At 71.1% G+C, this 55,193-nt stretch carries 57 protein-coding genes (2 of these 57 only partly in view); 22 read left to right on the forward strand and 35 right to left on the reverse strand.

Features of this window, described 5'->3' with window-relative positions; all coding sequences use genetic code 11:
- From purF to B7K22_RS05110, 9 genes are all read right to left on the reverse strand, one after another.
- Window positions 1-418 carry the 5' portion of an amidophosphoribosyltransferase gene (purF, locus tag B7K22_RS05070; RefSeq protein ID WP_200807363.1) on the reverse strand. The gene continues 1,055 nt to the left of window position 1, outside the view, so only the first 418 of its 1,473 coding nucleotides appear in the window; the start codon lies at window positions 416-418; the stop codon falls past the left edge of the window.
- On the reverse strand, window positions 418-849 hold the full coding sequence (locus B7K22_RS05075; protein WP_084038904.1) for a hypothetical protein: 432 nt from the start codon (window positions 847-849) through the stop codon (window positions 418-420). Before B7K22_RS05075 ends, purF begins: the two co-directional genes overlap by 1 nt.
- 9 nt (window positions 850-858) lie before the next feature.
- The gene (locus B7K22_RS05080; RefSeq protein WP_159448764.1) at window positions 859-1,722 is read right to left on the reverse strand and encodes a glycoside hydrolase family 6 protein; all 864 of its coding nucleotides are present in this window, start codon (window positions 1,720-1,722) and stop codon (window positions 859-861) included.
- A gap of 266 nt (window positions 1,723-1,988) precedes the next feature.
- Window positions 1,989-2,936, reverse strand: a complete 948-nt coding sequence (locus B7K22_RS05085) for a carbohydrate ABC transporter permease (protein WP_084038906.1) — start codon at window positions 2,934-2,936, stop codon at window positions 1,989-1,991.
- Window positions 2,936-4,009, reverse strand: a complete 1,074-nt coding sequence (locus B7K22_RS05090) for a carbohydrate ABC transporter permease (RefSeq protein WP_234983317.1) — start codon at window positions 4,007-4,009, stop codon at window positions 2,936-2,938. Before B7K22_RS05090 ends, B7K22_RS05085 begins: the two co-directional genes overlap by 1 nt.
- A gap of 82 nt (window positions 4,010-4,091) precedes the next feature.
- A complete protein-coding gene (locus B7K22_RS05095; RefSeq protein ID WP_084038907.1) occupies window positions 4,092-5,459 on the reverse strand; it encodes an ABC transporter substrate-binding protein in 1,368 nt (455 codons plus the stop codon).
- 186 nt (window positions 5,460-5,645) lie between these two features.
- Window positions 5,646-6,071 carry a sterol carrier family protein gene (locus B7K22_RS05100; RefSeq protein WP_084038908.1) on the reverse strand — a complete coding sequence of 142 codons (426 nt, stop codon included), beginning with the start codon at window positions 6,069-6,071 and terminating at the stop codon, window positions 5,646-5,648.
- A gap of 160 nt (window positions 6,072-6,231) precedes the next feature.
- Window positions 6,232-8,541 (reverse strand): phosphoribosylformylglycinamidine synthase subunit PurL, encoded by a 2,310-nt coding sequence (gene purL, locus B7K22_RS05105; RefSeq protein ID WP_084038909.1) that lies wholly within the window; start codon window positions 8,539-8,541, stop codon window positions 6,232-6,234.
- 318 nt (window positions 8,542-8,859) lie between these two features.
- Window positions 8,860-9,291: a hypothetical protein gene (locus B7K22_RS05110; protein WP_084038910.1), complete on the reverse strand. Its 432-nt coding sequence runs from the start codon at window positions 9,289-9,291 to the stop codon at window positions 8,860-8,862.
- A 183-nt stretch (window positions 9,292-9,474) separates the two neighbouring features.
- On the opposite strand from B7K22_RS05110, the gene B7K22_RS05115 reads away from it, so the two are divergent.
- The 6 genes from B7K22_RS05115 to B7K22_RS05140 all read left to right on the forward strand — a co-directional run bounded on the left by B7K22_RS05115 (window position 9,475) and on the right by B7K22_RS05140 (window position 16,358).
- Window positions 9,475-10,266, forward strand: a complete 792-nt coding sequence (locus B7K22_RS05115; protein ID WP_371327654.1) for a sensor histidine kinase — start codon at window positions 9,475-9,477, stop codon at window positions 10,264-10,266.
- Window positions 10,267-10,335: 69 nt separating this feature from the next.
- Window positions 10,336-10,833 (forward strand): phosphoribosyltransferase, encoded by a 498-nt coding sequence (locus B7K22_RS05120; RefSeq protein WP_084038912.1) that lies wholly within the window; start codon window positions 10,336-10,338, stop codon window positions 10,831-10,833.
- Window positions 10,830-11,486, forward strand: a complete 657-nt coding sequence (locus B7K22_RS05125) for a response regulator transcription factor (RefSeq protein WP_084039780.1) — start codon at window positions 10,830-10,832, stop codon at window positions 11,484-11,486. Before B7K22_RS05120 ends, B7K22_RS05125 begins: the two co-directional genes overlap by 4 nt.
- Before the next feature lie 92 nt (window positions 11,487-11,578).
- A complete protein-coding gene (locus B7K22_RS05130) occupies window positions 11,579-12,361 on the forward strand; it encodes an ABC transporter ATP-binding protein (RefSeq protein WP_084038913.1) in 783 nt (260 codons plus the stop codon).
- A 20-nt stretch (window positions 12,362-12,381) separates the two neighbouring features.
- On the forward strand, window positions 12,382-14,364 hold the full coding sequence (locus B7K22_RS05135; RefSeq protein WP_159448765.1) for an ABC transporter permease: 1,983 nt from the start codon (window positions 12,382-12,384) through the stop codon (window positions 14,362-14,364).
- Window positions 14,361-16,358 carry an FtsX-like permease family protein gene (locus B7K22_RS05140; RefSeq protein ID WP_084038915.1) on the forward strand — a complete coding sequence of 666 codons (1,998 nt, stop codon included), beginning with the start codon at window positions 14,361-14,363 and terminating at the stop codon, window positions 16,356-16,358. Before B7K22_RS05135 ends, B7K22_RS05140 begins: the two co-directional genes overlap by 4 nt.
- A gap of 36 nt (window positions 16,359-16,394) precedes the next feature.
- Here the strand turns inward: B7K22_RS05140 and B7K22_RS05145 are convergent, their stop codons facing one another.
- Both B7K22_RS05145 and B7K22_RS05150 read right to left on the reverse strand, forming a co-directional pair.
- Window positions 16,395-16,805 (reverse strand): VOC family protein, encoded by a 411-nt coding sequence (locus tag B7K22_RS05145; RefSeq protein WP_200807364.1) that lies wholly within the window; start codon window positions 16,803-16,805, stop codon window positions 16,395-16,397.
- Window positions 16,802-17,086: a helix-turn-helix transcriptional regulator gene (locus B7K22_RS05150; protein WP_084038916.1), complete on the reverse strand. Its 285-nt coding sequence runs from the start codon at window positions 17,084-17,086 to the stop codon at window positions 16,802-16,804. The genes B7K22_RS05145 and B7K22_RS05150 overlap by 4 nt, the downstream gene beginning before the upstream one ends.
- Before the next feature lie 139 nt (window positions 17,087-17,225).
- Between B7K22_RS05150 and B7K22_RS05155 the strand changes: the two genes are divergently transcribed.
- The 6 genes from B7K22_RS05155 to B7K22_RS05175 all read left to right on the forward strand — a co-directional run bounded on the left by B7K22_RS05155 (window position 17,226) and on the right by B7K22_RS05175 (window position 24,761).
- The gene (locus B7K22_RS05155; protein ID WP_084038917.1) at window positions 17,226-17,648 is read left to right on the forward strand and encodes a rhodanese-like domain-containing protein; all 423 of its coding nucleotides are present in this window, start codon (window positions 17,226-17,228) and stop codon (window positions 17,646-17,648) included.
- Window positions 17,649-17,791: 143 nt separating this feature from the next.
- Window positions 17,792-17,935: a hypothetical protein gene (locus B7K22_RS12045; RefSeq protein ID WP_159448766.1), complete on the forward strand. Its 144-nt coding sequence runs from the start codon at window positions 17,792-17,794 to the stop codon at window positions 17,933-17,935.
- Between the two features lie 183 nt (window positions 17,936-18,118).
- Entirely contained in the window at window positions 18,119-21,298 is a 3,180-nt protein-coding gene (locus B7K22_RS05160; protein ID WP_084038918.1) for a lamin tail domain-containing protein, read from the forward strand.
- 339 nt (window positions 21,299-21,637) lie between these two features.
- Window positions 21,638-22,858 (forward strand): O-succinylhomoserine sulfhydrylase, encoded by a 1,221-nt coding sequence (gene metZ / locus B7K22_RS05165; protein ID WP_234983318.1) that lies wholly within the window; start codon window positions 21,638-21,640, stop codon window positions 22,856-22,858.
- Window positions 22,859-22,950: 92 nt separating this feature from the next.
- On the forward strand, window positions 22,951-23,577 hold the full coding sequence (locus tag B7K22_RS05170; RefSeq protein WP_084038920.1) for a hypothetical protein: 627 nt from the start codon (window positions 22,951-22,953) through the stop codon (window positions 23,575-23,577).
- A complete protein-coding gene (locus B7K22_RS05175; RefSeq protein WP_084038921.1) occupies window positions 23,574-24,761 on the forward strand; it encodes a PrsW family intramembrane metalloprotease in 1,188 nt (395 codons plus the stop codon). The genes B7K22_RS05170 and B7K22_RS05175 overlap by 4 nt, the downstream gene beginning before the upstream one ends.
- Window positions 24,762-24,823: 62 nt before the next feature.
- On the opposite strand, the gene B7K22_RS05180 is transcribed toward B7K22_RS05175, so the two are convergent.
- Both B7K22_RS05180 and B7K22_RS05185 read right to left on the reverse strand, forming a co-directional pair.
- The gene (locus B7K22_RS05180) at window positions 24,824-27,187 is read right to left on the reverse strand and encodes a cation-translocating P-type ATPase (protein ID WP_084038922.1); all 2,364 of its coding nucleotides are present in this window, start codon (window positions 27,185-27,187) and stop codon (window positions 24,824-24,826) included.
- A gap of 166 nt (window positions 27,188-27,353) precedes the next feature.
- On the reverse strand, window positions 27,354-27,752 hold the full coding sequence (locus tag B7K22_RS05185) for a heavy metal-responsive transcriptional regulator (RefSeq protein ID WP_084038923.1): 399 nt from the start codon (window positions 27,750-27,752) through the stop codon (window positions 27,354-27,356).
- 84 nt (window positions 27,753-27,836) lie between these two features.
- Between B7K22_RS05185 and B7K22_RS05190 the strand changes: the two genes are divergently transcribed.
- Window positions 27,837-28,541 (forward strand): aspartate/glutamate racemase family protein, encoded by a 705-nt coding sequence (locus tag B7K22_RS05190; RefSeq protein ID WP_084038924.1) that lies wholly within the window; start codon window positions 27,837-27,839, stop codon window positions 28,539-28,541.
- A gap of 179 nt (window positions 28,542-28,720) precedes the next feature.
- The gene (locus B7K22_RS05195) at window positions 28,721-31,153 is read left to right on the forward strand and encodes a hypothetical protein (protein WP_084038925.1); all 2,433 of its coding nucleotides are present in this window, start codon (window positions 28,721-28,723) and stop codon (window positions 31,151-31,153) included.
- Between the two features lie 104 nt (window positions 31,154-31,257).
- On the opposite strand, the gene B7K22_RS05200 is transcribed toward B7K22_RS05195, so the two are convergent.
- The gene (locus B7K22_RS05200; RefSeq protein ID WP_084038926.1) at window positions 31,258-32,250 is read right to left on the reverse strand and encodes a GNAT family N-acetyltransferase; all 993 of its coding nucleotides are present in this window, start codon (window positions 32,248-32,250) and stop codon (window positions 31,258-31,260) included.
- A 170-nt stretch (window positions 32,251-32,420) separates the two neighbouring features.
- The gene (locus B7K22_RS05205) at window positions 32,421-33,914 is read right to left on the reverse strand and encodes a deoxyguanosinetriphosphate triphosphohydrolase family protein (protein ID WP_084038927.1); all 1,494 of its coding nucleotides are present in this window, start codon (window positions 33,912-33,914) and stop codon (window positions 32,421-32,423) included.
- A gap of 226 nt (window positions 33,915-34,140) precedes the next feature.
- Here B7K22_RS05205 and B7K22_RS05210 point away from each other — a divergent pair, with 226 nt between their 5' ends.
- Complete coding sequence (locus B7K22_RS05210; protein WP_084038928.1) at window positions 34,141-35,238, forward strand: LLM class flavin-dependent oxidoreductase; 1,098 nt, start codon at window positions 34,141-34,143, stop codon at window positions 35,236-35,238.
- Here B7K22_RS05210 and B7K22_RS05215 read toward each other — a convergent pair.
- Window positions 35,220-35,798, reverse strand: a complete 579-nt coding sequence (locus B7K22_RS05215) for a dihydrofolate reductase family protein (RefSeq protein ID WP_084038929.1) — start codon at window positions 35,796-35,798, stop codon at window positions 35,220-35,222. The two genes, B7K22_RS05210 and B7K22_RS05215, sit on opposite strands and share 19 nt — an antisense overlap.
- Before the next feature lie 129 nt (window positions 35,799-35,927).
- On the opposite strand from B7K22_RS05215, the gene B7K22_RS05220 reads away from it, so the two are divergent.
- A complete protein-coding gene (locus tag B7K22_RS05220; RefSeq protein ID WP_084038930.1) occupies window positions 35,928-36,584 on the forward strand; it encodes a dihydrofolate reductase family protein in 657 nt (218 codons plus the stop codon).
- Between the two features lie 30 nt (window positions 36,585-36,614).
- On the opposite strand, the gene B7K22_RS05225 is transcribed toward B7K22_RS05220, so the two are convergent.
- From B7K22_RS05225 to B7K22_RS05250, 6 genes are all read right to left on the reverse strand, one after another.
- Window positions 36,615-37,094 carry an ASCH domain-containing protein gene (locus B7K22_RS05225; protein WP_084038931.1) on the reverse strand — a complete coding sequence of 160 codons (480 nt, stop codon included), beginning with the start codon at window positions 37,092-37,094 and terminating at the stop codon, window positions 36,615-36,617.
- 112 nt (window positions 37,095-37,206) lie between these two features.
- Window positions 37,207-37,908, reverse strand: coding sequence for a hypothetical protein (locus B7K22_RS05230; protein ID WP_084038932.1), 702 nt, complete (start codon window positions 37,906-37,908; stop codon window positions 37,207-37,209).
- Window positions 37,909-37,911: 3 nt separating this feature from the next.
- Complete coding sequence (gene purQ / locus B7K22_RS05235; RefSeq protein WP_084038933.1) at window positions 37,912-38,613, reverse strand: phosphoribosylformylglycinamidine synthase subunit PurQ; 702 nt, start codon at window positions 38,611-38,613, stop codon at window positions 37,912-37,914.
- Window positions 38,613-38,861 (reverse strand): phosphoribosylformylglycinamidine synthase subunit PurS, encoded by a 249-nt coding sequence (gene purS, locus B7K22_RS05240; RefSeq protein ID WP_084038934.1) that lies wholly within the window; start codon window positions 38,859-38,861, stop codon window positions 38,613-38,615. Before purS ends, purQ begins: the two co-directional genes overlap by 1 nt.
- Window positions 38,862-38,902: 41 nt before the next feature.
- The gene (locus tag B7K22_RS05245) at window positions 38,903-39,379 is read right to left on the reverse strand and encodes a hypothetical protein (RefSeq protein WP_144276243.1); all 477 of its coding nucleotides are present in this window, start codon (window positions 39,377-39,379) and stop codon (window positions 38,903-38,905) included.
- Between the two features lie 78 nt (window positions 39,380-39,457).
- A complete protein-coding gene (locus B7K22_RS05250) occupies window positions 39,458-39,904 on the reverse strand; it encodes a septum formation family protein (RefSeq protein WP_084038936.1) in 447 nt (148 codons plus the stop codon).
- A gap of 117 nt (window positions 39,905-40,021) precedes the next feature.
- Here B7K22_RS05250 and B7K22_RS05255 point away from each other — a divergent pair, with 117 nt between their 5' ends.
- Window positions 40,022-40,738 carry a trimeric intracellular cation channel family protein gene (locus B7K22_RS05255; protein ID WP_084038937.1) on the forward strand — a complete coding sequence of 239 codons (717 nt, stop codon included), beginning with the start codon at window positions 40,022-40,024 and terminating at the stop codon, window positions 40,736-40,738.
- Here B7K22_RS05255 and B7K22_RS05260 read toward each other — a convergent pair.
- Together B7K22_RS05260 and purD are read right to left on the reverse strand one after the other, a co-directional pair.
- Window positions 40,735-41,631 carry a phosphoribosylaminoimidazolesuccinocarboxamide synthase gene (locus B7K22_RS05260; RefSeq protein WP_084038938.1) on the reverse strand — a complete coding sequence of 299 codons (897 nt, stop codon included), beginning with the start codon at window positions 41,629-41,631 and terminating at the stop codon, window positions 40,735-40,737. The genes B7K22_RS05255 and B7K22_RS05260 overlap by 4 nt on opposite strands.
- Window positions 41,631-42,902 carry a phosphoribosylamine--glycine ligase gene (purD, locus tag B7K22_RS05265; protein ID WP_084039784.1) on the reverse strand — a complete coding sequence of 424 codons (1,272 nt, stop codon included), beginning with the start codon at window positions 42,900-42,902 and terminating at the stop codon, window positions 41,631-41,633. Before purD ends, B7K22_RS05260 begins: the two co-directional genes overlap by 1 nt.
- Window positions 42,903-43,152: 250 nt before the next feature.
- Here purD and B7K22_RS05270 point away from each other — a divergent pair, with 250 nt between their 5' ends.
- Window positions 43,153-43,467 carry a helix-turn-helix transcriptional regulator gene (locus B7K22_RS05270; protein WP_084038939.1) on the forward strand — a complete coding sequence of 105 codons (315 nt, stop codon included), beginning with the start codon at window positions 43,153-43,155 and terminating at the stop codon, window positions 43,465-43,467.
- A 1-nt stretch (window position 43,468) separates the two neighbouring features.
- On the opposite strand, the gene B7K22_RS05275 is transcribed toward B7K22_RS05270, so the two are convergent.
- The 10 genes from B7K22_RS05275 to B7K22_RS05320 form a co-directional block, all read right to left on the reverse strand.
- Window positions 43,469-44,767, reverse strand: a complete 1,299-nt coding sequence (locus B7K22_RS05275; RefSeq protein WP_084039786.1) for an adenylosuccinate synthase — start codon at window positions 44,765-44,767, stop codon at window positions 43,469-43,471.
- A 190-nt stretch (window positions 44,768-44,957) separates the two neighbouring features.
- Complete coding sequence (gene fbaA, locus B7K22_RS05280; RefSeq protein ID WP_084038940.1) at window positions 44,958-45,977, reverse strand: class II fructose-bisphosphate aldolase; 1,020 nt, start codon at window positions 45,975-45,977, stop codon at window positions 44,958-44,960.
- 103 nt (window positions 45,978-46,080) lie between these two features.
- Entirely contained in the window at window positions 46,081-46,740 is a 660-nt protein-coding gene (locus tag B7K22_RS05285; RefSeq protein ID WP_200807365.1) for a metal-dependent transcriptional regulator, read from the reverse strand.
- Between the two features lie 77 nt (window positions 46,741-46,817).
- The gene (locus tag B7K22_RS05290; protein ID WP_084038941.1) at window positions 46,818-47,054 is read right to left on the reverse strand and encodes a toxin-antitoxin system YwqK family antitoxin; all 237 of its coding nucleotides are present in this window, start codon (window positions 47,052-47,054) and stop codon (window positions 46,818-46,820) included.
- Between the two features lie 79 nt (window positions 47,055-47,133).
- Window positions 47,134-47,796, reverse strand: a complete 663-nt coding sequence (locus B7K22_RS05295; RefSeq protein WP_084039789.1) for a TrmH family RNA methyltransferase — start codon at window positions 47,794-47,796, stop codon at window positions 47,134-47,136.
- Window positions 47,789-48,535: a hypothetical protein gene (locus B7K22_RS05300; RefSeq protein WP_084038942.1), complete on the reverse strand. Its 747-nt coding sequence runs from the start codon at window positions 48,533-48,535 to the stop codon at window positions 47,789-47,791. Before B7K22_RS05300 ends, B7K22_RS05295 begins: the two co-directional genes overlap by 8 nt.
- A gap of 1 nt (window position 48,536) precedes the next feature.
- Complete coding sequence (locus B7K22_RS05305) at window positions 48,537-49,100, reverse strand: LemA family protein (protein ID WP_084039791.1); 564 nt, start codon at window positions 49,098-49,100, stop codon at window positions 48,537-48,539.
- A 63-nt stretch (window positions 49,101-49,163) separates the two neighbouring features.
- Window positions 49,164-50,255 (reverse strand): hypothetical protein, encoded by a 1,092-nt coding sequence (locus B7K22_RS05310; RefSeq protein ID WP_144276244.1) that lies wholly within the window; start codon window positions 50,253-50,255, stop codon window positions 49,164-49,166.
- Between the two features lie 55 nt (window positions 50,256-50,310).
- On the reverse strand, window positions 50,311-50,877 hold the full coding sequence (gene pyrE / locus B7K22_RS05315) for an orotate phosphoribosyltransferase (protein WP_084038944.1): 567 nt from the start codon (window positions 50,875-50,877) through the stop codon (window positions 50,311-50,313).
- A gap of 98 nt (window positions 50,878-50,975) precedes the next feature.
- A complete protein-coding gene (locus B7K22_RS05320) occupies window positions 50,976-51,740 on the reverse strand; it encodes an SDR family oxidoreductase (RefSeq protein ID WP_084039793.1) in 765 nt (254 codons plus the stop codon).
- A gap of 144 nt (window positions 51,741-51,884) precedes the next feature.
- Between B7K22_RS05320 and B7K22_RS05325 the strand changes: the two genes are divergently transcribed.
- Together B7K22_RS05325 and B7K22_RS05330 are read left to right on the forward strand one after the other, a co-directional pair.
- The gene (locus B7K22_RS05325) at window positions 51,885-52,676 is read left to right on the forward strand and encodes an exodeoxyribonuclease III (protein WP_084038945.1); all 792 of its coding nucleotides are present in this window, start codon (window positions 51,885-51,887) and stop codon (window positions 52,674-52,676) included.
- Complete coding sequence (locus B7K22_RS05330; protein WP_084038946.1) at window positions 52,673-53,353, forward strand: septum formation family protein; 681 nt, start codon at window positions 52,673-52,675, stop codon at window positions 53,351-53,353. Before B7K22_RS05325 ends, B7K22_RS05330 begins: the two co-directional genes overlap by 4 nt.
- Before the next feature lie 45 nt (window positions 53,354-53,398).
- Here the strand turns inward: B7K22_RS05330 and B7K22_RS05335 are convergent, their stop codons facing one another.
- On the reverse strand, window positions 53,399-53,869 hold the full coding sequence (locus B7K22_RS05335; protein ID WP_144276245.1) for a hypothetical protein: 471 nt from the start codon (window positions 53,867-53,869) through the stop codon (window positions 53,399-53,401).
- Between the two features lie 302 nt (window positions 53,870-54,171).
- Here B7K22_RS05335 and B7K22_RS05340 point away from each other — a divergent pair, with 302 nt between their 5' ends.
- Window positions 54,172-54,801 (forward strand): response regulator transcription factor, encoded by a 630-nt coding sequence (locus B7K22_RS05340; protein ID WP_200807366.1) that lies wholly within the window; start codon window positions 54,172-54,174, stop codon window positions 54,799-54,801.
- On the forward strand, window positions 54,798-55,193 hold the 5' portion of the coding sequence (locus B7K22_RS05345; protein ID WP_084038949.1) for a sensor histidine kinase. 780 nt of this gene lie beyond the right edge of the window; 396 of the gene's 1,176 nt are visible here — the first part of the coding sequence; the start codon lies at window positions 54,798-54,800; its stop codon lies off the right edge, out of view. Before B7K22_RS05340 ends, B7K22_RS05345 begins: the two co-directional genes overlap by 4 nt.

A 55,193-nucleotide genomic window follows, 5' to 3' on the forward strand; every position in this document is an offset into this window, starting at 1 on the left:
GCTCCCCCACGAGCTCGAGGAGCCGGTGCGTGTTGGTGAGGTTGCCGTTGTGGCCGAGCGCCACGGTGCCGTGCTTGGTGGGCCCCAGGGTCGGCTGCGCGTTCGCCCAGGTGGACGCGCCGGTGGTCGAGTAGCGCGCGTGGCCCACCGCGATGTGGCCCTGCAGCGCCTCGAGCGCGCCCTCGTCGAACACCTGCGACACCAGCCCCATGTCCTTGAACACCAGGATCTTGTCGCCCATCGAGGTGGCGATGCCCGCGGACTCCTGGCCGCGATGCTGCAGGGCGTAGAGCCCGAAGTAGGTGAGCTTCGCGACCTCCTCGTCCGGCGCCCAGATGCCGAACACGCCGCACGCGTCCTGCGGCCCCTTCTCCCCGGGGAGCAGGTCGTGGTTCAGCCGGCCGTCACCGCGGGGCATCAGCGATTCTCCTCGTCACGGTGAGGGGCCGATGCGCGGGTCGGCTCGTCATCCGACGTCGCCTCCGCTGCGCTCGCCGGTGCGACGGTCGGGTCTGCCTCGTCCACCCAGTCGACGGCCGCGTCGCGCTCCTTGGCTCGCTTGACGTAGCCGGGGCTGTCCCGGTCGAGCCAGACGGCGACCAGCGCGGCGATGAGGCCGGCGAAGCACGCGAAGCCGAAGCCCACGACGAGCCCGACCGTGCCGCGCCCCACGCCCGTGGAGTTGGGCAGAATCATGCCGCACAGGAAGCCCACGACGAACCCCGCGACGGCTCCGGTCCCGATGATGCGCCCGTAGCGCGGCGCCCGGCGAAGGTGCGCTGGCAGAGCCTTGCGCTCGAGCTCCTCGGCCGACGGGGCGGCGGGGCGGCTCTCGGGAACGTCGCTCACGGGTCAAGTCTAGGCGTTGCCCGCCAGCTCGAGGGCACCCTCGAGCCACCACTGCCCCGCGGCGGGCCCGCCGTTGCACTCGCCGTCCGACTCGCCCGGCGCCTTGACCCACGCCGTCGCCTCGAGCGGCCATTCGCGTGTCACCTTCGGAGGCGTTCCGAGAGCGCGCCCGGAGGGGTTGCACCACTCGCCGTCGGAGCCGTTGCCGTTGCGCGATGTGTCGACGAGGTACCCCAGGCCCGTCGCCTCAGCGATCTGGTCCGCCCACGCGCGCTCGTCGTCGAGCGCCTGGTGGTTCGAGGTGTTGGTGGCGAAGCCGTCGATGTCTCTCAGGCCCACCCGCTCGATCCGGGCCAGGGTGTCGTCGACGCCGCGCCACCCCGAGTGGCCGATGTCGAGGTAGACCCGCGCGCCGCCGGCCGACAGCGCCGCGGCCGCCCGCGCGAGCAGTTCCGCACGGTCGCCCTGTCCGGTGCAGTCGCCCATCTGCGCGAGCGCATCGGGTTCGAGCACCACCCAGGTCTCCGCGGCAGGGTCCATGCCGTCCGCGAGCGACTGGGCGAACGCCACGTACAGATCTGCCTCCACGCCCCCCGCCGAGTGCAGCCCGCAGTCGCGTCCCGGTATCGCGTAGAGCACGAGCAGCGCGACTTCATCGGCCCGCGCCGCCGCCCGCGTGATCTGCGCCACGGTCGCGGTCGGGTCCGTGACCCACTCGCCGATCCACGTCGCCTGCGGCTGCCGCGCGATCCGCTCGATCAGCGCCGCGTCCGCGTCGCGACCGTCCGCGAGCAGCTGGGCATGCGCCGTGTCCGCCTGGGAGCCGGCATCGTAGAAGGCCGATGCGCCGGCCTCGGGCCGCGCCGACGTCACCGAGGGCAGGGGCTCGGACGATTCCGCGGGGGGCCTCAGGGCTGGACGTGACCGTATCGGCAGTCGACGCCGAGGTCGCTGGAACCGACGTCGTCGACGCCGGGTCCGGCACCGCGCCCGAGCACCCCGCCAAGGCGAGTGCGGCCACGAGGGCCAGCCCGCGCATCGGCGCTGGCGAACGGTGGCGGTGCGGCATGCCGCCATGGAACCGGCCCGCGCCGTCGCCGTCAAGGGCGTGACGCGGGCCGATCCTCCCCCAGCTTGGCTCAGCCCTTCGTGGACCCCGCGAGGAGCCCTCGCACGAAGTACCGTTGCAGCGAGAAGAACACGATGAGCGGGATGATCATCGAGATGAACGCCGCGGGCGGGACCAGGTAGGCGTACTGGCCGTAGTCACCCGCGAGGTTCGAGATCGGATAGGTGAGCGGGTAGGTCTCCGCGGACCCGAAGACCGCCGAGACCAGCAGGTCGTTCCAGACCCACAGGAACTGGAAGATCGCGAGCGACGCGACCGCCGGCAGCGACAGCGGGATGATGATGCGGAAGAACACCTGGGTGTGGCTCGCTCCGTCCACACGTGCAGCCTCCAGCACCTCGCGCGGGATATGGCTGACGAAGTTGTGCAGAAGGAATACCGACAGCGGCAGCGCGAAGATGGTGTGCGCTATCCATACGCCGCTGAACTCGCCCGCGAGGCCGAGGTTCTCGGGTCCCAGCAGGCGCAGCAGCGGGATGAGGGCCAGCTGCAGCGGCACCACCTGGAGCGCGAAGATCAGCACGAACAGGAAGCTCGAGCCCCTGAACGGGATCCACGCGAAGGCGTAGGCGGCCATGAGGCCCAGTACCACTGGGAACACCACGGACGGCACCGTCACGACGATCGAGTTGAACACGTATTGGAGCAGCGGCGGGGCCGTGGAGTTGTCGCCGAACGAGTCGAACAGCACGTGGCTGAAGTTCTCGAAGGTCAGGGCTCCGTCCGCCATGACCGTCCACCAGGCGTCGGTGCGGTAGCGATCGCCCGGCACCAGCGAGGACATGAACAGCGCGATCGTGGGGATGGTCCAGAACACCGCGATGACGATCGCCGCGACCGTCGCCCACGGACTGGACAGCCGCTCCTTGGCCTTGTCCGAGCGCTTGGTGGGCAGCGCCTTGCCCTGGGTCGGCGTCTCGTCGTCGACCGGGTGCTGAGGAGGCATCGTGACACTCATCAGTGGGTCTCCTTCACCTTGTTGAGCGATCGCACGTTGTAGACGACGACCGGGATGACGAAGATGAACAGGATGACCGCGAGCGCCGCGCCCAGGGCCTCACGGCCCTCGACGAAGCTCAGCACGTACATCTTGTTCGCCACCACGTCCGTCTGATCGCGTCCCTGCGTGACGGTGCGGACGATGTCGTAGACCTTGAGCGCCATGATGGTGATGGTCGTGAGGACCACCACGATGGTGCTGCGGATCGACGGGATGGTGATCCTCCAGAAGCTCTGCCACGCGTTGGCGCCGTCCAACGACGCCGCCTCGTTGAGCTCGGCCGGGACTCCCTTGATCGCGGCGGACAGGATCACCATTGCGAACCCGGTCTGGATCCACACCAGGATCACGATGAGCCAGAAGGTGTTCCACGGATTGTCCGTGAGGAAGTTGTAGGGATCCATGCCGAACAGCGCGCGCAGCGCGTTCAGCATGCCGGTCTGCTCGCCCACCTGGTTGTAGTCGTACATGATGTTGCCCCAGATGACCGAGGCGCCCACGAGCGAGATGGCCATGGGCATGAACACCAGCGACTTGAGGACCTTCTCCCCCTTGGCCTTGTCGATGAAGACCGCGTAGGCGAGGCCGATGCCGGTCGACAGGATGGGGACCAGCACCATCCACACGAACGTGTTGAGGATGGTCCGCAGAGTGGTGGGGTCGCTGAAGGCGAAGCGATAGTTGTCGAGCCCCACGAACTGCATGGTGGTGGTGTAGATGCCCGTCGTGGGATCCGGCTCGTTGGAGATCTCGTTGAACGACAGCCAGGTGGTGTCGAGGGCGGGATAGATCAGGCCCACGCCGAGCAGGGCGAGCACCGGGGTGATGAGCACCACCAGCTGCACCTTGTCGCGGGCGCCGCCCTTGACGAGGTCCGCACCGAACATGATGAGCGCGATGATCGCCAGGAAGGCGAGGATCGCGATGGCTCCGAACAGCAGGTTCTGTCCCTGCGTTGCCCAGAAGTCCGCGCCCAGACCTGCCATGGGCAGCGGTCGTGGACCTGCGGCGAGCACCTCGGTCGTCGGCATCGACGAGTCCTTTCGTCAGAAGGGTCGTGCTGGCGGGGCCTCGCGTGTCGCGGGGCCCCGCCAGCCTCTCACCTAGGACCGATCAGGGCCAGGCGTTGTCGATGTCCGTCAGGACGGTCGACAGCTGGGTTCCGGTGACGTAGTCGTTCATGCCGGTCCAGAACGCCGAGGCGCCCACCTCCGCCGGCATGAGGTCAGATGCGTCGAAGCGGAAGATCGTGTCCTCACCCTGGAGGATCTCGATCGACTCGCGTCCCAGGTCGGAGCCGGCGTTGGCCGGGTCCAGTCCCTTGTTGGCGGAGATCACGCCGCCGATCGAGACGCGGTTGTTCGCCCACGTGTCCGAGGACAGGTACGCCTGCAGCGCCTGCGTGGCGTCCTCCTCGTTGAACGCCGCGACGAACTCGCCGCCGCCGGTGACCGCGGCGGGGTCGTCGGCGTTGACGTTGGGCGTGAGGAAGGCCCAGATGTCGCCGTCCTCAGCCACCGTCACGTCCTCGCCCCACTGCGCCTCGTAGAACGAAGCCTGGTGGTGCAGCGAGCAGTTGCCGTCGAGGATCTGGAGGCCGGCCTCCTGGAAGGCGGTGTCCACGATCGATGCCGCGTCACCCAGGCCGCCGTTGATGTAGTCGGGGTTCGTGGCGATCGCGCCGAAGGATTCGAAGGCCTCGGTGATCTCGGGAGACGAGAACTCGAGCTCACCGGCGACCCACTGGTCGTAGGCCTCGGGGCCCTGCTGGCGCAGGACCAGGTCCTCGATCCAGTCGGTGCCGGGCCAGCCCGTCGCCGTGCCGGACTCGAAGCCGATGCACCACGGCTTGTAGTTGTCGCCCGAACCGCCGTTCTCGGCCATCGTCGCGGTGAGCTCCATGAGCTCGTCCCACGTCGTGGGGACCTCGTAGCCGTTCTCCTCGAACTCCGAGGGCGAGTACCAGACGTAGCCCTTCACGGACGCCATCAGCGGCGCGGCGTAGAAGGTCTCGCCCACGGTGCCGTAGTTCTTCCAGTCCTCGGACCAGAACTCGTCGACGTTGGCCTCGACGGCCTCAGGCGCGGCGACGACCTCGCCGGTGCCGACCACGCGCTGGAGCAGGCCGGGCTGGGGGATGATCGCCAGATCGGGAGCGTTGCCGCCCTCGACGCGGATGTTGATCTCGGTCTCGAACTCGTCAGAGCCGTTGTAGGTGACGTCGATGCCGGTGCACTCCTCGAAGGGCACGATGGACTCGGTGAGCTGCTCCGCCTCGACACCTGAGATGGTGCCGTAGAGCTCGACCGCGGCGCCGTCGTGGGTGCCGTACGCGGCGTAGTCCTCGCAGCCGGCGGGCTGCGAGCCCCCGGTGCCGGGTGTCTCCGTGGCGCCACCGCCGCCGTCATCGGACGAACAGCCCGCCAGGACCAGCCCGGCAGCCGCTGTCGCGGCGACGGGGCCGATGAACCTTCTCTTCATGAGCAACGCTCCTCCTCGTCGAGTGGCATCCCGGCGCCCTGAGGTCTCGCGCCGAGACGTGCTGATCACCGGGTGCGGGAATGCAGACCGCGATGTCAGCGCTTGCATCTTCACCTTATGCAGGCCCGACGAGCCGCGCCAAGCCACGGCCCGACCGTCACCGAATCGTGACGTTTCGACGGAGGGCTATTCTGTCGTGCCTGGTAGGGGAAGCAGGGACGACAAATCGCTCCGCTCGCCCGACGCGTCGACCGCGCCCGTGGCCACCGCATCGGCCCACGACAGGCGCCCTGTGACCAGTCCCAGCCACGTGCCCGCGTCCATCTCCACCACCGCGGGCGGCGTCCCGCGACGGTGGTGGCGTCCGGCGACGCACTGGGCCGCGCCGAAGGGTGGCACGCGGACCTCGAGCGCCCCGCCTGGCGCCGCCTCCGCCAGCTCCTCGAGGGCGAAGCGCACCGCCGTCGCGAGGGTCGCGCGGTCGATCGTGGGAGCGGCATCCTGTCGAGTGGCGGCCTGCGGCGCGTGAAGGTCGGGCTCACGCGTCGACACGAGCCAGCCCCTGACCGCGGCGCGGCCGGCGTCGATGTCGATGCGGCGTCGGGCAGGCATGGCACCTAGCGTCGCACACGAGGGTCACGGGGCGTGACGGCCAGCAGAACTCACAGATCAGCTGATGGGCGCGCCGGCGAGGCATGCGTGGGCGCTCGTTGGCGCTGCAGCTCGCCTGTGGGTGGGGCAGGCCCGATGCTCCAGACCGAGCGAGCAGGCGTCAGCCGAAGTGCGCGCGCAACGGCTCGGCCCAGGCGGCGCGCAGCTCGGTCAGGGGCAGCGAGAACTGGTCCTGCACCTCGAGCGCAGGATCATCCGCGTCCTCGGTGACGCCCAGGCGGATCGCGGGCACCCCGCGCGCCTCGAGCATCGCGACCAGGCGCGTCTCCTCGTCGCGGGGCAGCGCGACGAGCACGCGGCCCTGCGTCTCAGAGAACAGGGCCTGCGCGGGCGTGACGCCGTCGCGCTCGCACACCTCGTCGAGCACCACGCGCGCGCCCACTCCGTAGCGCAGCGCACCCTGCGCGAGCGCCGCGGCCAGGCCCCCCTCCCCCACCTCGCGTGCCGCGTCGATGAGGCCGTCGCGGCTCGCGGACACCATGACCTCGGCGAGCACCTTCTCCGCCGCGAAGTCCACGGCGGGCGGACGTCCGCCCAGGTGTCCCGACAGCTCCGCGAAGCGCGAGCCGTCGAGGTCGGCACCGGTGGCGCCCAACAGGTAGAGCAGCTGTCCGCCCTTGCGCCAGCCGGACGGCGTCGCCCGCTCGACGGTGTCGAGGATGCCCAGCATGCCCACGATGGCCGTGGGGTTGATCGACGAGTCGATGCGGCCCGGCTCGCCCGTGCCGTTGTACAGCGACACGTTGCCGCCGGTGACGGGCACCTCGAGCTCAGCGCACGCATCGGCGAGGCCGCGGATGGCCTCGACGAACTGCCACATGGCATCGGGGTCTTCGGGCGAGCCGAAGTTGAGGCCGTCGGTGATCGCGGTGGGCACGGCGCCGGCGACGGCGACGGCGCGGTAGGCGGCGACTACGGACTGCTGCGCGCCCGCGTACGGGTCGAGCTTGGTGTATCGGTCGTTGGACCGCGTCGCGATCGCGACGCCGCGGCCGGTGGCCTCGTCGACCCGCACCACGCCCACGGTGTCCGGACGCGCCAGCGCGGTGTTGCCCTGGACGTAGCGGTCGTACTGGTCGGTGATCCACGAGCGGTCGGCGAAGTTGGGCGAGGACATGAGCGCGACCACGGCCGAGCCCAGCTCAGCGCCCGACTCGGGAAGGGAGCCGGCGAACGCATCGGCCTGCAGTCCGTCCATCCAGGACGGGCGGGCGAACGGGCGGTCGTAGGTGGGACCCTCGTGCGCGACCGTGCGCGGGTCCACGTCGACGATCCGCTCGCCGTGGTGGTCGATCGTCAGGCGGCCGGAGTCGTTGACCTCGCCCACGACGGCGGACTCGACGTCCCACTTCGCAGCGATCGCCATGAATGCGTCGAGCTTGTCGGGCGTGACGACCGCCATCATGCGCTCCTGCGACTCCGACATGAGGATCTCGCCGGCGTTGAGAGTCGGGTCGCGCAGCAGCACGTCGTCGAGCCACACGTGCATGCCGCCGGAGCCGTTCGAGGCGAGCTCCGAGGTCGCGCACGAGATGCCCGCGGCGCCGAGGTCCTGGATCCCCTGCACCACGTCGGCGCGGAACAGCTCGAGGCAGCACTCGATGAGCACCTTCTCCATGAACGGGTCGCCCACCTGCACTGACGGCCGCTTGGCTGGCACCCCATCCTCGAAGGTCTCGGAGGCCAGGATGGAGGCTCCGCCGATGCCGTCGCCGCCGGTGCGCGCGCCGAACAGCACCACCTTGTTGCCCACGCCCTCGGCGGACGCGAGGTGGATGTCCTCGTGCTTCATCACGCCCACACACAGGGCGTTGACCAGCGGGTTCCCCTGGTAGGACGCATCGAACACCGAGCCGCCGCCGATGTTCGGCAGGCCCAGCGAGTTGCCGTAGCCGCCCACGCCGCCCACGACGCCGTGGACCACGCGCGCGGTGTCGGGGTGGTCGAGACGTCCAAAGCGCAGCTCGTCCATGCCGGCGACCGGGCGGGCGCCCATCGCGAGGATGTCGCGCACGATGCCGCCTACGCCCGTCGCGGCGCCCTGGTAAGGCTCCACGTAGGACGGGTGATTGTGCGACTCGACCTTGAAGGTCACTGCCCAGCCGTCGCCGATGTCGACCACGCCGGCGTTCTCGCCCATGCCGACCATGAGGCGCTCCTTCATGGCGTCCGTGGTCTTCTCGCCGAACTGCTTGAGGTGGATCTTCGAGGACTTGTAGGAGCAGTGCTCGGACCACATGACCGAGTACATCGCGAGCTCGGCGGCGGTGGGGCGCCGTCCCAGGAGATCGACGATGCGCTGGTACTCGTCGGGCTTCAGGCCCAGCTCCGCGAAGGGCATCTCCTGGTCGGGAGTGGCCTGCGCCGCCTCCACCGTGTCGAGCTGGTGCTGTGCGGGCGCGTCGGTCATGTCATCCCTTGCATGTCAAACCTGGAGGTGCGGCGGCGTGAGGGGCGCGCGCGTGGGCGCGGCGCATAGGGCCAGCCTACCGGCGCGTGCCCGGCTCGATGGCGGGGAGGGACGATGCGCCAGCTGGGTTCGCGGGCGACCGGACCGTCCTGGTCCGCGAGGGGCCCGGTGTGCGTCGACGCTGGTGGCCTTGCGCGGAAGGATCCGCGCGTCGCCCCTCCGCTCACCACATCCGTGGGCTCCTGCGGCATGACGCCGGCGGTGACCCGCGGGAAGCGACGGCGGTCACTCGGGAAGCGCCGGCGAAGGCTGCGGTCCTCAGCGCGCGAGAGCGCCCACCGCTGCGCGGGCCGCGTCGAGCAGTGCGTCCCAGTCCGCGCCGGGGGCCCGGACATGCAGGCGGTCAAGGCCCTCCCACGTCCACGCCTGGACCACGTCGATGCCGCCGATGGCCTCGCCCAGACGTTCCGCGACGTGCGAGCCGAGGATCGACTCGGCGGAGGGCGAGATCCACAGCACGTGAGTGAATCCGCCCGACCGGGACGTGCCGCACTCGAGCACGATGCTCGCGGGTCCCGAGGCTGGGGCCGCCGGGGTGGAGGCCAGCGCCGCGCCACGGCGGCGCCCGGGCAGGCTCGGGCCCGTCTCGCGGTGGGCCGCGGTGGAGGAGGGCGCGAACCGACCGGCGTCCCGCTCCAGACCCTTGGCGAGGGTCGCGAGCACGCCGTCGGCGCCATCTGCGTGTGCCATCGAACGTCCTATCGGCAGAGTGTCCAGGCTCCATGACACCCCATGCGGGCGCGCGGGGGAACAGAACGTGACGAATCAGACATCGCGCAGACGAGGTCTCGGAGGAACGAGAGGGCGCCCACAACGGGCGAGCCGTCGCGCGGTGGCGGCCACCACGCGGGCACGCGCCTCTACAGTGTCGCCATGGTGTGGATCCTCGCCGCCGTACTGGTGGCTGCGGCCGCTGCCGCAGGCGTCCTCGGAGTGCGCCTGCGCCGGGCACGAGCGCGCGTGGCAGCGCTCGAGGCGCAATTGGCCCGCGACACCGAGGCCGAACGTGCACTCGCCGCCGCGGCGGAGCGCGCCCGCATCGCCCGCGAGATGCACGACGTCGTCGCCCACACCCTGTCCGTGGTCGTCGCGCAGGCCGACGGTGGCCGGTTCGCCGCGGCGCATGAGCCGGAGGCCGCCACCCGCGCGCTCGGCACCATCGGCGAGGTGGGTCGCTCGGCGCTCGCGGAGATGCGCTCGCTCCTGGGATTGCTGCGCGACGCCGACGACGAGGCCGCCCTCGGCCCGCAGCCGAGCATCGATGACATTCCCGCCCTCGTGGCGTCCACCCGCGACGGCGGCCTGGACGTGAGCTTCGTGACGACCGGCACGCCGCGCCCGCTGCCCATCGGCGCCGGTCTCGCGCTCTACCGCGTGGCACAGGAGGCGCTCACGAACGTGCTCAAGCACGCCGGTCCGGGACCTCAGGCGTACGTGCAGCTCACGTGGGAGCCCGCCGCCGTCCACCTGAGCGTGTCTGATGACGGCCGCGGTGCCGCCGCGAGGGATGACGGCGATGGCCAGGGGCTGGCAGGCATGCGCGAGCGGGCCACCGTATTCGGCGGCACGCTCTCCGCAGGCCCGCGCGCCGGCGGCGGGTACCTCGTGCGCGCCACGCTGCCCCTCCGCACCGCCGAGCCAGCTCCCACCGCTGCCGGTGACTAGGGTGACTGGCGTGACTGAGGTGCGAGCGCATCGGCCCTGCGCGCCCCAGCCGACGGACGGGAGCCATGGATGAGCGACGAGCGCGAGGTGCTGACCTGGCAGGGATTCGGCGACGCGTCGCGGGTCCTCGCCCAGATGGTGGTGGACGACGGCTTCGAGCCCGAGGTGGTGGTGGCCGTCGCGCGCGGCGGGCTGCCCGTGGGGGGCGCGCTGGCGTACGCGCTCGGCACCAAGGGCGTCGGCACGCTGAACGTCGAGTTCTACACGGGAGTGGACCAGCGCCTGCCGGCGCCGATCGTGCTGCCGCCGCTGCTGGACACGGACGCGATGGCGGGCATGCGCGTGCTGGTGGCGGACGACGTCGCGGACACCGGCGAGACCCTCGCGCTCGTCAAGCAGCTGATGGACCAGCACGCGGGCGAGGTCCGCACCGCCGTTCTCTACGCCAAGTCCCGCTCGATCATCGAGCCCGACTACGTCTGGAAGCGCACCGACCAGTGGATCACCTTCCCGTGGTCGGCGCTGCCTCCGGTGACGCGCGGCCGAGCGCATCCGGGGCACGGATGATTCGCGTCGCGCTGGTCGACGACCAGCAACTGATCCGGGCGGGCTTCCGCATGGTCGTGGACTCGCAGCCGGACATGGAGGTCGTGGCTGAGGCAGGGGATGGGGCCGCTGCGGTGGCCGCGCTGACCGCCCTCGACGCACCCGCCGACGTGGTGCTGATGGACGTGCGCATGCCCGGCATGGACGGCATCGAGGCGTGCCGGGCGATCGCCGCGGCGCTCGACAGCCGGGTGGTGATGCTCACCACCTTCGACCTCGACGAGTACGTGGTCGCCGCGATCAAGGCGGGTGCCAGCGGGTTCCTGCTCAAGGACGCGCCGCCCGACGACCTGCTGTCCGCGATCCGCACCGTCCACGCCGGCGACGCCGTCATCGCCCCCTCCTCGACGCGGCGCCTGCTCGCGAAGGTCGCGGAGCTGCAGACCGAGCCAGCGGACGCATCGGCGCTCAAGACGCTCACCGACCGCGAGCGCGAGGTCCTCACCCTCATGGCGAAGGGCCACTCCAACCAGGAGATCTGCGCAGAGCTGTTCCTCGCCGAGCCGACCGTCAAGACGCACGTGGGGCGGGTGCTCGCCAAGCTCGGCGCTCGCGACCGGGTGCAGGCCGTCGTCATGGCGTACGAGACAGGCTTGGTGCGGCCGCAGGTCTGACACCCCCGGCCTCGGCGTCATACCTGGGTATCACCCAGGTGAAGACCGGGGGCCGATGCGCGGGCTGGGCCCCGCTCGATAGCGTCGCTGGCATGGACACACCAGAGGTGACGGGCGGCGAGCAGCCGGCGAGCGCATCGGCGCCCGTGGCGCTCGCCAGCCGCGGGCTCACCAAGACCTACGGCGCGGGCGATGCGGCCGTCACGGCCGTCGACCACGTGGACCTCGACATCCCCGGTGCCACGCTCACCGCGATCATGGGCCCGTCGGGCTCGGGCAAGACCACGCTGGTGCATCTGCTCGCTGGTCTCGACCGGCCCGACAGCGGCGACGTGTGGGTGGGCGAGGACAACCTCGCCGCATTGAGCGACAAGCAGCTCGCCCGCGTGCGGGGCCGCGTGGTGGGCTTCGTGTTCCAGGGCTTCAACCTCATCCAGACCATGACCGGACGGGACAACATCCAGCTGCCGCTCCGGCTCAACGGCCTGGCGCACGACAAGGACTGGATGGCGACGCTGGTCGACATGCTCGGGATCGACCGGGAGCTCGACCGCCGCCCCTACGAGATGTCGGGTGGTCAGCAGCAGCGGGTCGCCATCGCCCGCGCGCTGATCACCCGGCCGCGTGTGGTGCTCGCGGACGAGCCCACCGGCAACCTCGACACCCACGCGAGCGCGGAGATCCTGTCGCACCTGCGTGTCAGCTGCCGGGAGCTGGGCCAGTCGGTGGTCATGGTGACGCACGACCCGACCGCCGCGTCCTACGCGAGCCGGGTGCTGCTGTTCGCGGACGGTCGCGTCGAGGGCCACATCACCGATCCGTCGCCCGAGGCCGTCCTGGCCGGGCTCGATGCACTAGCGGGGGTTGAACGATGAAATGGATTCCAGTCGCCATCGTGGCAGCGGTCTCTGGGCTGCTGACGTTCGCCGGGCCGGCGCCGTTCACGGACTGGTCTGACGAGCGCGGCTTCGTCGCCTACTTCTCGTACGTCCTGCTGCTGATCTATGCGCCGTTTCTGATCGCGGTGGTCGGCGGCACCGCGGCAGCCTTCCGCGGAATCTGGGCTGCCACGCGGCGTGCTGACCTCGTGGCCGAGCTCGCGTTGGGGCGCGCGCGGGCGGACCTGATCCGTTCCCACGCGCTCGCCGGTCTGCGCGAGGGCGTGATGGCGGGGGCTGTGGGCGGGGTCGCCGGTGCCACGGTGCGGCAGGCTGTCTCGGGGCTCGGAGGAGAGTTCGTCCCCGGCGCGATGTGGATCTGGCTGAGCGTGGTCGCGCTCGCGGCGATCTGCCTGACCGCCGCGTATGCGCTGGTTGCCTGGTGGGCGACACGCGGATCGGTGCGCGAGATCGCGGAGGGTGCTCCCCCAGCGAGCACGACGAGGCCCTTCCGCGGAGAGAGCGTTCCTCCAACCGCGCCGCGGTCGCGCGGGCGCGGTCGTCGGGTCTGGGCGTGGGCCACAGCGGGCGGCGTCGCGACCGTGATGCTCGGGCTCGTGCTCGCCGCGACCGGGAACCTCTCCACGGACGACAGTGACAGCGCGATCGCCATCGCCGCGTCGGTCGTCTTCGGCCTCGTGCTGATGGTGACACTGTCGATCGGCTTGCCCGCCCTGCTCGTCTGGGGCGGCACGAGGGCGGCGGTGCGCCTGTCGCTCGGGACAGTCGCTGCTGTCGCGCGAGGCGCGGCGCCGGGCAGCGCTCGCGCGCTCGCGGCCGATGCGGTGGCCAGGCCCACGCCCATGCGCACGGGCGCGCTCGCGGCCGTGATGGCCGTGATGGGCGTGGCGACGGTCGTCACCTGCATCTACGCGGGCACCGAGTCGCGCAACGCGCTCGGGGAGTCGCTGATCCCGGATGCGAGCGTGTCGACCATCGACCTCGTTCCAGGGGAGGAGGGCATCGACGCCCGAGACGCCGGGTGGGTCGAGCCCCTGCCCACCTCCCTTCTCGAGGAGCTGCGTGCGGACGCGGACCTGCTGGTGATCGAGGCCGGGGTGCTGCTCACGGATGTGCGAGAGCTGCCTCTCGAGCCCGGTGAGGTGGACTGGCTCAACCATCGCGATCTGCTGATCGCGGTCGACGCGGCGGACGTGGACCGGGTCGAGCCCGGCAGCGCGCAGGCGATGTATTTGACTGGCGAAGCGCTGTGGGCGTGGGGGCACCTGGGGTGGACCGCGCCGGGGACGGGCGACGCCGTCACGGTCAACGGCGTCACCGCGCCGACCCACACCGTGAACCAGTCCGTGCCGTGGGCCGGCGTCGAGAGGGCGTGGGCGGAGGAGCAATGGGGGACCTCGACCACGGCAGCGGTGCTGCTCTTCCCTGCGGGAGACGTGTCGGTCTCGAAGGCGCTCGCCCGGCATGACCTGAGGGGGCTCGAGGTGGTCGACCTGAGCATGCGCAGCGGTTGGTCCAGCCCGGTCAGGGGCGGCCTTGTCGCGGCTGTGACGGCTCCCTTCCTCGCGGTCGCGGTGGCGATCGTCATCGCTCTGGCCTGGTCGACGCAGCGCTTGCGCGCAAAGGACCAGGCGACGCTGCTCGCCCTGGGCGCCACGCCGCGGGCCTTGCGCGGAGCAGCGGCGGTCGAGGCCCTGGTGCCCACACTGATTGCCGGCCTCCTCGGCGTGGTGGGCGGCGCGCTGATCGGGTTGCCGCTCGCCGAGCTCGCCAACGCGCCGCTGGGCGCGGCTGGCGTCGGCAACCTCGTCGCAGGCATCGGCGTAACCGCCTCAGCGATGCCGTGGCTGGCGCTGCTGGGGCTCGTGATCGTGGCGGCAGTGGTCGCCGCGATCGGAGCGGCGCTCGTGAGGGTGCGGCTGGACCGGCTGTCGCCAGCTCAGCAGCTCGAGCAGGCGCAGAAGGCCGGAATCTCATGACCTGGACCCTGCTGCGCGAGCAGGTTCGCTCCCAGCGCTCTTACGCCGTGTGGACGGTGCTGCTCATCGCCGCCGCCGTCGCGCTCGCCTCCTATGCGTGGACCGTGGACCGCACCTATGACGCCCAGGCGCACGCGTACGCGGATGCCGCAGGGGAGGCCCGCGAGGTCTCCGCCCAGGTCGCGCTCTACCCTCCCGACGGATCGGCCGCCCCCGACATCGCCGAGTACGGCGTGCCGATGACGGAGGCGGGGCTCGACACCCTCCTTGCGGAGGCGAACGCCGAGGGCGCAGGCGCCGTCGCCTCCTTGCAAGGAATGCTGCTGGCGATCGAGCCCGACGCGCAAGGGTCGTGGGCGGATCCCGCAGCAGTCCAGTGGGGAGACGTGCGCTGGGACGACGCGATCGCCCAGGGCCGCCCACCGGGGCCGGGCGAGATCGCGCTCGAGGCATCGTCGGCCAGCGCGCTCGGCGTGGACCTCGGCGACGCCGTGACCATCCAGCTGGAGAGCGAGCAGCCGTCGCAGGCGGCCGTCGTCGAGAGTCGAACCCTGGTGGGCCTCGCGTACGACAGCGCCATGTGGCCCGCCGGCCACTGGCCCGTGGGACGCGCCTACCTGCCGGCGGAGGACGCGAGCGCCGCAGTGGCCGCGATGGACGCATCGCTCGTGGGGTGGGACGGCGTCCGGCTCGGATACACGACCGTCGCCGTGTCCTGGGACGTCACCACACCCGTCCTCGCACAGGCGTTCCCTGAGACCTGGACCTTCGGCGGGTACTGGTCGGAGCCACTCGGCATCGTCGCGCCGGTGGGACTCGCGATCGCGGTCGCGCTGGGCGTGGTGGCGACGGCGTTCGCCGTGGGTCGCGCTCGTGCAGCCAGTCGGGTCCAGTGGACGGCCACGGCCCGCGCCCTGGGAGCGACGCGCGGTCGGATCGCGGCCGCCACCGTTGCGGAGGGCCTGCTGCTCGGCCTTGTCGGAGCCGCGCTCGGGCTCGCATGCGCCCTGGGTGTCGCGGCGCTCCAATACTCGCAATACCGCCAGTCCGTGGAGGCGCCGCTTCCGGTACCGCTGACGACGTCTGCGGGCATGAACTGGCTTGCTCTCGGCGGTGGGCTCGCGTTGGGGCTCATCAGCGCGGCGATTCCGGCGCTGCTTGCGACGCGCGTGTCTCCGTCGGCCGCCCTCAAGGCTCTGCCCGCGGTCGACGAGGCGACCGTGTCCCGTCGCGTCTCCGCGGCCCCGGTGACGATCGCGTTCGCCCTCCTCTACGTCGCGTTCCTGGCCGCGGCCGCGGGCGCGACCCAGGAGGAGGCGCCATGGTCGATCCTCCTGTGCGTGGGGGCGCTGGTGACGTTCGTGCCGGTCCTCGTGGAGTCGGCCCGGCGCCTCGCTGGGCTGCTGGGAGCGAGCCTGAGCAGGAGGCGACACCCCGCCCTCGTTCAGGCCGGAACCGCCATCGCGGCACACCCGCGCCAGGCCGCGATTCTCGCCACAGTCCAGGCGGTCACGATGACCGCGCTGGTGGGCGTGACCTCGACCGTCACCATCACCTTCGGATCGGCGACGTACTCGCCGTGGACGCTCACCGCTGCCGCCCTGGGGGCGACCCAGGCGCTGTGCGCCGGTGCGTGGTCTGCGACGCGGCGGCTGACGGCGGGCGACGACGCCACGGCCGCGGCGCTCGGGCTCGATGCGCGGGCGCTCGGCCTCGCCCATGCGGTGAGGTACGGCGCGCCGCAAGTAGCCGGCGCGATGCTCGGGGCGCTCGCCGGACTGATCGTGGTGCTGCCCGCCGCGACCGCCATGGCAATCGGGTGGTGGCTGACCCTGTCCGGTCCCGCAGATGACTCGGTCGGCCCGCTGTGGACGCTCGTGGCGTCGCTCACGACGATCACGGCCCTGGTCAACGTGGCGCTGATCGCGCTGAGTGCGGCCGTGGCCGGCGTGGTGCGTCAGCGGGACCGGCCGCGCACTCAGATCTCCGCGTGACGGTGGCGATGGGCGCGGTCAGGCGGCAGCGCCTGGTCAGCCGTTCATCTGAGCAAGCTGGATGAGGTTGCCGCACGTGTCGTCCAGCACTGCGGTGGTGACGGGGCCCATGGCGGTGGGCGGCTGGATGAAGGTGACGCCCAGGTCCACCAGCCGCGCGTGCTCGGCCTCGACGTCATCGACGCTGAAGGACGTCGCCGGGATCCCGTCGGCGACGAGCGCCTCCTGGTAGGGACCGACCGCAGGGTGACCCGCTGGCTCGAGCAGCAGCTCGACGGCTGGCACGCCCGAGCTGGCCTCCTGGCCAGGGTTGCCGACGGTGAGCCAACGGCCGCCCGGGCCCAGGTCCATGTCCTGGCGCAGCTCGAAGCCGAGCACACGCGTGTAGAAGTCCTTGGCGCGCTCCTGGTCGGTGACGAACACGGAGGCGAGGTGGATGCCGATCATGACTGCTCCTGGGGGTCGGTGAGCCAGCGGCGCGCGATCGCGCGCAACGGCTCGGGGGTGAGGGTGTGCAAGACGTACCGCCCCTGCCGGCGGCGCTCGACGAGACCCGCCTCCTCCAAGACCTGGAGGTGCTGGGAGACGGCCTGTCGAGTGAGCGCCGTCGCGGGGTCGGTGCTCAGGCGGTTGACGAGCTCGAACAGGGTCTGGTCGGCGCGCTCGGCGAGCGCGTCGAGGATGGCTCGTCGCGCAGGGGCGGCGAGCGCGTCGTAGATATCGGGCACAGAATCAGCATAGGCAAGTTAACGCTTGCATGCAAGCCCACGCTTGCCTCTCGGTCCACGCCGCCGCCCCTCCCCTAGACTGGCCGCGCGTCGGGGCCACAGCCCCGCCCGCGCATCGGCCGCCTGGAAGGACCCGCTCGTGACCAACTACGCCGGAGACATCACGCCGCAGGAGGCGTGGGACATCCTCACCTCGAACCCGGATGCTCGCCTCGTGGACGTGCGCACCGAGGCCGAGTGGCGGTTCGTGGGCGTGCCCGACACCTCCGCTACCGACCACGAGACGCTCTTCATCGAGTGGGTGTCCTACCCCGACGGAGAGCGCAACTTCCAGTTCGTCCAGCAGCTGAGGGCCAGCGGAATCGAGCCCGACGGTGAGGCGCCGGTGATCTTCCTGTGCCGTTCGGGGCAGCGCTCGATCGGTGCCGCCGTCGCGGCCACCGATGCAGGGATCGGTCCCTCGTACAACGTCCTCGAGGGATTCGAGGGGGCCGTGAACGGCGAGGGCCACCGCGGCTGGCAGGGATGGCGCGCCGCCGGCCTGCCGTGGCGACAGGGCTGAGCCGAGACGCCCTCAGCGACGTTCATCCCGCCAGCCCGGGCGCAAACTTCACCCTCTCTTCACCGCGCGTTCAGGGCGCGTTCCCGCGAGCGACCTACGGTCGAGACGTAGCCATCATCCAGTCCTGACGAGAGGGTGACGCGATGTCTGAGGCACTGCAGTCGATCGCACTCGAGGCCGCGACGGCCGTCGGCGGCCCCGGCGAGGCCATGCTCCTCGCCTGGTGCGCCTTCGGCCTTGCCGTCGGTGGCGCAGCGCTCGCGGTCAAGCGACGCCGCGCGGGCTGACGGGCCCGCCACACCTCGCGGACTGCGGGTCGCGACGGCGGCCCCGCGTCTGCCTGCCCGCCCACCTCGCTCGCCCGCCGGCGGCCGCCACCCAACCGTCATCTGCGGTTCACGAGCCATTCGTCTTGGCCCCATAGATTCCCCTCGTCCGTGACAACTCACTTCCGACGAGGGGAAGCACTCATGCCACACCTGCGGAGGTCGGCCGCGCTCGCGGCCACCGCCACACTCACCACCATCCCGTTTGCGGTCGCGCACCCCGCGCTCGCCGACGGGCCGGCCACGCCAGAGGCGTCCCTGGTCGTCAACGAGGTCACCTCGCAGGACACCGGACACTTCGACGGTGAGGACTGGATCGAGCTGACCAACATCGGCTCCGAGCCGCTCGACCTGTCCGGCGTGGTCGTCACCGACGACAAGGACGAGGACGCCTACACGATCCCCGCCAGCACGGCTCTCGCCCCCGGAGGCTTCCTGGTGCTCGCGGGCGACAAGGCCACGGGGCCGGAGGGCGTGCTGGGCTTCGGGCTCGGCAAGGGTGACGAGGTGCGCCTCTACTCCGCCGGCACCGCGGTGGTGGACGGCGTGGTCGACGATGCCGCCGAGCCCTTCGCCGTTGGCGCGTGGCCCGACGACACCCACACGAACGACGGCGGCGCCTCGTGGGGTCGCCTTCCGGACGGCACGGGCGACTTCGGGTACACCGGCGAGGCCACCCCGGGTGCAGCGAACATCGCGCCCGCCACTCCCGCGCTCGAGGACGCCGTCGTCATCAACGAGGTCGCCTCGCAGGACACGGGCCACTTTGGCGGCGTCGACTGGATCGAGCTCGCCAACACCGGCGACGTCGCGTTCGACCTGGGCGGCGTTGTCGTGTCCGACGCGGACGCCGACCACCACTACGTCATCACCGAGGGCACGACGATCGCCGCCGGCGGGCACCTCCTGCTCGACGGCTACGACGACGAGGACAACCCTGACGGCACGTTCGACTTCGGCCTGGGCAAGGGCGACTCCGTGCGCCTGTTCTCGGCGGGCACCGCGATCGTCGACGACCTCATCGACAGCTCGGCCACGCCGTTCGACGCGACGACCTGGCCCGCGAGCCAGCACACCGACCCGACGTGGGGCCGGTGTACCGACGCGACCGGCGACTTCCGCATGACCGGCGCGGCCACGCCCGGCGCGGCGAACGACTGCTCCGGCGACGTCGAGGAGCCCGTCGAGGAGCCCGCGGAGCTCTCCGGCGACCTCGCGATCAACGAGGTCGAGTCGAACGGCGACGACACCGACTGGGTCGAGGTCGCGAACCTCACCGACGCGGACATCGACATCTCGGGCTGGGCCATCAAGGACGACGACGACTCGCGCACGGACGTGGTGCCGGCTGGCTCCGTGGTCCCCGCAGGGGGCCTGCTCGTCATCGACCAGGAGTCCGCGACCTACCCCGAGGGCTTCACCTTCGGACTCGGGAACGGCGACATGTTCCGCCTGTATGACGCGGGGGGCGCGTTGGCTGCGAAGCACTCGTGGCCTGAGCATGCGCTCGTGTCATGGGCGCGCTGCCCTGACGGCACCGGCGACTGGCGCGACGCCACGGCCTCGACCAAGGGCGCGCCCAACGAGTGCTCGACACCCCTGCGCATCAACGAGGTCAATACGTCCGGCACCGACTGGGTCGAGATCATCAACATCGGCGCGACCTCGGTCGACGCGTCTGGCCTGATCGTCCGCGACTCCGACGACGACCACGTCCACACCGTCACCGCCGGGACCACCATCGCGCCGGGGGCACTGCTCGTGCTGCAGGACCTGGGCTACGGCCTGGGCGGCGAGGACCAGGTGCGCCTGTTCGAGGCCGACGGTGAGGCCCTCATCGACTCCTACGCGTGGACGTCGCACGGCGCGCCCAGCTGGGGCCGCTGCCCCGACGGGTCGGGAGAGTTCGTTACGACCGCATCGGCGACCCCGGGCGAGCTCAACGACTGCGAGGGCTTCGTGCGGGCGACCGCCTGGCCCGGCGGCGCGGACGTCGAGGTGCTCGACGACGAGGCGTGGTTCTCGGGCGACATGTCCGGCATCGACCACGACGCCGCGACCGGTGACCTGTGGGCCGTGCAGAACGGCGACGGCCTGCTGTACCGCCTGACGGCCGATGCGGCGGGCACGTGGTCGCTCGCTCCCGGCTACGAGTCGGGCCGGGCGCTGGGCTACCCCGCCGGCGAGGCCGGCGTGGTCGACGCCGAGGGCGTTACCGTTCGCGAGGGCGAGCCCGGCGTGGTGTACGTCTCGACGGAGCGCAACAACGATGCGGGCTCGGTGAGCCGCCCGTCGATCCTGCGCTACGAGGTCTCCGGCTCGGGTTCGCTGCGGGCCACCGACGAGTGGAACCTGGCTCAGCTCCCGCCGCTGTCCGCGCTGCCCGCCAACGGCGGCCTCGAGGGCATCACCTGGATCCCGGAGCTGAGCGCGTTCGCGGTCGGCGTCGAGGGCACCGCGGCGGTGTACATCGTGCAGCTCGGTCCGGACGGCGAGGCCACGCTGCTGGACACGCTGTCAACCGAGGCGGCATCGTTCCCGCTCGTCGCCGACGTGCAATGGGACAGCGAGCGCGACGTCCTGTGGGTCGTGTGCGACGAGGCCTGCGACGGCCGCATCGCGACCTTCGCCCACGACGGCGGAGCGTGGGAGATGACCGCGCTCTACGAGCGCCCGGCCGGCATGGCCAACGTCGCGAACGAGGGCTTCGCCGTCGCGACGTCTTCCACGGCCGTCGACGGCGCGGTCGCGACGTTCTACGTCGACGACGCCGACACCGACGGCTTCTCGCTGCGCTCGGGCACGCTGCCGGCCGTCGACGGTGCGCCCGGCGACGGCGGTTCCGGCGGCGACGGCGACGGCGACGGCGACGGCGACGGCGGCGACGGCGACGGCGACGGCGGCGATGGTTCCGGCGACGGCGGTGCGCCTCCAGCCGACCTCGGCTGCACGCTCGTGGCACCCGCCTCGGCGGCCGCCGGCGACGCGATCACCGTCGTGCTCGACCTCGAGTGCGCGGGACCTGTCAGCACCGTCGAGGGCTACCTCTTCTCCGAGCCCACCTACCTCGGGACCCTTACGGTCGCCGCAGACGGCTCGGTCGAGATCGTGATCCCGGCCTCGGTGCCGGCCGGCACGCACACCATCGAGCTCCAGCTCGAGGACGGCACTGTCCTGGGCTCGACCACCATCCGGGTCGCCGCCGACGGCACGGCAGCGTTGGCGGCCACCGGAGCGGCCGATGTGGCAGCGCTGACGTGGTGGGCACTGGGCCTCGCGATCCTCGGCAGCGCGCTGGTCGTCGCGCGCCGCCGGGCGGCCTAATTCACCCACACGTGCGCGGGGCGGGGATCCCTCAGGGTCTCCGCCCCGAGCGCGTCGCGGGCGGGCGCATCACCGTGCGACTCGTCCGTCGCTGCTCCCAGGGCCTCGCATCCTCAGGTGAAGAACAGGTGAACGCGCGCCGGCGAAACGCTTCGAATGCGACGTCGTGCCTGGTGACAGGCGAATTAAAACCGGCGCCCGCATCGGAGCATCAGCGATTCCTCGTCTTCATCCACAATGGCGCGCAACATTCCGTGGCGCGCACGAGCACTTCTCCGGACCATTCTTCGAGCTTTCCCAGGCATGCCCGCGACGACAGCGCGCCGCTACCCTGAACCCATGAGCGCCGACCTCCCCGACTCCCTGCGCCCCGACACGCTCGCGGTGCACACTGGCATCCACCGCTCCGAGGCGAACGAGATGTCCGAGGGGATGTTCCTCACGCAGGGCTATGCGTACGACAGTGCGGAGCAGGCGCGCGACGCCTTCGCGGGCGACATCGACATCTACATGTACTCCCGGTACGCGAACCCCACGGTGACCGCGTTCCAGGAGCGTCTCGCCGCGATCGAGGGCGCCGAGTCCTGCTTCGCGACCTCGACGGGCATGAGCGCGGTGTTCGTCGCGCTCGGCTCGATCCTCGGCTCGGGCGACCGGCTCGTCGCCGCGAAGGCGCTGTTCGGCTCGACGCTGCAGACCTTCGCGAACTTCTTCGACAAGTGGGGCATCGTCATCGACTACGTCGACGGCAACGATCCTGCCGAGTGGGAGCGCGCCCTCTCGACGCCCGCGAAGGCCGTCTACATCGAGTCGCCCACGAACCCCATGCAGGACGTGCTCGACATCCCCGCCATCGCGCGCCTGTGCAAGCAGGCCGGCGCGCTGTTCATCGTCGACAACGTGTTCGCGACGGCTATCGGCCAGAAGCCGCTCGAGCTGGGGGCCGATGCGGTGGTCTACTCAGCGACCAAGCACATCGACGGGCAGGGTCGGGTCCTGGGCGGGGCGATCCTCGGATCGGCCGACTACGTCGAGGGCCCGGTCAAGCTCATGGTGCGCAACATGGGCGCGACCATCTCGCCCTTCAACGCCTGGGTGCTGCTCAAGGGGCTCGAGACGCTCGCCGTCCGGGTTCGCCATCAGGCCGCGAGCGCCCTCGAGCTCGCGACGTGGCTCGACGCTCATCCCAAGATTCGGGTCGCCCGCTACCCGCTCCACCCGTCGCACCCGCAGCACGACCTCGCGGTGTCCCAGATGAGCCTGGGCGGCACCCTCGTGACGCTCGACCTGGACCTAGGTCCCGACGTCGACGTCGCCGGCCCCGAGGCGCAGGCCGCGGCGTTCCGCTTCATGAACGCGCTACGCCTGTTCACCTGCTCGAACAACCTTGGCGACGCGAAGTCGATCTCGACACATCCGGCGACCACGACGCACAACAAGATGAGCCCCGAGGGACGCGCGGAGGTGGGCATCTCCGAGACCACCGTGCGGCTGTCGATCGGCCTCGAGGACGTCGAGGATCTGAAGGAGGATCTCGAGCGGGCGCTCGCGCACGTCTGAGGGACCCGTCGCTCGGGTGGGCGAAATGTCCGGTTCCCGGCGGTCGGCGGGTGGCCCCGCTCGGGACGTGCCCGCGTGGTACCGTCCCGGCCATGAGCGCCGGCGAGCCGCCCCGAGAGGAACCGGCCGCGCCCACGACGGAGACGCTGGCCACGGGCCCGCGCCTGCCGCTGTCCGTGCGCCTGATCGGCCGCAGCTCCCTGCCGGGCGCGGCCATCATCGCCGGCATCGCGCTCATCATGGTCGGCGTGGTGCCCTACGCAGCGGGCGCCCTCACCGGCACCGCGACCAAGGACGAGACCACCGCAGCCGAGGGCACGCTCGAGATCTCCCTCGCGCCCGGTTGGGCGGTGGAGCAGCAGGCGGACGGCGTCACGACGCTCGCAAGCGGCAGCGCGACCCTGACGGTCGAGGTCGAGGGCGGCGCCGTCGACGTGCAGCAAGCGGCCCAGGATGCCGCTGACGCGCTCGCCGAGGACGCGAGCGCGAACTGGATCATGACCGAGCCGAGCGCCTTCACCGCCGACGACGGCAGCCGGGGTGCCACCGTCACCGCCACGTCCGAGGCCCGCTCGACGCAGGTCTGGGTGACGTCCTACGAGACGTTCTGGACCACGTCGACCCTCACGGCCCCGCTCGAGGCGTGGGCGAGTGCGCAACCGGGCGCCGAGCAGATGGTCGTCGCGATGACCGTGGTGATGGACGAGGGCGAGCCGTGAGCGCGCGTGAGGAACAGCCGTACACGGTGTCGATCGCCGCGCTCCCGAGGCTGATCCCGCGCACTGCCAGCTTTGTCGACGCGCGGTCCTGGGTCTTCTGGGTGGGCGCGGCGCTGACGATGTACGGCCTGGCGCTGTGGGCGCCGCACATCGCGCGCGCGATGGAGGCCAGCCCTCGCACCTCGTCGCTCGCCGTCGTGCTGTGGCTTCTCTACGGCTTCGTGTTCCTCGTGATCCTGTACCGGATGGAGCTGTTCGAGAGACGCTCCCCCGTGACCGTCATCGGCGCGCTGCTGTGGGGCGCCGTCGCCGCTCCCGGCCTGGGCGCGGTGGCGGCGCCGGCGATGCACGACGTGGTCGCGAGCGCCATCGGCGCCGACAACCCGTGGGTGGCGTCCTTCGCGGCCCCGCTGTCGGAGGAGCCCCTCAAGATGCTGGGGGTGCTGGCGCTCGCGCTCATCCCCGGCGCGCGGGTGCGCTCGGCAGCGGACGGGCTCTTCTACGGGGCCGTCGTGGGGCTGGGCTTCCAGGTCTCCGAGAGCTTCCTCTACACCGCGACGTTCGCGGCCGATGGCGACGCCGGCACCGTCTACGCGATGGTCTGGCTGAGGGGCATCGTCGGCGGACTGTGGAGTCATGCGACCTTCACCGCGGTCGCGGGGGCCGGTCTGGGCTACTTCTTCAATGCGGGCACCTCCACGCTGCAGCGATGGGCGGCGCTGCTGGGAGGGCTCGCGCTCGCCATGGCGCTGCATGGCTTCTTCGACACGCCGCTGCTCGCGGGCAACGCGGTCGTCAGCTCCATCGTGAAGGGCGTTCCGGTGCTCGCGCTGTTCCTCGTGGTGCTGCGGTGGGCGCATCTGAGGGAGCGACGCACCTTCGCGGGGCTCGCCCGCCACGTGGTGCCTGACGACCTCGTCAGCCCCGGAGACTTCTCGACGCTCGCGACGCGGCGCGCACGGCGTCGCGCACGGCGGTGGGCGCAGCACCGCGGAGGCAGGCAGACGGCCCGGGCGCTGCGCCGACTCCAGGGTGCCCAGCTGAGCCTGCTCACCGCTGCTCACGAGGATGGATGGGGCTCACCGCGCACGGTGGAGCTGACCCGTGACGTGCGCATCCTGTCGGCGACGCTCGACCGGCGACAGGCTCGTGCCGATGCTCAGCGCCGGGCGCGCTCGGGCTGAGTCGCCCGCGCTGTGGCGAGGATGTCTCCGGGACCCAGGCGCCCAGCGGCAGGGTGCGCCCGTCAACCCCGCGCGCGGTGCCCCGCGAACGACCGCAGCCGCAGCGAGTTGCCCACGACGAACAGGCTGGATCCGCCCATGGCGGCCGCCGCGATCATCGGGTTGAGGATGCCGAACGCCGCCAAGGGGATCGCTGCCACGTTGTACGCGAAGGCCCAGAACAGGTTGCCGCGGATGGTGCCCAGCGTGCGTCGCGACAGCGCGATCGCGTCGGCCGCGGCCCGCAGGTCGCCGGACACGATGGTGAGGTCGGAGGCCTCGCGAGCCACGTCGGCACCCGTGCCGATGGCGAGACCCAGATCGGCCTGAGCGAGCGCGGGGGCGTCGTTCACGCCATCCCCCACCATGGCGACGCGCGTCCCGCCTCCCTGGAGGGAGCGGATCACGTCCGCCTTGTCGGCCGGGAGAACCTCCGCGATCACGTGCTCGATGCCCACCTCGCTCGCGACCGCGTGCGCGGCTCGCGCGTTGTCACCGGTGAGCAGCACCACCTCGAGTCCCAGGTCCTCGAGCGCCTGGACGGCCGATGCGCTGGTGGGCTTGACGGCGTCGCTCACCACCAGCACGGCTTCCGGTCGGCTGGGCGCGCGGGTGGTCAGGGTCGCCGCTCCCAGCCCCCCGGAGTCACTGGGCACGCGCCCGGCGAACACCGCGGTGCGCCCCTCGGACTCCGCGGTGGCGGCCAGCTCCTCGAGCTCCGCGGGGATCTCGTCGAACAGTCGACGTGAGCCCACCAGGACGTCGGCGTGCGCCCCTGTCCCGCCCGGAGCCTCACCCGCGAGGCCCGCGTGCTCGACGGTGGCCGCAACGCCGTGGCCGGCGATCGACCGGAAGCCCTTGAGGCGCACGCGCTCCGGCCGCGCCCGGGAGACCGCCTGTGCGATGGGATGCTCCGACCGAGCCTCCACGGAGGCGACCGCGTCGAGCAGCGCGGCGACGGCCGCGGCGCCGTGGTCGCGCTCGAGGGAGGGTGCGCTCGCCTCGACCAGCTCCATCTGTCCTGAGGTGACGGTGCCCGTCTTGTCGAGCACGATCGTCTCGACGTCGCGCGTGTCCTCGAGCGCCTCCGGCCCACGCACCAGGACGCCCAGCTGGGCGCCGCGGCCCGTGCCGACCATGATGGCGAGCGGCGTCGCGAGGCCGAGTGCGCACGGGCAGCTGATGATGAGGACCGCGACCGCCGCCGTGAACGCCGCGTCGACGTCGCCCGTGGCCAGCCACCACGCCGCCAGCGTGACGAGCGCGACCGCGATCACGACAGGTACGAACACCCGGGAGATGCGGTCGGCGAGGCGCTGGACGCGCGCCCGGCCGGTCTGGGCCTCGTCGACCATGCGCGCGATCTGCGCGAGCATCGCCTCCGAGCCCACGCGCGTGGCCTCCACGGTCAGCGCTCCGTCGGTGGCGATGGTGCCGCCGACCACCTCGGAGTCTCGTCCAGCGCCCGGCTCGACGCGGACCGGCACGGACTCGCCGGTGACGAGGCTCGCGTCCACGGCCGCGCCGCCGTCGACGACCACGCCGTCAGTGGCGATGGTCTCTCCCGGACGCACCACGAAGCGCATGCCGACCTCGAGGTCCGCGCGCGGGATCTCGCGGCCGTCCTCGAGACGAGCGGTCGCGGACTGGCGGCTCGACAGGGCGCGGATCGCGTCGCCCGCCTGCGAGGTCGAGCGCACCTCGAGCCACTTGCCCAGCAGGATCAGGGTCACGATCACGGCACCGGTCTCGTAGTAGAGGTGACCGACGCCGGTGAGCAGCACGACCGTGGACCACGTCCAGGCCGCCACGGTGCCGAGCGTGACCAAGGTGTCCATGTTGACGCTCGCGTGGCGGGCGCCGCGCAGCGTCGAGCGGTGGAACGGCAGTGCGGCCCACCAGATGACTGGGGTCGAGAGGATGGCCACCGCCCACTCCCACCCCGAGAACTGCCAGGGCATCACCATCGACAGCGCGAGCACGGGAACGGTGAGGATTGCGGCGACAGCGAACCGCCGGCGGTAGTCCGCGATGCGGCTCGCGTCCGCGGCCAGGTGGGCGGCGTGCTCGTCCGCGTGGGCGTCGCTGCGCATGTCGCCGTGACCGTCGTGCTGCTGACCCGCTCCAGGGGAGCCGGCCACGGCCCGGGGTCGGGTGACCACCTCGTATCCCAGCGCCGCGATGGCCGAGCGCATCTCCTCCTCGAGCACCGCCGCATCGGCTCCCTCGGCCGGCCTCACGGTGGCGCGACGGGTCGCATAGTTGACGCTCGCGTCATCGACGCCGGGGAGCCGTTCGAGCCCGCCCTGAACGGTGGCGGCGCAGCTCGAGCAGGTCATGCCGGAGACGGCGAGATCGATGGTGCGCGGTCGCGCGGTGTCGGTCATGGCTCCACGCTAGACCTTCCAGTGCACTGGAAGGTCAAGCCGGTTCCTTGCCGTCGCTTCGCTGCGCTTTCCCCGGGTCAGGTCGCAGGCGAGAGTCGATCAGGCGCCAGACGTGCCGATGCGGCATCCCACGTCAGTCGTGGGACACCACCTGGCAACGGTCACGTCAGTCGTGGGACACCACCTGGCAACGGTTCGGGTCGGCGCAGTCCGCCGGGTCGAGCGCGTCCGCGCGGGCGGAGAGGGCGAGCAGCTCCGCGCGCGCCGCCTCGAGCGAGGCGATCTGCGCGTCGATGTCCGCGAGGTGACCCTCGAGCAGGGCGCGGGTGTGCTGGCAGGTCCCACGGCCAGCGGCCTTCATGTCGAGGATGGTGCGCGACTCCTTGAGCGTGAGGCCCGCGGCCTGCGCATCGCGGATGAACCGCAGCCGGTCCGCCGACTCGCCGTCGTACTCGCGATAGCCGGACGCGGTGCGCCCGGGGTCGGGCAGCAGCCCGATGGATTCGTAGTACCGGACGGTCTTCGCCGTCACCCCCGCCTGGTCCGCCAACTCGCCGATGCGCATGGCTCCAGCGTACGCCAAGGTTCCAGCGCGCTGGAAGCCTGCACCGCGCCAGCACGGCCCAGTCGAGGGCGGTACGGTGGCGCCATGCGCTCCCAACCTCGCACCCTCGGCCTGCTCGGCGGCATCACCTGGCACAGCTCCCTCGAGTTCGAGCGCCTGCTCAACGAGGGCGTCAACGCGCGCCTGGGAGGCTCGAGCGCTGCGGACCTGCTGGTGCGCTCGTACGACTTCCAGCAGATCTCCGACCGCCAGGCAGCGGGCGACTGGGACGCGATGGGCGCGCTGTTCGCCGCGGACGCTCGCAAGCTGCAGGACGCCGGTGCCGAGGCGATCATGATCTGCGCCAACACCATGCACAAGGTCGCTCCCGCCGTGGCGGACGCGATCGACGTGCCACTGATCCACATGCTCGACGCGACGGCGGAGGCGATCCGGACGGCGGGAGTCGAGACCGTCGCGCTGCTCGGCACCGGATACACGATGCGCGACCCGTTCTATCGCGACCACATGGCGGCCAGGGGGATCACCACGATCGTCCCCGAGGAGCCCGCGTTGGACGACGTGCACGACCTGATCTACGGCTCGCTCGCGCGCGGCGTCGTGCCCGAGGGCGCGCCGGCATGGATCCGGGGCGTGTACGACGAGCTGCGCGACCGTGGCGCCCAAGGCGTCATCTCCGGATGCACGGAGATTCCGATGGTGATGACCGCCACCGACGTCGAGCAGCCCTACTTCGACTCGCTCGCGCTGCACGTCGACGCCGCGCTCGAGTTCGCGCTCGCTGACTGACGCGCCCTGCCACGGACCCGCCGAGCCTGCACGCGCATCGGCGCAAATGACCCGATACCTGGACATTCGTTGCTACTGGCGCGGACATGCAGTTCTTCACACGGGCGTGTCGCGACGCTAGCCTGAAGGCCATACTGGGATCGCAGGCGCGAGCCCAGGAACGATGAGCTGAGGGGCACATGGGAGCGGCGACGCGCGCAGCCGAGGCTGCGCAGACGCCCGCCGGACAGGGGGGTTGCGCGCAGCGCGCCCAGATCGCGGCCGCGCGCATCGTCGCGTACGACTTCCCCGACCGCACCGCTGCGGAGCGCGCTGCCATGCTGCGGCGGCTGGGGCTCACGCGCATCGTGTGGGACTGGCGCGAGGACCACATGCTCCGCTTCGACGAGGAGATGGACGCCCTCGCAGCCGAGCGCATCGAGGTGGTGGGCCTGTGGTGCCCCATGCCGCTCGCCGACCAGGGCGCGCCCGATGCCGACGCCGCGCTGGGGGTCATCGACCCGCACGTGCGCATCCAGGTCGAGTCGCTCCATGCGCGCGGCATGCGCCCTGACCTGTGGACGTGCGTCGAGTTCGGCCAGGAGGGCACGCCCGCTCGCCTCGCGCCGAGGATCCAACGCGCACGCGTGCGCCGCTGCGCGGATCACCTCGAGCCTCTCGCTCTGCTCGCGCGCGAGCACGGCATGTGCGTCGCGCTGACCAACCACCTGGGCTGGTTCGGCGAGCCCGAGAACCAGGTCGAGGTGATCGAGGAGCTCGGCTCTCGCGGGCTGCGCAACGTCGGGATCGCGTACCAGTTCCAGCACGGCCACCATCATGCGCATCGGTTCGATGAGGTGCTCTCCGCGATGCGGGGCCACCTGGTCGCAGTGGCACTGTCGGGCATCGACGCCGATGCGGTGCAGACCGGCCGCAAGATCCTCCCGTGGGGCGCGGGGCGGCTCGACCGCAAGCTCGCCCACCAGCTGATGGCCTCGGGGTGGGAGGGGCAGATCGCCGTCCAGGGGCACAGCGCCGACGACGCCGAGCTGCGCCTGCTCGACAGCCTCGAGGGCATCGAGTGGATGCTGGACCGCTGGCGGGGAGTGCGTCACGCGCGCCCGGTGCCGCGCATCGCGACACCCGCATGGCCCGAGCCCGTGGGCATCGCCGGACCGTACATGGGCATGTCGCTCATGAGCAGGCGCCTGCGACGACGGCTGGTCGAGGCGGGCAAGGCGGCGCCCACGCTCGCGCGGGTGCGCGTCTCGCCCAGTGAGCCAGAGCCCATCACGCTGCCACCACGAGCGGTCGATGGCGCCGCTGGCTCGCAGCCCGACGGCTCGGGCGCGCCGATGCGCGACCAGGTCGCCCCGGAGAGCGCGGTGCCTCTACCTGGTGGAGCGCACGGTCAAGCGGAGCACGGTGACGGCGAGCGCGGCCTCGCCGCCGCCGACACGGCCGCCGGCTCCCCGGCGGCAGGACTCGAGTCGTTGCCCTCCCGGCGAGCACAGCGGCGCGCGTCGACCCACGGACCCACAGGCGTCGACGCGGGCGCCGAGCCATCGCCTGTCGAGAGACCCGGAGCCCCAGCGCCGCGGCGCTCCCGAGGAGGCGCCGCCGGCGCGCTGGCCGCGATTCACGCCGCGCGCCAACAGTTCCGCAAGGCCGACCCCCCTGCCGTCGAGTGGCCCGCTGCGCCCCCGCCCGGTGCTGCATCTCACGCTGCTCCACCTCACGCTGCGCCACGTCGTGAACGCGGGGCTGCGACCGAGGGCTTCGCGAGGGGCGACGTGGCGAGCGCATCCGGCGACAGCGCGGGATCGCACCCGCTGTCACCGCTGACGTCAGCGCCGCGCGCGGGGCGGCGCTACAAGCCCGCGCAGACCCGCGGTGCCGACGAGCTCCCGCTGCGCATCGCGCGGCGCGAGGTCTCGCTCGAGGCCCCCGACCCGTACACGGGGGCCATCCACGCGCTCCTCACTCACCTGGAGAGCGCAGGCTTCACGGGCGCCCCGCGCAGCTTCGGGTGGGACGCGCAGGGCCGGCACCTGGTCGAATGGGTCGACGGCGTTCGCGCCGACCACCGCGACGCCCCAGCGCGCGCTCTCGACCCGGCGCGCATCGGCGCCTTCATGCGTGACATGCACGACGCCCTCGACGGCTTCACGCCTCCTGCCGACGCTCAGTGGTTCGACGGGCTGCCGGGACCGGGCGGCGACCTCATCATCCACCAGGACATCGCGCCGTCGAACCTCGTGATCGCCGGGGACGGACGGCTCATCGCGATCGACTGGGACGCGGCGGCGCCCGGCACCCGCCTGTGGGACATCGCGCACGCGATCCACGCGTTCGCCCCGCTGCACGGCACCGGGTTCGAGCTGTCGACCCAAGCTGAGCGGATGCGCGCGTTCGCGGACGGATACGGGCTGGACGACGCCGAGCGCGAGCGCCTGCTGCCGCTGCTGTCGTTGCGCTCGGAACGCATGCACGACTACCTCGCGCAGATGCGCTCGACGGGCCAGTCTCCCTGGCTTGAGCTGTGGGAGCGCGGCGTGGGCGAGGTGTGGGAGGCGGACGCCCGCTGGATCCGCGACCACGAGCCGCACTGGCGCCAAGCGCTGCTGAGCTGACTCCCCCCTCTCTTCTGGCGCGAAACGGATCCACTTCGCTGGCCCGGTGCCGTAGAACAGCGAGATGGATCCACTCCGCGGGGAGGGGAGGGAGGGGCGCGTGGCTACCAGCCCGCGGCGTCCATCACCTCGGCGGCCACGACCAGCCGGTCGCGGTCGCCGGCGTTGTCGACCACCGCATCGTCCAGGTCGAGCGACCGTAGGACCGCGTCGAGCTCGACCGTCCGGGCGTGCGCGAAGTCCTGCCAGTAGCCCTCGGGCTCGCGCGCGGTCAGTCGCGCGAGCCGAACGTCCTCCGGAGCGTCGACGCGCACCACCGTGACCTCGGCCGGGCCGGCCACGGGATCCGCGAAGGCGCGTGCGTACCGCTCCCGGTCCTCGGGATCCTCGACCACGCGCGGCAGCACCATGAGCCCGAAGCCTGCGTCGCGGTAGTTGGGCGCGATCGCGGCGAGGTTGGCGAACAGCAGCCTCTGATTGAAGGGGTCGGCGTCCTGGCGGGGCTCCGCCTGGCACAGCAGGTCGGCGTCGACGTAGCCGGAGTGCGCGCCGCGCTCGGCCAGCAGGTCGTGGACAGCCGCAGCGACGGTGGTCTTGCCCGCGCCCATCGTGCCGTTCACGATCAGGACCCGCGTCGCGAGGTGGCGCTGGTAGCACCGCGAGTCCGGCTCGTCACGGTACTCGCCGTACGGCTCCATCGCGATCCAGCCCGACGACTCGTACAGCGCCATCGCCTCCGGCTGCCCGGTGCCGGTCTCGAGGATGAGCCGGGTCGCGCCGGCGCGCCGCGCGGCCTGCTCCGCGACGCCGAGCATCACCCGCGCGTGCCCGAGGCCGCGGTGGACGGGGTCGACCCAGAGCCGCTTCAGCTCGACGTCGCCGGGCAGCGACTCCGCGTACGGTGACCACCGGGCCACGATCGAGGCGACAGGAGCGCCGTCCTCCGCGTAGCCCACCCAGGAGCCCACGAGCGTCGGGAAGACGGTCTCGAGGACCAGGTCAGGCTCGTCGTAGCGCTCGGCGAGGTCGCGCTCCTGCGCCTTCCACAGCGCGTGGGCATGGGCGTCGTCGGCACGGACGCGGCGGACGGTGAGCATGGCGTCATCCTAGAAGCGCCGATGCGCGGGCTGGGTTCACGTCCGGCCCCCGGCTTCCGCTCCTGGTGGTCGATTCTGGTTCATCGACGGCCTTAGCCGAGCGAGTTGGGCCCAACTCGCGCACGGGGCAGCGCAGGAGGTGGCGCGGGATGTCCGGCGGGACAAGAGGGCTAGAGGCCCTGGCCCGCGTCCCACAGCCGCTCGGTCGTCCCCGCGAGGAGCGCGTCAAGGTGGGTGGCCTGGGCGTCGGTGAGCGCCGCGACGTAGTCGATCACACCCCGACCGATGGCGCGCTGGCGCAGCTCCTCCTCGTCGACGTCCGGCAGGGCCTCCGGCCTCTCGCGACGCACCGTCAGGTAGTCCTCGGTGGCGAGGTCCACCAGGTCGAGCAGGCGGCGGGGGGCGCGGCGGACATCGTGCGGGTCGTCGAGCCATGCGGCGAAGCCGTCGACCAGCCTCTCCAGCACGCTCGCCTGGCCGCGCTGGTAGACGGCCAGGTCGGGCCGGTCGAGGATGAAGCGCTCGTGCAGGAACTTCAGCACCGCGACCTCGTGCCAGGCGGTGCGGTCGAGCGACACGTGGCCCGAGCGATGCGCGGGCTCACGATGCACCTCGATCGAGGACTGGAGGTGGCGAATCCACGTGGTCGTGAAGCCCGCGAGCGACCGGTCCGCCGCAAGGGAGCCGTCGAACGGCACCGTGAGCAGCCCCTCGACGACCTCCTCGGTGACCTTCTCGACGGCGGCGTCGAACGCGTCGGCATCGGCGATCCAGGGGTCGCGCTCCTCGAGGCGGCGCCACAGCAGCTCGAGAGAGTGACCGGGCGAGCGGCTGGTGTCGCGCAGCGTCGCGGTGTCGAGAGCGCGGATGTCGGCGAGCTCGCGCCCCCACTCGCGGAACTCGCCCGCGATGGTCGCCTGGTTGAGCAGCCCCGCGCGGTAGAAGTCGTCCAGGTCGTGCAGCGAATAGGCGATGTCATCGGCGATGTCCATCACCGAGCACTCGAGCGTCTGCTGACCTGCCTCGATCTGGGGGTAGGCGCTCAGGGCGTCGAGGCCGTCCGCCGCGTCGATCACATACATCGAGAACTTGCGGCTGCCGGCCCCGCGCCTGTCGCCTCCCTGGCCGCGCAGCCACGGGTACTTGAGCACGCCTGCTCGCACCGCCCGCGTGAGGTTCAGCCCCACGCCGGCGGTGTCGTGCTCGTCGAGCCGGGTGAGGATGCGATACGTCTGCGCGTTGCCCTCGAAGCCCTCGCGAAGGCGAAAGCGGTCGCGCGCGAGCCGGTCGAGCGCCCGCTCGCCCAGGTGGCCGAACGGTGGGTGGCCCACGTCGTGGGCGCTCGCCGCGGCCTGCACCACCACCGGGTCGCAGCCGCCCAGCTGTCCCACGAGCGTGCCCACGGGTCCGGTGTCGCGGTGCAGGTGCATCGCGATCGCGCGCGCGACCGCCGCCACCTTCACCGAGTGCGTGAGCCGGTTGTGCACCGCGAGGCCGGCGCCGGACTGCGAGATGACCTGGGTGACGGCGGACAGGCGCGAGAAGTATGGCGAGAAGCGGATGCGCTCGATGTCGACGCGGTAGTCCGGCCTGCTCTCCGCCAGCTGGAACTCGTCCAGCTCCTCGGGTGCGCGCCGGGCGAGGCGGGGATCGGCGTCTGTCATGCCCCCCATCCTGGCGCATCGGCCCCTCGCGGCGCCCTCGCACGCCGCTGCCCTCCCCCATCGCCCCAGCCGCGACACGAACTCGCAGATCGACTGCGCACGACCGGCCTCCCGGCCGCGTGGGTGACGCCACGGGCGCCAGTTGGTCTGTGAGTTCGGTACACGAGCGATGCGGCAGATCCCGCGCGCGGGGGAATCCGCCCGACAGACCTGACGTTCCGTGCCCATGATCAACATCGGCTTCCTGAGCTTCGGGTGGTTCTCCGCCGCGCCGGGCTCCAAGGTCCGGACCGCGGGCGACCTCATGCATGACACCATCGCGCTTGCCGAGGCCGCCGAGGATGCCGGCATGGACGGCGCGTGGATCCGCATCCACCACTTCGAGCAGAACACGTCCTCGCCGTTCCCGCTGCTCGCCGCCATGGGCGCACGCACCGAGCGCGTCGAGCTCGGCACCGGCGTCATCAACATGCGCTACGAGAACCCGCTGTACATGGCGGAGGCCGCAGCCACTGCCGACCTCATCGCCGGCGGCAGGCTCCAACTGGGAGTGAGCCGCGGCAGCCCAGAGCCCGCCGCCGACGGCCCCGGTGAGTTCGGCTACCCGCTTCCCGTGGGCAAGCTTCCCGTCGAGGACGCCGCCGAGCGCATCGCGAGGTTCCGCGAGGCGATCTCGGGCGCCGGCATCGCGCTGCCTGGGCCGCGAGCACACGGGCGTGCGGGCGAGCGTCTGCCCATCCAACCCCAGTCCCCCGGCCTCAGCGACCGCATCTGGTACGGCGCCGGTGGCGAGGAGTCCGCCCGCAAGGTCGGCGAGCTGGGCATGAACCTGATGTCATCCACGCTGGTCGAAGGCGGCACCGGTGAGCCGCTCGGCGTGATCCAGTCGCGACAGATCGACGCGTTCCGCGAGGCGTGGTCCGAGGCCGGCCACGACGGCACCCCGCGCGTCTCGATCTCGCGCTCGATCATGCCCATCATCGACGACGAGACCCGGATGTACTTCGGCACCACTCTCGAGCGTGACCTCATGGGCGCCAACCGCGACCAGGTGGGCGAGATCGACAACTTCATCGCGACGTTCGGCAAGACGTACGTGGGCGACCTCGACAAGATCGAGGCGGAGCTGCGCGACGATGCTGCGGTCCAGTCGGCGGACACCGTCCTCGTGACGATCCCCAATCAGCTGGGCGCGGACTTCAATCACCGCACCTTCTACGCCCTCGCCGAGCTGCGAGACCGGCTCGCCGGCGCGCATACGGGGCCCGCTCCAGCATCGGCTCTACGAGGACGGACCGGCGACGGTCACCGCGACACGCGGTAGCGCAGGAACACCGTGCCGGACTGGAAGGTGCGGCTCTCGGCCAGTTCGAGGTCCTCGCGGCGCCCGTCGTGAGCGAAGAACGGCGTGCCACCGCCCACGAGGACGGGATCGACGAACAGCTGGTACTCGTCGATGAGACCAAGCCCGGCGGCCTGCGTGGCGAGGTCAGCGCCGCCTATGGCGATGTCGCCATGCTCGTCAGTCTCACCTCCAGGCTCGGCGCGCAGGCGCTCGACCTCCTCGACGAGCCCTCCGGTCGCGAGCCGAGCCGATGCGTCCACCTCCTTGAGGGTCCGCGAGAACACGACCTTGGGCAGCGGGTTCCACAGCTCCGCCCACTCGCGCTCGGCATCGCCGAACGATGCGGCCACGGCAGGGTCGTCCCAGTAGGCCATCGTCTCGTAGAGGCGCCGACCGAGCAGGTGCACGCCGACGCGGCGGATCTCCTCGATGTGGAACGCGAACACCTCGGGCGAAGGCTCCGACCAGTCGAATCGGCCGTCGCCGTCCATGATGTAGCCGTCGAGGGACAGGCCCATCGAATAGGTGACACGGCGCATGGCACACCCTCCTCCCCCTGCCTGTGATGGTACGGCCGTCGGCGGCGACGTGCGCGGGGAGGCCCGGCCGTGCGCCGGCCGTGCGCAGGTGAGATGCTTCACCTAGCAGGGACCGGAGAGGAGCTGCCGATGACCCGCGTCCGCGTGGACCTGAACATCTCGCTCGACGGGTTCGCGACCACCACCGATCAGACGCCGAACAACCCCTTCGGCGACGACTGGGGACGCCTCACAGCGGACTACGTGGCGACGCGCACGTTCCGCGAGCGCGTGCTGCACATGGCGGACGGATCTGGCACCACGGGCGTGGACGACCGCTACGCCGCTCGCTACTTCGAGGACCTGGGTGCGGAGATCATGGGCGCCGCGATGTTCGGTCTCCACCTGCACGGCGACGATCCCGGCTGGCGCGGCTGGTGGGGCGAGGAGCCGCCGTTCCGCGTTCCCGTGCTGGTCCTGACGCATGCGCCGCGGCCTCCGATCCACTTCGAGAACGGCACCCGCTTCGAGTTCCTCTCCGCCACGCCACGCGATGCTCTGGCACGGGCGAAGGAGCTGGCCAGCGGCGGTGACGTGCGCATCGGCGGCGGTCCGACCACCGTGCGGGCCTTCCTGCGCGAGGGGCTGGTCGACAGCCTTCACGTCGCCATGGTGCCGATCCTGCTGGGTCGCGGCGAGTGGCTATGGCAGGGGCTGCGTGGCCTCGAGGCCGGCTACCGGGTCGAGTCCGAGACCGCGCCCAGCGGCGTCACGCACCTCACCTTCGAGCGCGAGGCGGCCTCGTAGCAGGGCCGATGCTCGGGCTGGCTGGTGCGCTCAGTCCCCCGGGCAGGTCCCCTGGGCGGGATACAGCAGGCGAAACCGCTCGCAGATCACGGGCATGTCCGGCTCGAAGCCGCGCGGGCTGTCGGAGTGCTCGCGCCAGTAGCGCTCGTGCACGGCCCTCCAGTGCGCGAGGGTGCGGTCGCCCTCGCCCTCGCTCGCGGCGTGCTCGGCATCGACCTCACCGAACGGGACGACTTCGATGCGAGTGGTCTCGAGCAGCGCTCGCGGCACCCCCGCACCGTCGAGGATGATGCTGAGGTCACCGACTGCAGGGATGGCCTCGCCGGTGTGCTCGAGGTCCCACAGGGAGCTCGCCGTGCCGGTCTTGGCGCCCTCGAGCACCAAGGCGAGCAGGCCGTCCGCATGCTCGGGCGTCGCGCCGAACGCCCACACCTCGGGGAGCGCCTCGGGGAGCGCAGGATCCTCCGAGCGGCGCGCGGCCCAGAACGCGGTGACAGCAGCGTTCGTCACTCCGAGCCACCCTGCGAATGTGCGCTGGGCCGTCCCTGGCGCACCGGGCGCGTGCCTGAGGCGCCCATCCGCGTGAGCCGCTCGCGTGATCGCGCAGGCTCCGACTCGACGATCACGAGCCCTTGAGGCCCAGCGCGGTCCGCGGCGCCGCCTGATCTCCCGCGCGCGGCAGGATTCGCGGGCGCGCGGGGTCGGTGTTGTCGAGGATGACGAGCGCGCGCTCACGCGGTCCCACCTCGGAGCGGTAGATCAGCTGGCCATCGAAGTACCGCCGCTGGATCGGGTCCTCGGGGTCTCGCACGAGTCCGTCGCGCTCGACCATGCGGTCGAACCGCACGGAGAAGGGCGCCTCGACCCAGATCACGGCGTCCCATCGGTCCGCGAGGCCCGGGTGCTGCATGAACAGCCCGTCGGCCAGCAGCGTCACGTCGTCGCCCACCGAGAACGACGGCACGTCCTCCACCAGCTCGTCGGAGTCGAGGTCGTGGTGGCGCAGTGTCACCGTCCGGTCGCCGCCAGGCCCGAGCGGGTCGAGCACCTTGGCGATGAAGGCCCCGTGGTCGAAGCTGTCCTCCCAGAAGCCGCGCGCGGAGGTGCGGCCCTGGCGGTACCGGTGCTCGGCGGGGTGATGGAAGTCATCCATGCTCGCCTCGACCACGTCGCGGCCGCGCTTGCGCAGCCACGCCGCGAGCTCGCGGCGCAGGATGGTCTTTCCCGACGCGTCGGGGCCGTCGATCGCGACGAGCACGGGGCGGCCCTGTGGCTCAGGCAGTGCCTCGGCAACGGTGCCGATGACCTTCTCGCGACGCGTCATGTCTCAGCCCGTGGCGACCAGCCTCGAGATCGCCGAGGTGAAGAAGCCCAGCCCATCGGTGCCGCGCCGGCCGTTGAGGATCGAGTCCGGACCGAAGCCGGGCTCGACGGCGTGCTCGGGGTGCGGCATGAGGCCCACGACATTGCCCCGCTCGTTGGTCACGCCGGCGATGTCGCGGCGCGAGCCGTTCGGGTTGGATCCCACGTAGCGGAACGCGACGCGATCCTCGGCCTCGAGCGCGTCGAGGGTGCGCTCGTCGGCGACGTACTGGCCGTCCTGGTTCTTGAGCGGGATGGTGATCTCCTGGCCCTGCTCGAAGTCGGAGCTCCACGCAGTGTCCGCGTTCTCGACACGCAGGACCTGGTCGCGGCAGATGAAGTGGAGATGCTCGTTCTTGATCATCGACCCCGGCAGCAGGTGCACCTCCGTGAGGACCTGAAAGCCGTTGCAGATGCCGAGCACGGGCATGCCGCCGCGCGCGGCGTCGACAACGCGCTCCATGATGGGCGCGAAGCGGCTGATGGCACCCGCGCGAAGGTAGTCGCCGTAGGAGAACCCGCCGGGTAGGACGACGGCGTCGACGTCCTGCAGCGACTCGTCCGCGTGGAAGAGGTTGACGGCCTCGCCGCCGGCCAGGCGCACGGCGCGTGCAGCGTCGCGATCGTCGAGCGAGCCGGGGAAGGTGACGACCCCGATGCGCGCCATCAGTCGGCCACCTCGACGGCGACGACGTCCTCGATCACGGGGTTCGACAGCATGGTCTCGGCGGCCTCGCGAGCCTTGCCGAGCATCTCCTCGGTCACGTCACCGTCGACGGTGAGCTCGAAGCGCTTGCCCTGGCGAACCGCGGCGAAGCCCTCGTATCCCAAACGCGGCAGGGCGTTGCCGACGGCCTTGCCCTGCGGGTCGAGGATCTCGGGCTTGGGCATCACGTGAACGACGATCGTGGGCATGGTGCGAGTCTACCGGGAGCGCGCCAGCGCGCGGGCGTCCGTCAGCACACCCAGGCGTACTCGATCTCCGTGGTCGTGAGCCATGTCGCGAGCTCGCCGTTGTCCGAGGACCAGTGCGCGAAGCCGTTGGCGTACACGACCAGCGTGCCGGTGTCGTCGCCGGGCTCAGGGGCGACCACCGTGCGCAGGTGAGAAGGACGCAGCGCCGATGCGCGGGCGAAGCCAAGGTTCGCGTCACCAGGAATGGCGGAGAGTGCGACACCGCTCGCCTCGCTCTGGGGAAAGTCCCAGGTGTTGGCGGGCGTGAACGGGTAGTAGGTCGTGTCGCCAGCGATCAGCGTCTCGTTACCGCACGCCGGGTAGTACTCGACGCCCGCGACGGTGTGCACCACCTCGCCGGGTGTTCCGAGGTCGAGCTCCTCGTCCCAGTCGATCGGACCGGCCGGACCGTTCCCAGCCGCCGCGCACCCGGCGAGCACCACTCCACTCAACGCCACAGCGACACCCAGCGCGCGCATCGTCCCTCTCCCTTCCCGGGCGACGTCGAGCGCCGCCGCAGGGAGGACGGACGAGCCGCGCCGAGCGTTGGGTGCCGACTAGGCGGATGCCCCCTGGACGGAACCGGTGAGCTCCTCGCCCTCCTCGCCGACGACGAAGCACGCGACCTGACGGTCACCTGCATCCCAGGTCTCCGGCGAGGGGTACGTCACGCTGTAGTAGTACCGGGACTCGTCATATGGCACACCGACGTATGCCTCGAAGCTGTCGTAGCAGACGGCGTCCGCCTGAGTGTCGATGTCCGCGGGGTACGACTCGTCGGTGAGCTCGTGCGTGGAGTAGACCTCCCCATGGTGAGGCTGCGCGCAGTCGACCGTGTCCAGCGCGCCGACCTCGCCCTCGCCCTCCTGCGCGACGGTCGGCTCGATCACGCACTCGCCCACGGAGACCTGCAGCTCCTCGACGTTCACGGCCCCGAGTCCCAGCATGGAGCAGCCGGACAGCGCGAGCACTGATGCCGCAGTGGCCGTGATGAGCGTCCTCATGGATGTTCCCCCTCGTCTTCGCCGGAGTCGGCGGGATCAAGATAGCAGTCGCGGGCCGCGTCAGACGCCATCCTCATCGGCCTTTCATCGGGGGTGCGGGCGGCTACGCTGGCGGCCATGAGCGCATGGGTTCAGGCCGCCTCGACGCCGGACATCGTCGACTCGGCGCTCGGGACCCTGCGAACCGCGCTCGAATACATCGGCACGGTCGCCTTCGCGATCTCGGGGGCCGTGGCGGCCGGCCGCAAGCGCATGGACGTGGTCGGAGCGATCGTGCTCGCCTGCATCGTCGCCGTCGGCGGCGGAACCCTGCGCGACGTGCTCCTCGACGAGCCCGTGTTCTGGATGGTCAGCCCATCCTTCCTGCTCGTCGCCGCGGCGGTAGGGCTGATCGTGGCGCTGCTCGCGCGGTGGCATCCGCCGGACCGCCTCGACCGCTACCGGATCGTGCAGCTGTCGGACGCGGCCGGGCTCGCGGTCTTCGTGGTGGTCGGCACGGGCATCGCGCTGGACTCCGGCGCCTCCGCGATCACCGCCGCCGTCATGGGCGTCATCACCGGCGTGGGCGGCGGCGTGGTGCGCGACATGCTCGCCAATGACGTGCCGGACGTCTTCCGCAACGGCCAGTTCTATGCCACCGCAGCGCTCGCCGGGGCGGCGTCGTACGCGCTGCTGCTCTGGCTCGACGTCCCTCGCCATGTCGTGTTCTGGGTGCCGATCGTCGTGGTGCTCGCGGTGCGCATCGGCTCCCTGCGCTTCGGGTGGGGCGTGCCGACCATCGGCGGGAAGCCGGTGGATCTCACTGCGCACGACGAGCCGCGCGAGTCCGCCTAGTTCTTCGCGAGCCTGTCGTACGCCTCGAGGTAGCGCTGGCGGGTGCGCTCGACCACGTCCGCGGGCAGCGCCGGCGGCGGCGTGTCCGACGCCTTGTCCCAGCCGCTCTCGGCACTCGTGAGCCAGTCGCGCACGAACTGCTTGTCGAAGCTGGGCTGCGCGCGCCCCGGTTCCCACGTGTCCGCTGGCCAGAACCGGCTCGAGTCCGGCGTCAGCACCTCGTCGGCGAGGACGATGCGCCCCTCGCCATCTCGGCCGAACTCGAGCTTGGTGTCGGCCAGGATGATGCCCTTGTCGGCGGCGATGTCCCGAGCGCGCTCGTAGACGGCGAGGGTGAGGTCGCGCAGCGCGGCCGCGTCCTCCTCGCCGATCTCCGCGACCACCTTCTCGAAGCTCACGTTCTCGTCGTGCAGGCCCACCTCCGCCTTGGTGGCAGGCGTGAAGATGGGAGTGGGCAGGCGCGAGCCGTCCGTGAGGCCAGGGGGCAGCTCGATGCCGCACACCGTCCCGAGCTCCCGGTACTCGACCAGGCCCGAGCCCGTGAGGTATCCCCGTGCTACGCACTCCACGGGGAACATGTCGAGCCGCTGGCAGACCATCGCCCGGCCCTCCACCGCGACCGGCACCGGTGCCTCGACGGTGTGGTCGGGGACGATGTCCCGCAGCCGGTCGAACCACCAGAGGCTGAGAGCCGTGAGCACCCCTCCCTTGCCGGGGATCTCCGTGGGCAGCACCCAGTCGTAGGCGCTGATCCGGTCGGACGCCACCACCAGCACCACGTCGCCCCGCGGGTGCGGGTCCACGGGCTCGTACAGGTCGCGGATCTTGCCCGAGTAGACGTGCCGCCATCCGTCCACCTCGGGCGCGGTGGGCTCGATCACGTGGCCGGGCATCAGGAGTCGGCCTGGTCCGTCGCCGCCGCGAGGGCGATGTCGGTGCGGTGGTGGGAACCCGCGAGGCCGATGCGCGACAGCGCCTCGTACGCCGTCGCCCGAGCATCGGCCAGGCTCGCGCCGCGCCCGATCACTGACAGCACCCGGCCGCCCGCGCTCACCAGCTCGAGCGCGTCGTTGGTCGCGGTCCCGGCGTGCAGCACGTGAGCACCGTCCACGGCCTCGGCCTCGTCGATGCCGGTGATCACATCGCCCGAGCGTGCGCTCTCCGGGTAGCCGTGGGAGGCGAGCACCACGGTGACCGCCGCGTCCTCACTCCATTCGAGCGGCGGGAGCTCAGCGAGCCTGCCCTGGGCCGCGGCGAGCAGCACCTTGCCCAGGGGCGTCTTGAGGCGCGCCAGCACCGATTGCGTCTCCGGGTCGCCGAACCGAGCGTTGAACTCGACCACCCGCAGCCCCTTGGACGTGAGCGCGAGACCGCAGTACAGGACGCCCTGGAACGGGGTGCCGCGGCGAGCCATCTCGTCCACGGTGGGCTGCGCGACGGTCTGCACGACCTCCTCGACCAAGCCCGGCGGCGCCCAAGGCAGCGGGCTGTACGCACCCATGCCGCCGGTGTTGAGACCCTGGTCTCCGTCGAACGCGCGTTTGAAGTCCTGGGCGGGCTGGAGCGGCACCACGGTCGCGCCGTCGCAGATGCAGAACAGCGACACCTCGGGGCCGTCGAGGTACTCCTCGATGACCACGGTGCCGCCGGCCGCGATGATCGCCTCGCCGTGCTCGGTCGCCTGCGTGAGGTCGTCGGTGACGACCACCCCCTTGCCCGCCGCGAGGCCGTCGTCCTTCACGACATACGGGGCGCCGAACTCGGCGAGCGCCGCGGCCAGCTCTGTGGGGGTGATGCACACTCGCGGCTCGGCGGTGGGCACCTCGGCCGCCGCCATGATCTCCTTGGCGAAGGCCTTCGAGCCCTCGAGCATCCCGGCCGCAGCGGTGGGGCCGAAGCACGCGATGCCCACCTCCCTGACCGCGTCCGCGACACCTGCGACCAGCGGCGCCTCCGGCCCGACGACCACCAGGTCGGCTCGCACGTTCACCGCGAGGGAGGCGATCGCCACGCCGTCGTTCGGGTCCTGCGAGTGCAGCGTCGCCAGAGCGCCGATGCCAGGGTTGCCGGGGACGGCGTGGAGCTCGGTGACGCTCGGGTCGAGGTGGAGGGAGCGGGCGAGCGCGTGCTCGCGGGCCCCGGAGCCGACGATCAGTACCTTCACGGTGGCGAGTCTAGCGACGCGCAAGATCAGCAGGATTCGCCGATGAAGGTCTCCTCAACGGTGAACCCCGTGGTGTGACCGGTCTCGGCGTCGACGCTGACCGGCCACACTCGCGTCGAGTCCGGGTGGACTCACCTTTCGGGCATTTCACTCTCGAGTGAAACGGCGAGAAGGGAGTGCCACCTCCACCCGCTGCGCGAGCCTGTGGACAACTCTCCACGAACGTTCTCGACCGCCACGGTCGACAGTCATGGCGCCTCGACACGTCGACGACGGCCTGACGAGCTTGGCCGAGCTGGACAGGGTCATCCACGCGCTCGCGAACCCGACGCGACGCTACCTGCTCGAGCTGCTCAGGCACGACGGCGCGGAAGCCATGGACCTCAATGCGTCAACGCGCTGCGCGTGGAGCATCTCCCAGGCACGCGCGTCGCAGCACCTGAGCGTGCTGCGCGGCGCCGGCCTGGTGACGGTGACTCCGTTCGGAGCCACTCGCCACTACCGGTTCCAGCCTGGCTCCGCCGATGTCGTAGCCATGTGGATCAGCACCCTCGGTAAGCCGTGAACTACTCGCCGCGGGCGTGCAGCAGGTCGTGGTTGACGATGATCTCGTCGCGGCCGGGGCCGACCCCGATCGCGGACACCCGGCAGTTCGAGATCTTCTCGAGCGCGAGCACATAGTCCTGCGCGGTCTGAGGCAGGTCGGAGAACTCGCGAGCGCCCGAGATGTCCTCGGACCAGCCGGGCAGGTACTCGTACACCGGCGTCGCGGCGGCGAAGGCGGCCTGGTCCTGCGGCAGCTCCTCGTGACGCACGCCGTCCACCTCGTAGGCGACGCACACCGGAATCTCCTCGAGCCCCGTCAGCACGTCGAGCTTGGTGAGGACCAGGTCCGTGAGCCCGTTGACCCGAGCGGCATAGCGAGCGATGACCGCGTCGTACCAGCCGCATCGGCGCTGACGTCCCGTCGTGGTGCCGAACTCGTGTCCCACGCGCGCCAGGAACTCGCCATTCTCGTCGAACAGCTCGGTAGGCATGGGGCCCTCCCCCACGCGGGTCGTGTACGCCTTGACGATGCCGATCACGGAGTCGATCCGCGTGGGTCCCACGCCGGAGCCGGTCGAGGCGCCGCCCGCGGTGGCGGACGACGACGTCACGAACGGGTAGGTGCCGTGGTCCACGTCCAGCATGGTCGCCTGGCCCCCCTCGAACAGCACGGTCTCGCCGCGGTCGAGCGCCTGGTTGAGAACCAGCGACGTGTCGGTGACCATGGGCTCGAGGCGCTCGCGGTACTGCAGCAGCTCCTCGGCGACCTCGTCGACCGTGATGGCGCGGCGGTTGTAGACCTTCACCAGCAGGTGGTTCTTCTGCTCGAGGGCGCCCTCGATCTTGTCGCGCAGCAGCTGCTCGTCGAACAGGTCGCCCATGCGGATGCCGAGGCGGTTGATCTTGTCCGCGTACGCGGGTCCGATGCCGCGGCCCGTGGTGCCGATCTTGCGCTTGCCCAGGAAGCGCTCGGTGACGTTGTCGAGGGTGCGTGCGTACGGAGCGATCACGTGAGCCGCGTTCGAGATCAGCAGCTTGGACGGGTCGACACCACGCTCGATGAGCGCGTCGATCTCGCTGAAGAGCACCGAGATGTCGACCACCACGCCGTTGCCGATCACCGGCACGACGTCCGGCGTGAGGATGCCGGAAGGCAGCAGGTGCAGCGCGAACTTCTGGTCGCCGATCACCACCGTGTGACCGGCGTTGTTGCCGCCGTTGAACTTCACCACATAGTCGACGCGGCTTCCCAGCACGTCGGTGGCCTTGCCCTTGCCCTCGTCGCCCCACTGGGCTCCGACGATCACCACTCCGGGCATCTCGCCCACTCCCCTCACCCCGGTCCTGGCCGGGGGCTTGGTGTCAGCGGGGCGTTCGCCCCGTCTTGTTATCGGCCGATGCGCCCGTCACCTGGACAGGCCATGCCCAGTCGAGCGGGCGCCGGCCCGTGCGTAGCGAAGCCCCGGGGCGTCTGGCGACTCCCCGGGGCTTCCGCCTGACGCCGAAGCGTCAGATCTTCTTCCCAGCGGAGCCGAGCTGCTGGCAGGCCTCGACCACGCGGGCAGCCATGCCCGCCTCGGCGAGCTTGCCCCAGGCGCGCGGGTCGTAGGACTTCTTGTCGCCCCACTCGCCGTCCACCTTGAGCACGCCGTCGTAGTTGCGCATCATGTGGTCCACCACGGGGCGCGTGTACGCGTACTGGGTGTCCGTGTCGATGTTCATCTTGATGACGCCGTGGCCGACCGCGGTGGCGATCTCCTCGGCCGTCGAGCCCGAGCCGCCGTGGAAGACCAGGTCGAACGGCTTGTCCTTGCCGAACTTCTCGGCGGCTGCCTTCTGGATGTCGCCCAGGATCTCGGGACGCAGCTTCACCGCGCCAGGCTTGTACGCGCCGTGCACATTGCCGAAGGTCATCGCCGTCATGTAGCGACCCTTCTCGCCCAGGCCCAGCCTCTCGATTGTCGCGATGCCGTCCTCAGGGGTCGAGTAGAGCTTGTCGTTGATCTCGGCCGAGTGGCCATCCTCCTCGCCGCCCACGACGCCGATCTCGATCTCGAGGATCGTGCGCGCCGCCTGCGAGAGCTCGAGGAGCTCCTCGGCGATGGCGAGGTTCTCGTCCATCGGCACGGTCGAGCCGTCCCACATGTGCGAGTTGAAGATGGGCGAGCCGCCGCCTGCGACCTTGTCCGCCTCGATCTTGAGCAGCGGCTTGAGCCAGTTGTCGAGGTACGTCTTGTGGCAGTGGTCGGTGTGCAGCGCGATGGTCACGCCGTACGAGTCGGCGACCTCGCGAGCGTAGGCCGCGAGCGCGAGCGAGCCGACGACCTGGTCCTTGATCGTGGAGCCGGAGGCGTACTGGCCGCCACCGACGGAGACCTGGATGATGCCGTCCGACTCGGCCTCCGCGAAGCCCTGGATGGCGGCGGTGACGGTCGAGGACGAGGTGATGTTGATCGCGGGGAACGCGTAGCTGCCCGCCTTGGCGGCGTCCAGCATCGCGGAGTACGACTCAACGGTGGCGATGGCCATATGTGTCTCCTGGTCGTGAAGAGGGGAAGGGAACCGCCGTCCATTCTGTCAGATGTGGGGTGCGTCCGTCATTGCCCCTGCGCCTCGACCCACTCCAGGCTGGTCAGGCGGGCTCGGTGAGGATCACCGAGGCCGCCGTCAGCCCGAGCGCCACGGGTGCGCCATCGAGCCGGACCTCGACGGTGCCCACCGCTGGGCGTCGCGCGACGAGCTCCACCTCGGCGCCGATTCCCACGCCGACGTCGACAAGGTGTCGCAGCAGCTCCGGGTCGTCATCGGAGACCCGGGCGATCCGCACCCGCTCGCCCTCGACGACCTGGTCAAGCGAGACCTGCGGGCTGTCGGGGAGGCTGCCGTCCGCTGCAGGGATCGGGTCGCCGTGAGGATCGTGAGTCGGCTCTCCGAGCCTGCTGGCCAGTCGCTCGACGAAGCCGTCGGAGACGGCGTGCTCGAGCACCTCCGCCTCGTCGTGGACCTCATCCCAGCCATAGCCCAGGTACTCGACCAGGAACGTCTCGATGAGTCGGTGCTTGCGCACGGTCGCCAGTGCGATCGCCCGGCCCTCGTCGGTGAGCGAGATCGAGCCGTACCTCACGTGAGTGACGAGCGACCGATCCGCCAGCTTGCGCACCAGCTCCGACACCGACGACGGCGACAGGCTCAGGCGTTGGGCGAGCACGCTGACCGTCACCGGCGCATCGGACCACTCGCCTGCGTTCCAGATCGCCTTGAGGTAGTCCTCGATGGTCGTGTCAGTTGCCAACGCCTGCTCCCCGCGGTGCCGTGCTCGACCTGAGCACAGGCCGCCTCCTACGCACGAGCATAGTGACGGCGGGCGCGTCAGGCCCCGGGACCCATCCGCGTCACCTTGTAGGGCGTGCCGTCCTTGGCGTAGGTGGTCCACTCGCCCACCTGGGCTCCGTGGTCGAAGGTGCCCGACCGCATCATCGTGCCGTCCTTGCGGAAGAACTCCCAGTAGCCGTGCTCGGTGCCCTCGTGCAGCTGGCCGCGCGCCCAGATCGAGCCGTCGGCGTGGAGCTTCTCGAACGGCTCGAGATCCTTGTCGTCGATGGACATCCCGCGCCTCCTCATCGAAGGTTCAAGAATACGGGCACCTGGGTTGGCGCGTCGTGCGAGCCGCTGGCGTGTGGGTCTGTCAGCCGTGGCCGGCGGCGATGTCGCCGTGCTCGCAGATCCAGGCGTGCATCGCGATCGCTGCGGCCGCGCCAGCGTTGATGGACCTCGTCGAACCATACTGCGCGATGGCCAGAGTCGCATCGGCCACCTCGCGCACGGCGTCCGACAGGCCCACGGACTCCTGACCGAACACCAGCACGCAGCTGCGCGGCAGCGCCGCCGTCTCGAGAGGGACCGAGCCCGGCAGGTTGTCGATGCCGATGACGTCGAGGCCCGCGCCATTCGCCCAGGCGACGAACTCCTCGAAGCTCGGGTGATGACGGACGTGCTGATAGCGGTCGGTCACCATGGCCCCGCGCCGGTTCCAGCGTCGGTTGCCGATGATGTGGACCTCGCGGGCCGCGAACGCGTTGGCGGTCCGGACCACCGAGCCGATGTTGAAGTCGTGCTGCCAGTTCTCGATGGCGACGTGGAACGGATGCCGGCGCTGGTCGAGGTCGGCCACGATCGCCTCGTGTCGCCAGTAGCGGTAGCGATCGACCACATTGCGGCGGTCGCCGTCGCGCAGCAGCTCCGGATCCAGCCGGGGGTCCGCCGGCCAGGCGTCCGCCTCTCCCGGCCATGGCCCCACTCCGTGCGGGAGCACATCACCTGAGTCCCCGGGAACACCGGCATCAGCCACGCGGATCACGCTGCCAGTCCCAGACAAAGTCCGGGATGCCGCTGCGCACGGACTCGAGGGTCGGCAGCCACTCGTCGACCCATCGAAGATCGCCGCCGGGCGCCCTCCCGACCAGCACCAGCGTCGAGTCCTCGATGATGACGCTGACGATGCTCGCAGGCGCAGCGCTCAGCGCGGCGATCACGGTGGGTGCCAGAACGGCGTGCGCGACCGCCTCATCGTCCGCGCCTGCCCGCCATCGATCGTTGAAGGCATGCGACTCGACGAGAACGTCATGCGCCCCGGTTTCGAGCACCCCGGCGCCGAGAAACCGTGCGGCAACGGTTCCTGGCGACAGCACCATGAGAGGAGTCGGCCCCGGCAGGGACGTGGTGAGGACGCGCCAGTCGAGGGTGTCCTCGCCCGGTCCCTTCGGATCGGGTCGTGCGACCCGGAACGTGTACGCAGTGAACGGCCATGCCGCGCCGCCTCCGTTCACGACGTCGAAGACACGCCGGAGCTCCCCCTGGTCGAAGGGCGGGGAGGAGAATCCGTAGGTGATGGGCGACCCTGTGGCGGCATACGACCAGCCTCGGGACGCTGCTGCCCGAGCGATCCGGTTCCGTTCGGGCTCGCGCTCGTCGATCGGCGCCGCCTTCTGGTGGCGGTGAATCACGATCATGCCCACGACGATGGCAAGGGTGAAGAGCACGATCCAGCCGAACTGGACGACCTTCACCGCACCATCGAGCGCGCTCATGTCAGAACTGGACGCTCGGCGCCTCGCGAGTGCCGGGATCGACCACCTCGAAGTAGTCCTCGCGCCCGATGCCAGCCGACTGGGCGACCAGGGTGACGGGGAAGGTCTCGACCTTGGTGTTGAGGGCGCGCACGTTGGCGTTGAAGAAGCGACGACCGGCCGCGACGCGGTCCTCGGTGTTGGTGAGCTCGCCCTGCAGGTGCAGGAAGTTCTGGTCCGCCTTGAGATCGGGGTAGGCCTCGGCGACGGCGAACAGCCGCCCGAGCGCGGAGGTCAGCACGTTCTCCTGCGCCGCCTGCTGGACGTGGGATGACCCCGGCTCGGCCGCCGCGTTGCGCGCGAGCGTCACCTCCTCGAGCGTCTGGCTCTCATGCGCGGCATAGCCCTTGACCGTCTCGACCAGATTGGGGATGAGGTCATGGCGACGCTGCAGCTCGACGTCGACCTGGCGCCACGACTCCTGGACAAGGTTGCGCAGCTTGATGAGCGCGTTGTATTGCACGATCCACCACACGATGGCGATGACGACCAGCGCTGCTAGCACGATGAGAAACACTTCGACCACGGCGACCACCCTCCAGTTCACCCGATGTGAGACGACCCTAGCGCTCCGATGCGCGCTCGCCGGCTAACGCATCTGCTTCCAGTCCTCCACGCCGTCGCCGTCGGCATCGACACCCACGCCCGTGTAGCGGCCCGCGGTGAGAGCCCCTGACTCCGTCGCCCAGGCGGGACCCACGAGCGGTGGTGACGTCTCGCGGGGCGCACGTGCGTCGGCCATTGGCGCGCTGGAGTCGTGCGTGCCGCCACCGTCGACCGATGCCGTGCCGCGGCCGAGCCCACCGCTCTCCACCGGCAACGGCGTCCACCCCGCCTGCGCCGCCAGGTCCGTGGGACGCCGCGACGTCAATGCCCCGGGCTCTGTCGCCCACCCCGGGGCACCTTCCGCGATGCCATCGCGCACGCCGTGCCCGCGGTCGCGGAACTCCCGCAGCACGTGCGGCGGGATGCGTCGCGCGATCCCCGCGACCACCGCGAGGCGCCTGGCAAGACCGCTCGCCCCTTGGCGGCCAGGTGTCCACGTGTACACGGCACCGCCCTCGATGCGGATGGGTGCTCCGAGAGCGTCGGGGGCGAGAAGGCGCTCGATCATCCGCGGGTCGAGCACGGCATGGGCGTAGCGGGGGTCGTCGGCGATCACGCGCCACTCGGTGTTAAAGGCGTGGGACTCGACGTCGACGTCACCACCGCCGAGCGTCTTCGCCACCTGAGCCGCGAGCGTCTCGGGCACGATGTCGAGCCGCGGCAGCCTGACGGGCAGCTCGGCGAGGGTGACGTGATGCGCCGTCGTGACGGTCGCGTCCCCGTCGCCGTCAGTGCGCTCCTCATAGACCTGGGCGAAGGACGCGCACCGCACGCCCGAGAAGTCGCCGCGCACCACCGACTCCTGGCGGCGCCGCACGCCCCTGGCGAAAGGGTAGGCGTGGAACCGCCCCCCGTACTCGTTGGAGGTGCCCACGAAGTCCCAGCCGTGCGCGGCGGCGAAGGCCGCGTACTCGTCGCGCATGCGCGCCGCCCGCACGGCGTCGACGGCGGACCACGCGATTCCCGCGCCCGTCGCGATCACGCCGACGATGATGATCCACGCACGGCCCGCGCCCAGCACGATGAGGGCGCCGCCCGCGACGATCCATGCGACGCCCACCGCTCGACCCCTCATTCGGCGCAGCATGGCGCCACCTTAGCGGCGCGCCAGGCGTGCGTGAAGGGGTCGGTCAGGCGAGGCCGAGATCAGCGAGGCCGAACAGCGACAGGTACGGCAGGCCCTCCGCCTCGATCCTCTCCCGCGCGCCCGTGTCACGGTCCACGATCACGGCGACTGCGGCGACAGTTGCTCCGGCCTCGCGGATGGCCTCCACCGCCGTCAGCACCGAGCCCCCCGTGGTCGACGTGTCCTCCACCGCGACCACGGTACGGCCGGCGATGTCAGGGCCCTCGATGCGCCGCTGGAGGCCGTGGGCCTTGTTCTCCTTGCGCACGACGAACGCGTCGAGGTCGAGGCCTCGGCTCGCGGCCGCGTGCATGAGCGCCGTCGCGACGGGGTCCGCGCCGAGCGTCAGGCCGCCCGCGGCGTCGACATCGGCGGGACCATGGCCGCTCTCCTCGAGGTGGTCGAGCAGCACGTGGCCGACGAGAGGTGCCGCGCGGTGGTGCAAGGTGATGCGGCGCAGGTCGACGTAGTAGTCCGCCTCCTTGCCGGAGGCGAGGGTGATGCGGCCGTGGACCACGGCCAGTTCCTTGATGAGGTCGCGCAGCTGCTCGCGAGGCGTGCCGGAAGTCATGGGCGCCAGCCTATCTTCGTGCGCGAGTTGGGCCCCATTCGCTCATCCAAGACCTTAGATGAGCGAGAACCGACCACCAGGAGGGCCGATGCGCAGGCTCAGTCGCCCCTGATCGACCGGCTGCGTCGGGTGAGGGCGCGCGGCGCGAGGCGCAGCAGGCTGGCGCCGGTGGCGTAGCGCACGGACGGCGTGACCGTCACGGCCTTGCGGCGCACGGCAGCGAGCGCGGACGTCACCACCTGCTCGGGCTCCAGCCACGCATAGTCGGGGTACTCGTCGCGCATGTGAGCCAGCTCGTCGGCGTCGTGGAAGGCGGTGCGCACCAGTCCCGGCAGCACGGCGGTCGCCGTCACCCCGGTGCCGTCGAGCTGTCCCGCGAGCGCGTGCGTGAACTCGACGATCCACCGCTTGTGCGCCGCGTACGTGGTGTTGGACAGCAGCGCGGCGATGGAGGCGACGTTCAGGATGGCGCCGTGGCCGCGCGCGGTCATGGACTTCGCGGCCGCCTGAGCGAGGCACAGCGGGGCCGCCACGAGGACGTCGAGCGCCGCCTTCTCCTCCTCCCACGTCGAGTCGAGGACGCCCTTGCCCAGGCCGTAGCCCGCGTTGTTCACGAGCAGGCTGATGGGGCGATCCGGATCGCCCACGCGCTCGGACACGGCGGCGAGCCCATCCGCCTGCGCGAGGTCGGCGACCAGCACCTCAGCCTCGACTCCTGCGGCACCTCGGATGGTGTTCGCGAGCTCGGAGAGCTCATCGCCGCTGCGGGACACGAGCACCACATCGTGGCGGGCTGTCGCGAGCTGCCACGCGAACTCCTCGCCGAGCCCTCGGCTTGCTCCGGTGATCAATGCTGTCGCCATGGCCTCAGCGTACGTGCGGTGACGTCGATGCCGGGCCAGCCGGCGCATCGGCCCTCCTGGCGGGCCGTGCGCGCCGCTCCCTCATCACTGGAACCGGCGCTTCGGGCCCCGCTCGCGCGCGGCGAGGACGGGTAGCGTGGGGGCATGCGCCTCGCCACGTGGAACGTCAACTCCATCCGTGCCCGCTCCGAGCGGGTGATCGATTGGCTCGAGCGATCGGACACCGATGTGCTGGCGATGCAGGAGATCAAGTGCAAGCCCGAGCAGTTCCCTCGTGAACCGTTCGAGGCGGCCGGCTACGAGCTCGCGATTCACGGGCTGAACCAGTGGAACGGCGTGGCGATCGCCTCCCGCGTGGGCCTGGCCGACGTCCAGACCTCGTTCCCCGGCCAGCCCGCGTTCGGCAAGCCCGGCCAGGACCCGATCGTCGAGGCCCGCGCGCTGGGCGCCACCGCGGGCGGCGTGCGCGTGTGGAGCCTCTACGTCCCCAACGGCCGCGGCCTCAGCGACCCGCACTACGCGTACAAGCTCGAGTTCCTGCGCACCCTCGGCCAGGCGGCAGTCGAGTGGGCGGATGCGCCCACGGCACTCGTCGGGGACTTCAACGTCGCACCGCTCACCACGGACATCTGGTCGGAGGAGGACTCCGAGGCAGAAACCCATGTCACGCCGGAGTCCCGCGAGGCGTTCCGCGCCATCGCTGACGCCGGCTACACCGAGGTGTCGCGCACCTTCGTTCCCGACGAGCGGCGGTACACCTTCTGGGACTACAAGCAGCTCCGCTTTCCCAAGAACGAGGGCATGCGGATCGACTTCGCATACGCGTCGGCCCCCCTCGCTGCGGCGACCACCGCCGTGACCATCGAGCGCGATGAGCGCAAGGGCAAGGGCGCCTCCGACCACGTGCCCGTGGTGCTTGAGATCGGCGCCCTGTGAGCGACCAGTTCGCCCCGCCCGGAGGATTCACCGCGCCCGACGGACCCGACCGTCGCTCCGACGCTGCGGCCAGCGCCGCGCCAGCGGGGGACACGTCGGTAGCGGACCACTCCGCGCCGCGCCGCCAGCGGCCCCCAGGCGCCACCACGACCGCCCGCAAGGCCGGCCCGGCGATGGCGATCGCGGCATGGACCGGCATCGCTGCGGGCGTCGCGCTGCTGATCGGCATCTCGTGGTCGGTCGCCCTCGACTGGCAGGGCACGTCGCTGGAGCCGGCGGAGCCGGGCGCGACCGGCGACCTGCCCGCGACGTCGCTCGTGCCGGGCATGTGTCTCGAGACGGTCGGCGACGACGGCTCGGTGGGCAAGGCGAGCGTGGTCGACTGCGAGCAGCCTCACGAGGGTGAGGTCATCTCCGAGATCGACTTCGCCGAGGCGAGGTTCCCTGGGGACCAGGCGATCGCGGAGCGGTCGCTCGGCGCGTGCGCGACGCGCATGGACGGCGTCGGTCCCGACGGCTCGTCCTGGGTGGCATGGGTTCCTACCGAGGATTCGTGGCACCGCGATGACAAGCGGGCGCTGTGCATCCTGGTCCTCGACGAGGCCGTCGAGGGCCGCGTGGGACCCGACGCTACCGGGGAGGTCGACGACGAGCCCGTGAGCGGCCAGGAGACCTGAGGCCGTCGGCTACCCGTGCGGCGGCGCGCCGGCTCGCCGTCGGGCTCAGGCCAACGACGGGGCCGGACCGGGCGAGCGGCTCGCGCGCCCGGCGATGGCCGCGTTGATCTCGGGATCGCCGTGCGTGGCGAGCCATTCGAGCACGGCGGCGGGCGTCGCGGGGTTGGCCGCGACGGCTGCTCGCAGGTGCGCGTGACGCCATGCGATCTGGGCGAGCTCGTGCTCGGTGGAGCGCGGGCTCTGCGCGCGGGCTGCGAGCGCCCTGCTGGCCGGCGTGTCCTCGGCAGCGGCGAGCGTCGACGCGCGCCGGACGCCCTGGCCGCCCGTGACGGGAGGCGCGACCTTTCGTCGCGCGTCCCTCGCGATCACGGCGAGGATCAGCAACGGAACCGCGGGAGCCGCCCAGAGCAGGGCCGGAAAGAGGACGTCCTCGATCCTCGCCAGAAGTGCGGCTGCCCCGGTGAAGGCGACGGCGCCGATGGCAAACGCCGTTCGCGAAACCGGGGTGAGTTCCACCCTGGAGAGGAAAGAGGATGCCACGACTACCAGGAACAGGAGGCCAGTGATGACTAGGACGAACTCCTCCGCCGACCAGTGCATCGGCCCCCCTCCCGGGCTTCGCGGCAAGGAGGGCGAACCCCCTCTGCCTCGATCTCGAGACTGCCACGTCACCTCCGCGCGCGGTATCCCCACTTGTGGGGGGTCAAGGTGAACTTTTCGCGACGAGCCGACGCGCGAGGGACGGGCAGGCTATGCCATCCGGGGACGCGGGAGCGCTAGGGTGGCGGCAGGGTTGGTGGCCAGGGAGAGGGGTCGCGGTGGAGCCGCATCGCATCGCACTCGTCGAGGACCATGCCCTGGTCGCACGAGGGTTCGAGACCCTCGTCGACGGAGCGCCCGACCTCTCGCTCATCGCGATCGTCGGGACGGTCGACGAGCTCGTCGACGTCGACCCACCGCCTGCGCTCGTCGTGCTGGACCTCAGGCTCGCGGACGGATCCGACCCTGCCACGAATGTCGCCGCCCTGCACCGCCTAGGCGCATACGTCCTGATCCACACCGGCGCCGAGGATCGTGCGCTCGTGCAGTCGGCTGCCCGGTCGGGAGCGCTGGGGCTCGTACGCAAGTCCTCCGACCCGGGCGAGCTGCTCGCGGCGATCCGCACAGCCGTGCGCGGGGACGCGGTCTTCAACGCTGACTGGGCCGCCGCCATCGACGCCGATGCCGCCCTCGCTGACGCACGCCTCACGGAGCGGGAGCAGGAGGTGCTGAGCATGTACGCGTCGGGGGAGACCGCCGTGTCCGTCGCCGTCGCGTTGGGGATCTCCCGCACCACCGTCGCCGACTATGTGAAGTCGATCAGGCGCAAGTATGAGGCGGTGGGTCGCGCAGCGGCCTCACGCGTCGATCTCTATCGACGCGCCATCGAGGACGGCATCCTCGAGTGAGCGCGCTGTCGACCGAGTCCGCCCGCGACCGACTTCAGCGCGCCCTGTACACCGCATCGGGCATCGGAGCCCTGGTCTTCGGAGCGCTGATGGCCACGGGCGCGAGCGGATTCCTCGCCCAGCGCGACTCCCTCGAGCCCTGGTACTGGTGGCTCGCGCTGTCCGTGGCAGTGCTGCTGCCGATGACGCTGCTCCTGACTCCCAGGCTGGCATCGCTGCGCGTGAGCCGGGCGATCGGTTGGGTGTCGGTGATCGGTTTCGTCGCGGTCCAGGTCCTGTGGGTCACCGGGATGAGCGTGGACACCCTGCCATCGGGGACGACCCCATGGATCCAGGGGGTCACCGCCTTCAGCTGCACCATCGCCGCGATCACGTGGAAGTCCCGCTGGGTA

The sequence above is a fragment of the Demequina sp. NBRC 110053 genome (genome assembly GCF_002090095.1).
Taxonomy (GTDB): domain Bacteria; phylum Actinomycetota; class Actinomycetes; order Actinomycetales; family Demequinaceae; genus Demequina.

What these genes read in the sequence shown, in the direction of transcription:
- B7K22_RS05085 (WP_084038906.1), bottom strand. Translation starts at nt 2,936, where the DNA reads ATGAGTGTCACGATGCCTCCTCAGCACCCGGTCGACGACGAGACGCCG.
- B7K22_RS05090 (WP_234983317.1), bottom strand. Translation starts at nt 4,009, where the DNA reads ATGCCGACGACCGAGGTGCTCGCCGCAGGTCCACGACCGCTGCCCATG.
- B7K22_RS05095 (WP_084038907.1), bottom strand. Translation starts at nt 5,459, where the DNA reads ATGAAGAGAAGGTTCATCGGCCCCGTCGCCGCGACAGCGGCTGCCGGG.
- B7K22_RS05100 (WP_084038908.1), bottom strand. Translation starts at nt 6,071, where the DNA reads ATGCCTGCCCGACGCCGCATCGACATCGACGCCGGCCGCGCCGCGGTC.
- purL (WP_084038909.1), bottom strand. Translation starts at nt 8,541, where the DNA reads ATGACCGACGCGCCCGCACAGCACCAGCTCGACACGGTGGAGGCGGCG.
- B7K22_RS05110 (WP_084038910.1), bottom strand. Translation starts at nt 9,291, where the DNA reads ATGGCACACGCAGATGGCGCCGACGGCGTGCTCGCGACCCTCGCCAAG.
- B7K22_RS05115 (WP_371327654.1), top strand. Translation starts at nt 9,475, where the DNA reads ATGGTGTGGATCCTCGCCGCCGTACTGGTGGCTGCGGCCGCTGCCGCA.
- B7K22_RS05120 (WP_084038912.1), top strand. Translation starts at nt 10,336, where the DNA reads ATGAGCGACGAGCGCGAGGTGCTGACCTGGCAGGGATTCGGCGACGCG.
- B7K22_RS05125 (WP_084039780.1), top strand. Translation starts at nt 10,830, where the DNA reads ATGATTCGCGTCGCGCTGGTCGACGACCAGCAACTGATCCGGGCGGGC.
- B7K22_RS05130 (WP_084038913.1), top strand. Translation starts at nt 11,579, where the DNA reads ATGGACACACCAGAGGTGACGGGCGGCGAGCAGCCGGCGAGCGCATCG.
- B7K22_RS05140 (WP_084038915.1), top strand. Translation starts at nt 14,361, where the DNA reads ATGACCTGGACCCTGCTGCGCGAGCAGGTTCGCTCCCAGCGCTCTTAC.
- B7K22_RS05145 (WP_200807364.1), bottom strand. Translation starts at nt 16,805, where the DNA reads ATGATCGGCATCCACCTCGCCTCCGTGTTCGTCACCGACCAGGAGCGC.
- B7K22_RS12045 (WP_159448766.1), top strand. Translation starts at nt 17,792, where the DNA reads ATGTCTGAGGCACTGCAGTCGATCGCACTCGAGGCCGCGACGGCCGTC.
- B7K22_RS05160 (WP_084038918.1), top strand. Translation starts at nt 18,119, where the DNA reads ATGCCACACCTGCGGAGGTCGGCCGCGCTCGCGGCCACCGCCACACTC.
- metZ (WP_234983318.1), top strand. Translation starts at nt 21,638, where the DNA reads ATGAGCGCCGACCTCCCCGACTCCCTGCGCCCCGACACGCTCGCGGTG.
- B7K22_RS05170 (WP_084038920.1), top strand. Translation starts at nt 22,951, where the DNA reads ATGAGCGCCGGCGAGCCGCCCCGAGAGGAACCGGCCGCGCCCACGACG.
- B7K22_RS05180 (WP_084038922.1), bottom strand. Translation starts at nt 27,187, where the DNA reads ATGACCGACACCGCGCGACCGCGCACCATCGATCTCGCCGTCTCCGGC.
- B7K22_RS05185 (WP_084038923.1), bottom strand. Translation starts at nt 27,752, where the DNA reads ATGCGCATCGGCGAGTTGGCGGACCAGGCGGGGGTGACGGCGAAGACC.
- B7K22_RS05190 (WP_084038924.1), top strand. Translation starts at nt 27,837, where the DNA reads ATGCGCTCCCAACCTCGCACCCTCGGCCTGCTCGGCGGCATCACCTGG.
- B7K22_RS05195 (WP_084038925.1), top strand. Translation starts at nt 28,721, where the DNA reads ATGGGAGCGGCGACGCGCGCAGCCGAGGCTGCGCAGACGCCCGCCGGA.
- B7K22_RS05200 (WP_084038926.1), bottom strand. Translation starts at nt 32,250, where the DNA reads ATGCTCACCGTCCGCCGCGTCCGTGCCGACGACGCCCATGCCCACGCG.
- B7K22_RS05205 (WP_084038927.1), bottom strand. Translation starts at nt 33,914, where the DNA reads ATGACAGACGCCGATCCCCGCCTCGCCCGGCGCGCACCCGAGGAGCTG.
- B7K22_RS05210 (WP_084038928.1), top strand. Translation starts at nt 34,141, where the DNA reads ATGATCAACATCGGCTTCCTGAGCTTCGGGTGGTTCTCCGCCGCGCCG.
- B7K22_RS05215 (WP_084038929.1), bottom strand. Translation starts at nt 35,798, where the DNA reads ATGCGCCGTGTCACCTATTCGATGGGCCTGTCCCTCGACGGCTACATC.
- B7K22_RS05220 (WP_084038930.1), top strand. Translation starts at nt 35,928, where the DNA reads ATGACCCGCGTCCGCGTGGACCTGAACATCTCGCTCGACGGGTTCGCG.
- B7K22_RS05230 (WP_084038932.1), bottom strand. Translation starts at nt 37,908, where the DNA reads ATGACGCGTCGCGAGAAGGTCATCGGCACCGTTGCCGAGGCACTGCCT.
- purQ (WP_084038933.1), bottom strand. Translation starts at nt 38,613, where the DNA reads ATGGCGCGCATCGGGGTCGTCACCTTCCCCGGCTCGCTCGACGATCGC.
- purS (WP_084038934.1), bottom strand. Translation starts at nt 38,861, where the DNA reads ATGCCCACGATCGTCGTTCACGTGATGCCCAAGCCCGAGATCCTCGAC.
- B7K22_RS05245 (WP_144276243.1), bottom strand. Translation starts at nt 39,379, where the DNA reads ATGCGCGCGCTGGGTGTCGCTGTGGCGTTGAGTGGAGTGGTGCTCGCC.
- B7K22_RS05250 (WP_084038936.1), bottom strand. Translation starts at nt 39,904, where the DNA reads ATGAGGACGCTCATCACGGCCACTGCGGCATCAGTGCTCGCGCTGTCC.
- B7K22_RS05255 (WP_084038937.1), top strand. Translation starts at nt 40,022, where the DNA reads ATGAGCGCATGGGTTCAGGCCGCCTCGACGCCGGACATCGTCGACTCG.
- B7K22_RS05260 (WP_084038938.1), bottom strand. Translation starts at nt 41,631, where the DNA reads ATGCCCGGCCACGTGATCGAGCCCACCGCGCCCGAGGTGGACGGATGG.
- B7K22_RS05270 (WP_084038939.1), top strand. Translation starts at nt 43,153, where the DNA reads ATGGCGCCTCGACACGTCGACGACGGCCTGACGAGCTTGGCCGAGCTG.
- B7K22_RS05275 (WP_084039786.1), bottom strand. Translation starts at nt 44,767, where the DNA reads ATGCCCGGAGTGGTGATCGTCGGAGCCCAGTGGGGCGACGAGGGCAAG.
- fbaA (WP_084038940.1), bottom strand. Translation starts at nt 45,977, where the DNA reads ATGGCCATCGCCACCGTTGAGTCGTACTCCGCGATGCTGGACGCCGCC.
- B7K22_RS05290 (WP_084038941.1), bottom strand. Translation starts at nt 47,054, where the DNA reads ATGTCCATCGACGACAAGGATCTCGAGCCGTTCGAGAAGCTCCACGCC.
- B7K22_RS05300 (WP_084038942.1), bottom strand. Translation starts at nt 48,535, where the DNA reads ATGAGCGCGCTCGATGGTGCGGTGAAGGTCGTCCAGTTCGGCTGGATC.
- B7K22_RS05310 (WP_144276244.1), bottom strand. Translation starts at nt 50,255, where the DNA reads ATGAGGGGTCGAGCGGTGGGCGTCGCATGGATCGTCGCGGGCGGCGCC.
- pyrE (WP_084038944.1), bottom strand. Translation starts at nt 50,877, where the DNA reads ATGACTTCCGGCACGCCTCGCGAGCAGCTGCGCGACCTCATCAAGGAA.
- B7K22_RS05320 (WP_084039793.1), bottom strand. Translation starts at nt 51,740, where the DNA reads ATGGCGACAGCATTGATCACCGGAGCAAGCCGAGGGCTCGGCGAGGAG.
- B7K22_RS05325 (WP_084038945.1), top strand. Translation starts at nt 51,885, where the DNA reads ATGCGCCTCGCCACGTGGAACGTCAACTCCATCCGTGCCCGCTCCGAG.